The sequence below is a fragment of the Neobacillus niacini genome (genome assembly GCF_031456445.1).
Lineage (GTDB): Bacteria > Bacillota > Bacilli > Bacillales > Cytobacillaceae > Neobacillus > Neobacillus niacini_I.
Genome location: NZ_JAVDUQ010000012.1, coordinates 57,672 through 115,342 on the forward strand (window position 1 = coordinate 57,672; position 57,671 = coordinate 115,342).

Below are 57,671 nucleotides of genomic sequence, written 5' to 3' on the forward strand. Positions count from 1 at the left end.
ATGACGTGCTTTACATCTTCATAAGTTTGTGATGAAAAATAGTCCTCAAAAGGTAAGTCCTTTTCCGCACAATATTTTTTGTAATAGCTCATTGTTCTATCCTCCTTGAAATATAAAAAAGCTTACCCAAAAAAAATAGGTAAGCTGCACTAGAGTGTTTAGCTTCCCTACGTTGGTACTAATCCAAATCAGGTTCAAAGGGTTGGATTGCTCCTCTCAGCCCAATAAGGGCACCCCTAGCTTTCTATCAAATGTTATTTGTTTTTATATATCAAGTTTATCAGAAGAATCTCATAATAAATATGATATTCATCACACAGGACATATATTGAACCTATGCTCAAGATAACTTTGTGTTTAGATGAGATTCGCTGAACCGTACCATAAATAAATGAGGTTTTTTTATTCTTTTGCGTTTCTATCAAAATTCTGGCATTTCTATGATAAATTATTTTTCTGAAAATGCTGAGGGTATTGACAATTCGAAAATTGATTGATAAGTTTATAAAAAAATATTTCTTATCCAGAGAGGTAGAGGGACTGGCCCTATGAAACCTCAGCAACAGGTCTGCTTAAGATACTGTGCTAATTCCAGCGGGTGATAACCCTGATAGATAAGTTCGGTCCGTTTTTATTTGTCAGTAGAGCACTCATTTTTTGAGTGCTTTTTTGTTTTTTCTGGATAGCAGCAAAGGAGAGTAAAAATGGAGAACAAAAATGGGCAAGAATTTCAAAGGAAAATGCAAACGCGTCATATTGTCATGTTATCGCTTGGCGGTGTGATTGGAACTGGATTATTTTTAAGTTCGGGCTATACGATTCAACAGGCGGGTCCGTTTGGTACGATTCTGTCCTATCTGATTGGTGCATTAGTGGTTTATCTAGTTATGCTATGTTTGGGTGAGCTTTCTGTATATATGCCTGAAACCGGTGCATTTCATAGCTTTGCAGCTAAATACATCGGACCAGGAACAGGATATACTGTTGCCTGGTTGTATTGGTTAACGTGGACTGTTGCCTTAGGTTCTGAATTTACTGCTGCGGGAATGCTTATGCAAAGATGGTTTCCCTCAATCAATGTTTGGATCTGGAGTGCTTTTTTTGCTATTTTAATTTTTATATTTAATATATTAACTGTTAAGTTTTTTGCTGAAACTGAATTCTGGTTCTCATCTATAAAGGTAATTGCAATTGTGATCTTTATTATTTTAGGTGTAGCGGCAATGGTAGGCTTTCTTCCAATGTCACATTCAAACTCAGCGCCTTTCTTTTCTAATTTTGTAAAAGCAGGACTGTTTCCTAATGGTGCCTTCGCCATTATCATGACAATGCTTGCGGTTAATTTTGCTTTTTCGGGAACGGAATTAATTGGTATTGCAGCTGGAGAAACGGCGAATCCGCAAAAAACAATCCCGAAGGCAATTAGCACCACTTTATGGAGATTGATTATCTTTTTTGTAGGAACAATCGTAGTGTTAACTGCGATATTGCCAATGAACGATGCAGGAGTATTAGAGAGCCCGTTTGTTGCAGTTCTTGAACGTATTGGGGTGCCTTACTCTGCAGATATAATGAATTTTGTTATCCTAACAGCCATTTTATCTGCTGCAAATTCAGGACTTTATGCTTCCTCGAGAATGCTTTGGTCACTTGCAAATAAGAAAACCATCTCACCCATGTTTGCAAAAATGACAAAACAGGGTGTTCCAATCAATGGAGTTATTTTTAGTATGTTAGGTGGTGCTTTAGCTTTGTTCTCAAGCATTGTTGCACCAGATACTGTGTACATTGTGCTTGTATCCATTTCCGGTCTGGCTGTGGTTGTCGTTTGGATGAGTATTAGTGCCTCACAGTTCCTATTTCGTAGACAATTTTTGAAAGAAGGAAATTCAATAGAGAACTTGGTCTATCGTACGCCACTCTATCCGTTGGTTCCAATTGTATCATTTGTCTTATGTCTTGCATCATGTATTGGAATTGCATTTGATCCTACTCAACGAATAGCCTTATATTGTGGCATTCCATTTATAGTGCTCTGCTACGGCAGCTACTATCTTACACAAAATCTAAAGAAAAGAGGCGCAAATAATGTCCAACAAAATCAACCCAATTGATACTATTTTATCCCAACATTCCATTATGCTTCTTGATGGAGCTTTAGCTACAGAACTGGAGTCACATGGATGTAATTTGGATGATCCTCTATGGTCCGCACGTGTTTTACTTGAAAATCCGGAATTGATTTATCAGGTTCATTTTGATTATTTTCGTGCTGGAGCGGACTGTGCCATCACGGCAAGCTATCAGGCAACAATTGATGGTTTTTCCGCGCGAGGAATAGAAAAGATGAAAGCTTTAGAATTAATTAAGCAAACGGTGTTGCTGGCAAGAAGGGCGAGAGATGATTTTTGGAAGGGAAATACGCAACCTAATCGTCCTAGGCCATTGGTGGCTGCATCTGTTGGACCATATGGAGCTTACCTGGCTGATGGTTCAGAGTATGTAGGAAATTACGGTGTGACAGATGAAAGATTAGTAGAATTCCACCGTTCCAGAATAGCAGCATTGATTGAAGCGGGTGTAGATTTATTAGCATTTGAAACGATACCTTCTTTACAAGAAGCGAAAGTTTTATCTTCCTTATTGCGAGAATTTCCGGAGGCATATGCTTGGCTATCTTTTTCTTTGAAAAATGAAAAAGAAATTAGTGATGGTACAAAACTTGCGGAGTGTGCACAGTTTTTTGAAGGAGATAAACAAATTATTGCAATTGGTTTAAATTGTGTACCAGTAACATATGTTACTAATGCCATCCGGGAGTTGCGTAAGAACACGAAAAAGGCTATTCTTGTATATCCGAATTCCGGGGAAACCTATAATCCAGAAACAAAAACATGGCATGGTCAAGAATTATGTAACAGGTTTGAACTGCAATTTGAAGAATGGTACCAAGCAGGAGCAAGGTTGATTGGAGGATGCTGCAGAACAACACCACATCACATTGAAGAACTTTCTAAAAGGTGGCGGTAGTAAAAGTACCATTAATATTCTCTTTATGATCATTATGGTACTCCATGTTTCCTGCCTTTTAGAGATGAATTTAGAGAAAACCTCATTTAGATGCGTTACGGTGAACCTTACCATAAGTAAATGAGGTTTTGAATTGTTATTTTACCCAAATAATAGGTAAAGAACTAAGCCACGTTGGTGGCGTTATCGATTTTAAATTTTGGATCAGTCCTCCACTGACTAACGCAGCGGAGGACTGATTCTTTTTTCTCCAATGAAAAATGCCTTAAAAAATAACGAAAATAGGAAGAAAAGCGAGAGCCCAATTAACGTAATTCCCAAGTTGACTTGTTGTCCCTTTAGATAATTGTTACAGAGACGAATGGGAGCATTGGCGTAAAGCCAGCCCATGACAAAAAGCATGGAAATTACATTTGCCCAGATAAATCCCTTGACTATAGGAGTAAGCCGCCCCCAGCTAAAAGCCAGGGGGAGACCAATCAATAAAGGTGCAGTCAAATACTTTGCCAATTCAAATGTAGTATTGTTAAGCGCTGCATCAAGGGATCGCGGCAGGAGCCAAAAGATGCTAGTAAATATAGCAATGAGCAGAACAGGAATTCCATTTTGGTTGTATTGAACTCCTTCCGGCTTCCATACATGTTTCCTGATCCCAGTTCCAAATAAATATCCAGTAAAAGCTAATAAAGGAATTTGAATAACCATTTGGCCAACCATAGTACTTTCAAGACCCGTTCTTACTTGTGGGATACTAAGGGCGGCAATAAGTATAAAGCAAATGAATACAATAGGTTTCATTCATTTCACCCTTACATTTAATTCCTCGACTACTTTGTCGGGAGAGCTATAATCATATATCTGGATTAAACTGCCTTTAGGGTCAATTAAATAAAATGCTGCATTATGTTCAAATCCATTTTCAAGCGGGATGACAATGACCCCTGCCTTTTTTAATAATAACTTCAGTTCCTTTTGGTCTGGAACCGTGGCTATTCTCCATTTAACTCCGTCTGCTTCATACAATTCGCGATGGTGTTCAAGCATTTCAGGTGTATCCCGCTTAGGATCAAAGCTAATGCTTAAAAAATCTAATTTGTCACGCAGGGTCCCTTTTGGAAGGCTTGAATAAATTTTATTAAAATTCATCTCCACTATGGGGCAAACATCTCCGCAGGTAGCATAAAAGAACGTAGCTAAAACGTATTTCCCTTGATATTCAGAAAGGGTAAAGGATTCTCCCTTACTGTCTTCAAAAGTTACATTAGGAACGATGGGACTTTCTTGCAACACATCGATTTTTCTTGCCTGTTCAGCTGTAAAGGCTCGAAAATGATCGGTATAGAAAAACAAAATTGCTGTGCCTAAGATTGTGAGCCCCATTGTCATGAAAATATATTTTTTATCCATGTGTCGAAGTCCCAATATCCTCAGTATTAGAAATATTTTTCCCAATCCTGCTGGAGTAGTTAATAAAACGGAAGAAAAATAATAAGAAAATGAAAGTTATGGCAAATCCGAAGAAAGCAGCAACAATATCTACAGGAGCCCATTCAGGAAGATGCTCAGCCCAACGTCTTGGGACACTTGTCTTTCCTGAATATAAGAATGAATAGGTTAGTCCAAGGAACGCCAAGAAATACATCCATAAGATGAAACGGTCAAACTTGCTATCTTCCCGACCGCCTTCCATCCTTGTCAGGTAGTACATGAATCCTAGAATCATTGCACAAACTCCCATCCCCATATACATATGGAAATGACCAGGTACCCATTTGGTGTTGTGCATCACTTGATTGATCACGATGGTGGCATCAACAATGGCCGGAATCACCCCAATCACCCAGCCAAACATTGAAAGGTAGAGGAAGGTTGAAGCCACGTCCCACTTAATTCCAGAACGATAGATAATCAACAATGCCCCAAATGCAGTAACAACCAGCACAGGGATTCCATTGATATAGGAAAGAACCTGCCCCAAAATCAGGACCCACTTTGGCATAGCAAAGTCCATCAAAAGGTGATGAGGATAGGCAGAAAGAGTTAAAATTGTTGAAAGGTTCCACGCAATTAAAAAGATTTTATTGGATTTCCAAGGCCTGCCCGTATACCGGGGGAGTAGCTCATAGACGGCAATAACCCCTATATAAATGGTAGAATTTGCAAGAACATGGCCAAAGGCAAAGGTTAAGTTTTTTGCAAGAAGGGGATCAATCGTAAAACTTGGTGCATAAAGGTTAATGAGGCTCATTAAAAGGATGGAAGCACCTGCAATCAGTGCCGTGATGTCAACTATACATACCATTGTAGCGGCAACAACCGTTGGAGGAGGACCAAAACCTTCTTTTTTCCCAAGAAGTTGCGGCCAGCCCAGCGTTGTGGAGAAGCTTCCATATTCCTTGATGATGGCACGTGCGGTTTCTAATAGAAAAATCAAAAACGAAGTTCCAATTACTAACATCCCGCTTAAATAAAGGGTAGCACCTGTTTTCCCCCACATTCCACCTGAAATGGCAGGCAAGGGATAAAGAAAGGTCCAGCCACCTGCAAAATCAAAGCCAAAGATTCCGACTAAAACCATGAAAACACCGATAAGGAAAAGGAAGATATATACATGAAACACAGATCTTTTTAATGGAACGTATTGGCTTAAGAAATACCACATGATGGAAGAGACAGCGAGTAGGGCAGCACCAATCATACCGGTTCCATGCAATGTCAAGACTTTATAGAATAGGATGGTGTCCAGCCTGATAAGCTCTCCTTGGGATAGGAGCATTAGAACACCAGCAATCATCATTAACAGTAAAACCGCACCACTAACGATAAGTGGAAACACAACACTTTTCTTTGTTTTTGGGTCGATTGCTATCCGTAACGTGTTTTTCATTTACTAACTCCCCCCATTATTCATTAACGATAATCTCTCGTTTCATAATGTGGTGGGCTGCACCACAATACTCCAAGCACAAAATTGAATAGGTTCCAGGTTTCGTAAATTGATAATACACAGTGTTTGTATATTGAGGCATGGCTTGAGTTTGAGCAACAATATTCATAGTATCATCGTATAAACCAAAGCCATGATTGACATCCTTGCTAGTGACATGAAAGGCAATGTAATCCCCAACTTTAAAAGAGTCCTTAGATATTTCGAACCCAAATTGCATTGCGGTAACATCCACGTCAATAGGAGTGCTTTTCGCCGCCGCCCGATGATAAGGCAGTTGTTTTAAGGTAAAATAGCTTGTAGTCAGCAACAAAAAACATACCAATATAAACCAAATATTGCGAATCAAGTATCCCTTTTTTTGAATCCCGGCATAATCGCTCTTTTTAGCAGACCGTGCGAAGACAAACAGGAAGACAAAAATAATAAAAAGGCTAAGAAGTAAGGTAATAACCCAGGCTGCTTGTTGATACATACTAATCCCCCTTTTTTGAAATCAATTCTTTTCTTCAAGGATGACTAAGCTTGTGTGCAGCAAAAAATTCTAGCCTAAAAGAATCATACAAAATAACCTTAGGAATTACTGTTAGAAAAATCACAATTATCTGAAAAATAAGGAGACGAATTTCCCTGTTAGTTAGTAGATGAAGGGGTGGATTGTTCCAGTGATTCTCTATAAGTTCTTTTCCTGTTTTGGTGCTGGAGAGTTAACCATGACGTGTGCAGAAGTTGTTTCTTTCTTGTTTACCAAATGAAGAGCTAAACCTGTAAAAACGAATCCACCAATAAAGTTTCCAATGGTTACAGGTATTTGATTCCATATCCACCAATCTCCTAGGGAGATATTGGCACCCATAAAAATGGCTGTTGGAATCACAAACATATTTACCACTGCGTGCTCAAAACCATGGGCAAAAAACAAAAAAATAGGAAGCCACATTGCTGCAATTTTTCCAATTGTAGAACTAGAGGTGAATGCCATAAATGCACCCAATGTTACCATCCAATTACATAAAATTGCTTTTGTTATAGAAATGATGATTCCTTCCACGCCAAGGCTTTTATACGCGAGGGTTTTTCCTTCCGCCACAGAAATGATCTTTTCAATCATTGGTCCTTCGGTAATATGTCCCAGTTTTGTTGCAGAGATATAAAATAATCCCCCATACAACAGGCTGCCTAAAAGATTTCCAACAAAAGCCCAAAAGAAGTTAACATAAACGCTTTTACCGGATGTAAACCCTCTCATTTTAGCAAGTGGTAGCATGGCAAAATTGCCGGTTACCAGTTCTAATCCTAATAACAAAATAAGGACAAATCCAACAGGAAAGATAAATGCACCAACAATCCCCAACTTGGTTTCGATTGAAGCGGTATAAGCGAGTGTCGTGGAGAAGCCCAAAAAGGCACCTGACAGGATCCCCTTGATTAAAATGTCTTTCACAGCCAAATTGGATTTATAGGCCCCTGTAGTTGCAACATCCTCCACCAACTGAACAGGTTTAATATAATCCAATCTCCATCCCTCCTTTTTCGTTTGATTTTTATTGTAAAGAGAGTAGTTTACCAAATCAATATTATTTTACAAAAAATTACAATTTACTCATTAACACAGTAATTATCGTAGAAATTCAGAAGATCTATTGCAAAATAAAATACTGCCAATCTACTTGAAATTAATCGCAGAATGCATGGTTTAAATGCTATATATCTTGATGATTTAAATAAATGGTTTTTATAATTTCGATAAGATTCTAGAAACTTAGGTTAGTGACAGTGGAATCGAACACGAAAAAGAAGACAACTCGCCCAAAGGGGGGAGTTGCCTTCTGTTGTTATATGTTCCTATTTTAAGTTACCTGGAACAGATTTCATAATTTTTCCAGTATTATTGTTGTTAACCGGAGATGTAGCTGGACGTAATATACGCATGTAACTCACCCCCTTTCACTATGGTTAAGTAGGTGTAAAATCCATTAGCAATATATGTTTTCTCTATCACAAACTATTTTTCCATATTAAGTTTAATGCTTTTTTAATGTTTCGTTTTTCATAAGGGCAAGGCCTCTCTCCAGTACGGATCCGATATAATGGACAATGATTGCCTTGGCATGCAGGACGGTAGAAGCAGGATTGGCAAACTGCATCTGTTTCCTCTCCTGAAGTTACCCAACTGGCAATTTTATCATAATCAAGTTCTAGACTACCATCTTCATGTATTTTTCCGACTTTATTAAATTCTTCATCAAGAGAGAGGGTACACTTGTACAATTGTCCATCAGAGCCGACTACTAATGAGTGTGGTTTTGCTGCATAGCAGACCGATGCAGATGGCATTAATGACTCTATTACCATGGGGCTCATACTTAATCCTTGTGTAATAGCTTCATCAGTTAGCTCCCAAATCTTTTTGTTAGACATGGTGCGGCTACATACAGGGAGGTCATCATCGTTTTTTCCACCCCATCTTCCAACAGGTCGATACATAATTCCAAAACGCCTATCATCTGCAAAATGTTCTTTTAAGAACCCAGTTAACTTGGATGCTTCCTGTAAATTACTTTCATCGAAATTTGTTCGAATGGTGATATCAAATGAATCTGGGACATCTTTAATTGCTATTAAATTATCGATAATTTTACCAAATGATTTACCACCACCTAATAAAGGTCTTCGATTATCGTGCACTTCCCCAATTCCATCAATCGTTATCATAAATTGATTAATATTCCAAGATAGCAATCTTTGAAAAACATCTTTTGTTAATAAATAACCATTTGTAACAAGGTCACAAGAGTATTGTATATTGTTTTCCTTTGCAATCGATAAAAAGTAATTGGAAAGTTCCTCAATGACATCTATTGCAACTAATGGTTCACCACCAAACCAACTAATATGTAGCCTCGATAAATTTCCTTTCTTTTCTTGTACGAATGCTTTAAGACCATTTATAATTTTGCGATTCATTTTTCCACGTTCAAACGTTTCATAACAATATGTACAACGGAAATTGCAGGCTTCAGTTGGTAAAAGTACAAGGTGCATTATATCTGTTCGGTGTAATGACTGATGAAGAAATTGTGCCCTTCTCTTTTCATCAACATCGCTAGAAACTAAAAAACCATTATTATATAAATCTTTTTGTATTTCGTTTTCTAAAATATCTATACCAGCTCTTTTTAAAGAATATAAGACAGCTTCTTTTTCTTCATCTGAAAAATAAGTAATGGCACCAGTATAACTATTAAAAATCACAACTCCATTGTCATCAGTATGTGATATAGCATTAAATCTAGATGGAACATATCTATTTTTGTCTTTCATACTTCCACAAACTTTCTTTGAATATAGTTTGATAGCCAAAAACTATTATAAGAATGTAAATAAAAATATTAAATGAGATAAATCACACACTCATAAGATAGACCTCCTTGTTCACAGCAGCGGATTTCCAACGATAAGGAGCGTTGTTTCAATAGGTATTTAACCCTTTCAGAAAATAAGGTATGATAGGAAATATTGTATAGAGGAAACCCATGCAAAATGAACTTGTGGAGGAAATGAATAGATGAGTAACTTACCTAGCTGTCCAAAGTGTCAATCGGAATATACTTATGAGGATGGAGCCCTTTTGATTTGCCCAATGTGTGGCAACGAATGGACTTTAGAATCAGAAGCAGAAAATAATGAGGATATAAAGATCATCAAAGATGCAAATGGAAATGTCTTGAATGATGGGGATACAGTAACCGTCATTAAAGATCTTAAAGTGAAAGGGAGTTCATCAGTCCTAAAACAAGGCACTAGGGTCAAAAGTATCCGGTTGGTAACTGGAGATCATGACATTGACTGTAAAATTGATGGTTTTGGAGCAATGAAATTAAAATCCGAATTTGTGAAAAAAGTATAAATACATTTATTGGTACTGTTTATTTCAAAGGAATTAAAGGTTGTTCCGTCTACGAAATAATAATGTATGGAAAAAAGAGGATCATCGGAATATCATTGATTGATATTCCATTTTTTTTTGGATTAATATTATTATTTTTAGCCTTTTTCTATAAATAGTAACGAAAGGTTCACAAAATACAGTATAAATTAAGATAAACTCATAGTAATATGTGAATAACTTCACATACTATAGCTTTTAATAGGAGTAGATGATGATGTCATATAGCAAACCGGAAAAAGCGATGGAGATCACCATAGCAAACGGAACGAAGAAGGTAAAATATTCATTCATGCAAACAATGATTTTAGGTTTTGAAGCAGGTGCTTTTATCGCACTTGGATATTTGCTTTTTATCCGTGTTACAGCAACACTTCCGACCAACTTGGAGGGACTCAGCAGCTTGATTGGGGCATCGGTATTCCCGATAGGCTTAATCCTAACATTACTTGCAGGCGGAGAATTATTAACAGGGAACATGATGGCCGTGCCGTTAGCGAGGATGGCAAACAAGATCCAAACAAAGCAGATTTTTTATAACTGGATTCTTGTTACAATTAGTAATTTTATCGGAGCCATTTTCGTAGCGTACTTTTTTGGACATCTTGTTGGGTTAACGGAAACTGCACCTTTTTTGGCAAAGACAGTGAGTATTGCGCAGCATAAACTGGACGCAACCTTCCTTCAAGCTTTTTTCTCCGGGATTGGCTGTAACTGGCTGGTTGCTTCAGCTGTGTGGCTTTCGTATGGGGCAGAAGATATGATGGGGAAAATTGCCGGTATTTGGTTCCCAACCATGGCGTTTGTAGCAATCGGATTTCAGCACGTTGTTGCCAACATGTTTGTCATCCCGGCCTGCATATTTGCAGGATACTTCACATGGATAGAATACCTTCATAATTTTATCCCTGTATTTTTAGGAAATGCGGTGGGTGGATCGGTTTTCATTGCCATGGCATACTGGCATGCATATAAGTGTACCATTTCGAAGGTTGAGAAGAAGAGTAAAGCCACAGCATAGCAATGGCGGAGCATTGAATTCTCCGTCCATTTTATTTCATGCCCGGTTTTTGCCAAGTTTTTATTAAAACGGGACATCCTCAAAATTATTTCGATTTGATAAATCGATTTCTAAGAGGAAATAATTAATTTATATTGAATTTAATAAAATGAATAGTAAAGCCTGAAGAGATGTAAAACGATTTTAATTCTAAAAAAGTATCATTCCTAAAACGAAAGGCTGATTGTAATGAATAAGGAAGAAAACCTCTCAATGAAAGACAAAGCAGTATCCTTCCTGCGATTCGTAGCATCAGGGAAAGTAGACGAAGCATACCGAAAATACATAGGCCCAAGCTTCTGCCACCACAATCCCTATTTCCGCGGCGATGTAGATTCTCTAAAGCTCGCAATGGAAGAGAATGCCGCTCAGAGCCCTAACAAAATCCTTGAGGTAAAGCATGCAATTGAAGAAGGAGAAATTGTTGCGGTTCATTCCCATATTAGACAAAAACCTGAGGACCTTGGAGCAGCGGTTATCCATATTTTTCGCTTCCATGATGGGCTAATTGTTGAATTATGGGATGTAGGTCAACCTATACCTGAGACTTCCCCCAACGAGTATGGCATGTTTTAGTGCTGCAAAAAGGGAATTTTGGAAAAATAATACTAAAGCCAAGTTGAGGAGGTCTTTATGCAAAAAATAGTTCCGCATTTATGGTATGACAAAGAAGCGAAAGAAGCTGCATTGTTTTATCTTAGTTTATTTGAAAAATCGAAACTATTAAATGTTAATGTTATTGAAAACACTCCCTCCGGTGATTCAGAGTTGGTAAGTTTTGAATTGGCCGGCCAAGAATTCAAAGCTATAAGCGCCGGTCCTTACTTCAAATTTAATCCATCCATTTCTTTAATGGTGGCCTGTGAGTCTGTAGAAGAAGTGAATGTCAAATGGAAAGCTTTATCAGAAGGCGGAAGCGAATTAATGCCGTTAGGTGAATATCCCTTCAGCAAATGGTATGGCTGGGTCCAGGACCGATATGGTTTGTCTTGGCAGTTGATGCTTATAGATAACGGTCAAGCTGTTCAGAAAATCACACCGAACTTACTTTTCTCCAGTGATTCATGTGGGAAGGCGGAAGAAGCAGTAGATTTCTATACGCAACTATTTAAGGATTCAGAAACAGGGATCATTAGTAAATATGGACCAGGAGAAGCAGCGTCATCAAAGGCAAGGGTGAACTATGCTAGTTTCAAACTCTGCGGGATGAGCTTTTCAGCAATGGACAATGGATTTGACGTTGATTACCATTTTAATGAAGCATTTTCGTTCATGATAAATTGTAAAGACCAGAAGGAGATTGACTATTATTGGGACAGGCTTTCTGCCGTACCTGAGGCAGAACAATGCGGATGGATAAAGGATAAATTCGGACTTTCATGGCAGATTGTCCCGGATAATATGGATGAAGTTCTCTATAAAGGTTCAAGGGATGAAAACCAAAGAATTACTCAAGCACTTTTTAAGATGAAAAAAATTGATATAGAAGCATTGGAAAATGCCCGTCTTGAAAAATGATAAAGGCGGTTTTAAAAGAAGGTATCTAAATAATTTTAAAAGGTTATTCTTATTTGTAAAATTCTTCAATAAGAATAACTCTTTACTTTTTTAAAAAAAGTACAAAGTTGATTTTATCAATATAAATATTTAACGGGGATACTTATATGTTTTTAATTTGAAATACAATAAAGTTGGTTAAAAGTATTTTGGTTTTGTAAGAGATACACAATAAATCTCAATTTAATCAAAATATTTTATAAGTAATGTTCAAAAGAACCTCATTTAGATACATCACGGAGAATCGTATCATAAGTAATTGAGGTTTTCTATGTAATGATAAATTTTATGTTGAAAGTGAGTTAATTAGCTATAAAGTGAAAGCCTAACTTCGTTTAGTTAGTCTTTTTTCATTGTATAATTGAATTAATTAACAGTTTATCAAAGGGGGATTTTATTGGAATAATTATTGTCATTACTAAACAAAAGCAATTTCTTTATACCATATAAATCATGGTTCATAGTTCTTAAATATTTCAACTTTCCCCCGATGTGCCCCGTAGTAATCGAATACCTAATATGACAAATATAAGACTGAAAAGTGCATTTTTAACAAAATTTACTTCAACGAAAATGTCATAGTATTGCTGGATATAGTCAGCTGCGTATTGAAATATCGTTAAACACCCTATTCCAATTAATACCCACCCAATCATGCCCTTATTAACAAGGGTTTAAAGTAAAAGTTTAATTTTGAATAAAGTATTATTAGATACAGGATCAGCTGGAACAATTTTAAATGCTGATGTGGTGGACGAAATTTGTGTGATCCCAGAAGAAAATGATACGGTCGATATCATTAGAGGAGTAGGCGGTGTAGAATGCGTATATGTAGAAAATTTTGAAAAATCTAAATTCAGAAATATAGAGAAGGATGACCAAAAGGTAATAAAATTGACGTTTGGTCATCCTTTTATTATTCAATCTTTCTTTATCCAAATAATAAGGCTGAATTGGTATAAACCTTGGTTAAAAGCCTTAGAGACAGAATGGTTCCGTTGCAGAAAAATACCACAGTGTCTCATCGCTGTGGTAGACCCTAATTTTATCATTCCTTATCTTTTGAAGAAATGGCTGTTTACAAGGCTACATAAAACTCTAGAGTGGCCGTGCATTCTGCCATGTTGAACCATCCCACAAATATATCTCGCCAAATCGATTTTTCGACTCCCCTACTTTCCAATTCTTGCCCATATCCCCCTTTAATAGTTCGATCGGGTAATACTTATCTTTCGTTTTACGCCACTTGCCCTTGATCAATTTGCCTGGGGTATTCCACACGTAAGTGCCATTACTTTGAACCATAAGTCCACCAGCCAAAGCGCCAATGCTTGATGTTGTAACATAATAATCCCCTATATCCTGAGTGTAGGTCGACCCTTGTATATACACTTGATAAGTATTGAACAGGTGAGAAACATCATCCGGATTAATGGTGAACTTGACCTTGCCCTTCCGCTTTTCTCCAGGTAGGGTCCATGTACCGCTCAAGTGATTCGCATCCGTCATTCTTACAGTAGTTTTATTGGAAGGGAGGTTCGTTATTCTGCCCCACTTATCAGTACTCTTCACTTGTCGGAATACAAGCGCATTACCCTTCAATTGACCTTTAATGGTATCAACAACACCTTCTATAGGCCACGTGTCCCATGTGATTCTTCCTTCGAATGTACCAGCTTTCTCATTATATTTATTAAAAGTAATAAAAAAGGTATAGCCAAGCGCTTTCCCGTCGTCAATACTTATTCCCATATTCTTTTTGCCTGATTTCAAGGCGGTCTTAATAGTATATTTGACGAGCGCTCCTTTCAAAAATTTCCCCGTCACCTTCTTTCCATTCGAATAATACAATTTACCGTTGCCATTGAATTTTCCATTCTTGAAATATCCGATATATTTTTTATACCCAGACCCCTTTGGAAAGGTTAGTGTTCCTTTTCCATTCGGAATTCCCTTCACAAGCTGACCAACATACACGGCTCCACTCTTGTATTTCACAGTACCTATATTGGTTGCTGCATCTGCTTTCGTGGAATTAGCGTTCCAGTACACTGGCGTTGAAAGCAACAATCCCAAAATAAGCAAAGTGTTAACAATGCGTTTCATTCCTATCACCCTCTCAGATTAATTAACGGACAGACCATAGGTTGCATTCCTATTAAACTATGGCCAGCAGGAGCAGCAAAAAGTTACCCTTTGAATTACTTTTTCCATGGGTATTTAGTCCGATTTTATGAATAAATCATCCCCTTTTTAGTAATATATTCCCAAAGATAACTATATACCTTATTATCTGAAGATTCAATTAAATTAAAAGGCGTTTTTGTGAATAATACAGTTTAAATAAGCTTCTATTGATACTTTTTCTAAAAATAGTAACGAAAGGTTCACAAAATACAATTAGGTTTTGAAGTTCAACGCTCCGGTCAAGGTGTAGATATAATTTTTAAGGATATGCTTTCTTTAGGGAAATCAGCTCCCGAATATAATTTATATTCCGAGGCAGTAAGTTTGACATTAAGAAGCAGTTTGGTAGATATAGAATTTTTAAAGTTCATTACTAAAGAAGGAAATAGCGGTGAGTTTTCAGTTTCAGAAATCTGTATTTTAAAATTCATTAAATCTAATAAAACTATCACCTTAAGTAAGGCTGCAGAGGTAGCACAAATTACAACCCAATCGGCAGTTAGAAGGTCAAAATAAATCCAGTAAATATAAATTAAAAAAATGAGCCGCAAATGAGCCAAACAAATAGGGGAGACTCATTTAGATTGGTCACGGTGAACCGTACCATAAGTAAAGGAGGTTTCCTTTTATAAATTTTTCTATTCATGAGGAAAAAATCAGTTTGGAAAATGGATTGTCGTGCTTTATAAAGCGCGACTACTTTCATTTTCGAGGAAGTTTTTTCCTCGATTTATTCCAATGAACATAGGCACGTTAAGTTCACGTTTCGGACACTTTTGTTGCTAGAGCAGGGGGATGAGAGGAGATTGTTTATCGCCCCGAAATCAGTCGTTCAATTACTTCCTTCTCTTCAACTGACAGTATGTTCTCTGCCAACGGAAACAGCATTTTTTCTTCCTTAGCGAAGTGTTGTGTTAAGGTTGCAAGTGCTTGGACGGCGTATACGGTAATCGATTGTGCATCGTTTTCATCAATGGCAGCTCCCGCCCGGTCAGCTTCAGTTAGAAAATCCTGTAGATGCTGCTCCGCCTTCGCATGTTCATATTCCATCACTTCGATTGTTCTGTCATTCTCTCCGAGACGGCGGGCCATCATAGGGAACAACCCTTCTTCCTCCCGTTTGGAATGTGCCTTCAGCTTATTATTGAAAGCCGAAATCTGCTCGTACAATTTCGAAAACAGTTGAACCACAACAAGGCCCGAGTCGTATTCTATCTCTTCCGTAATCTCATAGATTCGATCCATATCTGCCCGGAGCGAGATATGCTCGTCCTTTAATTGTTGCAGTGGAGCACTTAATATAACTTTCGAGGCATCCATCGTCAAATCACTCCCATCCTTCCTCACCATTCATCCGTGATTCTTATCGTCCCATGATAGCTTCGGTCAAATCTTATTACTCTTCTTAAAGAATACGCCAAAAGTGTCGGAAATTTTGTGATAACAATCACACAAAAATCAATGGGTAAAATTTAGAGGAATACTTTAGATATATTTAAAATCAATTTAAAGGGAAAATCCATTCATTTTAGCGAATATTATGGTTATAATTTCCGTTTATTTTTAAAAAAGAAAGGGTTTACAGCATGATCATAAATGGAGTAAAATGAAACTGCTTGTTGGATGTCTGACATCTAACCTTCAAAGGAAATCTTCAACATCTGCTTATTATCAATCAGCAAAAGGATGGCCTGCCGGTCAGCCTGACTGCTTTACAGTTTAATAATTAGTCAGGAAGGAAGAATAAAGATATGGATATCCAAACATTAATTGACCAAGCAATAGAAGCCCGGAAAAAGGCTTATACCCCCTATTCAAATTTTCAGGTGGGTGCGGCCATATTAACAAAAAACAACCAAGTTTTTCTTGGATGCAATATTGAAAACGCCTCCTATGGATTAACCAATTGTGCAGAAAGGACCGCCATTTTTAAAGCGGTTTCCGAAGGAGAGAAAGAAATTGAGGCAATCGTAGTTATTGGGGATACTGATGGCCCTATTTCACCGTGTGGTGCCTGCCGCCAAGTTATGGCTGAGTTTTGTGATGAAAACACCAAAATTATCTTAACCAATTTAAAAGGAGAAATTGAAGAGATAACAATAAATGAATTACTTCCTGGATTTTTTTCTTCAAAGGATTTAGCAAATTAAATTTCTTTATTCTGAAAGCGAATACAGCAACTTAGAAAGTTTATACCAACTGGAGGACTAACGATGAAATATATCATTGCAATCATCGGACTGCTTGTTGTTTTTGGACTTGCTTACCTGGCAAGCAACAATCGGAAAGAGATTAAAATAAAACCAATTATTCTTATGATTATTATTCAAATCATATTAGCAGCATTATTATTGAATACCACATTAGGCCTGGATTTAGTCAAAGGATTTGCTGGCGTCTTCAATAAATTATTGGAATATGCTGGTGCCGGGGTATCCTTTGTGTTTGGAGGAATCGCCAATAAGGGAGAATCATCTTTCTTCCTGAACGTCTTACTGCCAATTGTGTTTATTTCCGTGTTAATTGGAATCTTTCAGTACCTTAAAATCCTACCATTCATTATGAAAGCCATTGGGTTATTGCTTAGCAAAGTGAACGGTATGGGGAAATTGGAATCCTATAACGCAGTTGCTTCGGCCATGATTGGTCAATCCGAAGTATTTATTACGGTGAAAAAGCAACTTGGCCTGCTGCCTGCACATCGTTTATATACTCTTTGTGCATCGGCCATGTCAACCGTATCCATGTCGATTGTAGGTGCATATATGACCATGATTCAACCCGAATATGTGGTCACGGCACTTGTCCTTAATTTATTTGGCGGATTTATCATCTCCTCCATCGTTAACCCATATAGGGTGGAGCCAAATGAGGATATTCTTGATATCCAAGATGTAGAAAAGCAGAGCTTTTTTGAAATGTTAGGTGAATACATTCTTGATGGTTTTAAAGTAGCTGTGATTGTCGGTGCCATGTTAATTGGATTTGTTGCCTTAATGGCTGCCATTAATAATATTTTTGATTTAATTTTCCACATTACATTCCAGCAGATTTTAGGGTATATCTTTTCGCCTATTGCGTTTATCATGGGAATTCCTTTTTCAGAAGCTGTACAAGCAGGCGGTATTATGGCCGAAAAGCTTGTAACGAATGAATTTGTGGCCATGTTAGACTTATCAAAGGTTTCTAAATCGTTCAGCCCACGTACATTAGGAATTATTTCCGTTTTCCTTGTTTCATTTGCCAACTTCTCCTCTATCGGGATTATTGCGGGAGCAGTTAAAAGTCTTAATGAAAAAAAAGGAAACGTTGTTGCCAAATTTGGTTTAAAACTTTTATATGGAGCCACTTTAGTAAGTGTATTATCAGCTGTGATTGTAAGTATTGTTTTATAATTTGTTGAAAAGGCAATTTTTCATCTATTAAGGATGGGGAACTGCTTTTTCTTCTTTTGAAGGGGGGAAAGGTTGTGAAAAAATCTTTTCACAACAAAGGATATGAGTTTCGTTGGTTTATTTCTTTCAGGTGCTGTTTTATTTCTTAATAGTTTGATGTTAATAGGAAAAGCTGAAGCAAAAAGTGTCGGGATATTTAATCTTTTTGTAGGAATCCTTCAGCTGATTATTCCGTTTTATCTAATAATCGTATCAGATCAACATCATTGGGAACTATATAATGATGCGTCTATCTTTTTATTTGGTTTAACTTATTTATATGTTGGGGTCACCGCATTAATGGGGCTTGATAGCAGAGGTCTTGGCTGGTTTTGTTTATGGGTAGCTATAATCGCTGTCGTCTATACGTTTACATCCATCATACACTTCCATGATACGGTCAATGCCCTAACATGGGGTATGTGGGCTTTTCTATGGTTTTTATTCTTTTTATCCAATTCACTCCACAAGAATATTGACTATTATCTTGGGGCAGTTGCTTTTATTCAATCATGGGTAACCTTAACGATCCCGTCTTTATTGTATTTTTTAGGTGTCTGGAATACTCCTGTTGTCAAGCAAATATGGAGTTGTGTTTTAATCGCTTCTCTTGTTTATTTTGGTATAAGTTTGTTTAAATTAAGGCTTTTTATGCCCCAATCTAGAAAAACAATAAAATATCAGAGTACCCGAGGCTGAATTCAGAGGAATTTTTCTTAGAAAAGGCTCTCAATATGATGGTGAAGGTGTAACAGATGTGGTTTTTAACTATCTGATACAAAAATATTTTTAAAGACCAAATCGCAAATGATTTGGTCTTTAAATGCTATTTACAAAGTTAATTTATTTTTACTTTTTCATGATTTCTCGTAACCGTAAATATTCCTCTTCGCTGATTTCACCGCGAGCAAGCCTCTGCATCAGAATGGTTTCCGCATCGTACTTGCCTTGAAAATGCCCCGGTCCTAAGCACCATGAGCCGTAACGCCTAAACAGAATAAGGCGAATAACCAAGAATACAAATAAGGGAATCAAAAAAAACAGTCCAAATGGAAAAAATCCATGATGTCCCCACCACATATTTTAAACCTCCTTTAGTAAATGAATTATTTAGTAACTGAAACCGTCTGTTCATCAGTACAGGATAAGAATAACCAGAAAATGTCTCAAACCAGATTGATAATTGTCTCAAAATCATCAACAACCGATTACAACTCAGGAACAATATCTTTTCTTCATTCCCTTGAGTGGTAAACTAAATTTAAACATAGATGATTGTCATGATGCGATGCGAATGCAGATGAATAGGAGGTTATTTGTGTTGAAGCTGGCACAAACCGTTTTGGTAGTAGACGATGATAAAAGTATTGTTGATTTGCTGTATGACTTTTTAGACAATGATGGGTTTCATGTGGAAACGGCGTATGATGCCGTTCAGGCATTGTCCGTATTACAAACTAAATCAGTTGATTGCATCGTTCTCGATATTATGATGCCGGGGCAAACTGGATTTGATTTGTGCCGCAGGATCAGAACCACGAGTGATGTACCTATTCTTTTTCTAAGTGCCCGGGATGATGATGTGAACAAGATTCGAGGTCTTGGATTGGGGGCCGATGATTATATAGTAAAGACCGCTTCTCCAGCCGAATTAGTGGCAAGAGTCAAAGCTGTGTTACGCAGGTACGGTGCTCAGCAAAGTACTCGTAAAACGGTCTTGAATTATGGAAGATTAGAGCTGGATTTGTCAGCAAGAGAAGTAAGGATTGACGGACAGGAAATATCGGTTACACCAAGAGAATATGATTTGCTGCTTTTGTTTGCTGAACATCCTCGTCAAGTCTTTACTTATGACCATTTACTTGAAACCTTTTGGGGCGGTGTGGGCGACAAACATACGGTCAGAGTTCATATTTCCCGCATAAGAGAGAAAATGGAAGCCGATCCCAATACTCCTCAATATATCGTAAATGTATGGGGAGTAGGGTACCGCTTTGAAGGGGTACCGAAATGAGAACCCTTAGAATTCGCAAGTTCATGGTCATTGGAATGGTTTCCGTTGTTATTTTTCCATGGATCATTTATTTTTTTGCTCACTTTTATAATGGAACACCGTTTCAAAATGGGTCTCAACCAGTTCAGGAAAAGTTAAATGAAACCCTAGATATGATTATCATCCATTCAAGCAAGTGGGAAAGTCCTCAATGGCAAAAAAAATTACAGAGTCAGCTATTAAAGGAAAATATTCACGCTGAAATCCTTTCGCCATCCAATCGTCCCATTTTCAAGTCTAGAATTTGGCGCAGTAATCCATGGATTTCAAATCAACAATTTACTGTCATTGAGAACGGAAAAGTCGTGGGAACGGTTAGGCTATATTCTCAAACGAAAAGTGACATTTTTGCACGTATTTTAGCCGTAACAACCATGATTCTTGCCATTTTCTTTGTCGGCTATAAAATGCAAAGGTATATTGTAAAGCCGCTCGAGGCCATGAGTGGAACAGCACGGCAGATTGCAGAAGGGGATCTTGATTTAAATTTGCCCGTTTCCCGTGTTACTGAAATAGCTCAAGTACGGAGTGGGTTTGAAGTGATGGTAGCAGGTCTCCGGGAAGCCTTTGAAAAACAGGCCAAGCTGGAGGAAGAACGGCGGTTTTTCATTGGAGCAATTGCCCATGACCTGCGGACACCATTGTTTGCCCTAAGAGGGTATCTGGATGGCTTGGAGCAAGGAATTGCAGCTTCACCGGAAAAAATTGCGAAATATGTGTCGGTATGTAAAGATAAATCCAATCAACTTGAACGACTCGTAGCCGATCTTTTTGCCTTTACCAAACTTGAATATATGGAGCAGACTCTGCATCGGGAAAAGATCGACATTGAACCTATTTTGAAAAGTTCAATTGAAAGTTTGAAGCCTCTGGCTGATGATAAAGGTGTTTCCGTTGAAACGGAGTTTCCTGCTAATGATTGTGAAATGACAGGGGATTCGCATTTATTGGAACGTGCTATCAACAATTTGTTAGATAATGCACTAAGACACACGCCCAATAGCAGCAAGATTTTTGTAAATTGGTATAAAGAGCCAGGGAAGGTAACTATTACGGTCAGAGATTTGGGTCCAGGATTTTCGCAGGATGACCTTAAACATGTGTTCGAACCATTGTACAGAGGCGAAGTATCTAGAAATCGCGCAACCGGTGGAGCAGGACTTGGACTAACCATTGCCAGACGCATTTTCAAAGCCCACGGTGGAGAACTTTCTGCCGCGAATCATCCCGATGGTGGCGCCGTCCTTACCGGCTGGATACTCAAGTGAAATAAAGGGAACGAAACTAAAAGAGAGGTAAGTGAATTCCGTGGAGGGAAGTTAAACCAGTAATAATTGGATTAAAATAATTTTCTTGGTACTATCCCAACTGTTTTTCATTTGTATAATTATTCAAATTATGGCTGGGGATAATTCGTTTAAGAATTATCCTTTTTTTTCGCCTAAAGGCCCGTTTACATGGAAGGTATGTTGTATTGAATTTTTATTTTATCAAGTTTATCATTGATTCGTAGGAACTACACGGTTATTTACTATATTCAAGCATTAAGAGATTTGAAGTGGAAAGGAAGTAAACGTAAAAGTTGAAGGCTTATAATAAAGTAATTGTCCCCCTATTGGTGTTACTTGTTTTCGGATTGGCTGGTTGTAGTGGTGATAAAAAAGCAACAAATGTAGGTAAGTTACACTTTGATCATCCATTAAAAATCCCACAACTTCTTAAACCTACCATTAGTTCGGATGGCACAAAACATTTTCAATTAACGATGCAATCAGGAACGACAGAATTTTTACCAGGGAAAAAGACAAAAACATGGGGGCTCAATGGTTCCTATCTTGGCCCAACAATCAGGGTTTCACGCGGTGACAAAGTAGCCTTTGATGTTGCCAATCATTTGGACGTGCCCTCGACTTTGCACTGGCATGGGATGAAATTACCGGCAATGATGGATGGCGGCCCCCATCAGATGATTGAAGCAGGAGAAACGTGGTCTCCCCATTGGACCATTGATCAACCATCCGCAACTGCCTGGTACCATCCGCATGTGCATGGTGAAACCGCAAATCATGTGTATCGCGGACTTGCCGGCATGTTCATGATCGATGATAAGGATTCAAAAAAATTGCCTTCTGATTATGGTGTCGATGATATTCCGCTCATTGTTCAAGATAAGGTGTTTACGAAGAGTGGACAGTTATCGGAGAAAGATAATACCACCTATGGAACACTTGGAGATAAAATACTTATAAATGGAACGTATGACCCCTACCTTAAAGTAACAGCTAATCAAGTCCGTTTTCGATTGCTTAATGCTTCCAATGCAAGAGCCTATAATTTTGGCTTTACCGACGGTCGGTCTTTTAAACTTGTAGCCAATGATGCCGGTCTTTTGCAGAAGCCGGTCACATTGAAACGTTTCATGTTAAGTCCGGGAGAACGGGCAGAGATTGTGGTTGAATTTAAACCGGGAGAGAAAACCATTCTTCGCAGTTACAGCAGTGGCGGAGAAGTGGGAAATGGTGAATTTGATTTGTTGAAAATGGTTGCCGCTGATCAATTAACAGAGTCTGCTCCAATACCCGATCAGCTTTCTAGCATACCGCCAATCGAGGTTCCAAAGAATGCGAAGGTGCGCCAATTTAAAATGACAATGGAGTTCAAATTAAATGACAAGAAGATGGCCATGGACCGAATTGATGAGGTTGTGCCGGCGGGAGCCAAAGAAATATGGGAAATTGACAATTTTGGCTCTGCTCATAATTTCCATATTCATGATGCAGCATTCCGAGTATTGGACATAAACGGTGAGAAGCCTCCCATATACGAAAGAGGCAGGAAAGATACCGTATTTATTCCGAATGGAGCAACCGTTCGGCTGGCTGTGGAATTTGCGAACTATGCCGATCCTAATCATCCGCTTATGTATCATTGCCACTTTTTAAAACATGAAGATGCCGGGATGATGGGACAATTTTTACTTGTAAAACCAGGTACAGAATCACAAGTATCCAAAAAACTGCCTAAAAACGATATGGACAATCAACATAATGGTCACATGGATAAATAAATAGATTTCGAAGACTCTTACAAGCGCGTAAGAGTCTTTTTTTTCATAAGAGGAGAAATTTAGCCTTCGCGTTTACCTCCAAAATAAATAAACGGATGATTTTGTTAAATTTATTATATAAATTTCACGATAAAATAACAGAAATTAATATTTTGATAATTTATAATTTTATTTGAGGGAAAATTTCTAAGATACGGAATTATGTTGACAATTGTCTTGTTAGTTGTTAGATTTATACAAAAATATTCTTATCCAGAGAGGTGGAGGGACTGGCCCTGTGAAGCTGAGAGGAAGGTATGTATGTTTAAGATAAAAAACGATAGGACTACGATTTTGTACTTGATTCCAAAGATTCTTCAACTATTTTTGAACATGTCCCTCGTCTTACTAGGAATTATTTTGTCTATTTTACTAGTTAAGGAGTTAGTTATTTTTATTCAGATTTTAGTTGAGGGAGGCAACAATGACTATAAACTTTTCCTTGCCAATATCCTCATTTTCTTTTTGTATTTTGAGTTTATTTCGATGATTGTAAAATACTTTAAAGAAGAATACCATTTCCCGATTCGATACTTCATCTATATTGGCATAACGGCAATGGTTCGAATTATTATTGTCGATCATGATCATCCAGTCAATTCCTTATTATATGCGTTAATCATTTTAATTCTAATCATTGGGTATTTCATCATTAATTTTACTCCTCGCGAAAGGCCAGATAGCACCATGAATGATAAAAATTAGTAATCATGTGAAGAGGTTCATAGAGTCAATTTTAGGACATGGAGTGTGTATCCCATGTCCTGATTTTTGAAATAGCTGGCTCCTAGGAGGTTCCCATCACTTTCTGACCCTTTGGTTGTGTGTTATGCGGATTCGGTTCCAACGTAATGCCAATATCATCAAACAGATAATTTTTGGGAAGGCGGTAGGAAATCAGGCCATTTCCGTTTTGATCAGGCTTTAAAGTACCAGCATTTTGACGAGTACCATTCTTTAACAGCCAAACCTGATACACTTCCTCATTTTTCGCCATGGGCATATTGCTAAACTCAATTATGATGCTTGTATCACGGCCTTCCTGAAGGAGATAGGCGGTCCCATTTGCAGAAGAAGCCAAATCCTGCCCTTTTAAATGATAGGTCCGAACAATTTGTGAAGGAGAAATCGCTTCGTTTTCTAATGCAGTAACCGTGTTCCTCAAATGGAAATTACTCCACAAAACACCGATTAAACCCATGACCAAAATGGCGGTGATACCAAAGGATAATGGTGAAAATTGCTTTGCTAAGAGGTTAAGGAAGGGTTGTTTTTTATCTTTATGATCTTGCGATTGTGGTTCATTTTCCTGAAAAATAAAGTCCACGACTTCTGATTTTAGTGATTTTGGAACATCCACTTCTTCGAAATCGTACGAAAGCATCTGCCACGTGTTTTGCAGGGAGTCTACTTCATTCTGACAGTGGAGACATGTTTTCAGATGACGTTCAAATTGATGCTTTTCATGTTCAGACAGCTCATCAATGATATAGAAAGACAGGTTGTCGCATTTATTTTCCATGACGGACCCCTCCTGTTTCTTCTTCAAATACATTCCGCAGTTTTTTTAAGGTTTGATGAAGACGGCTTTTGATGGTGCCGAGGGGTTTTTTCTCCAGTTTGGCAATTTCACTTAAGGAGTACCCTTCCCAATATAATAAGTTAATCAGACGTTTCTGTGGTTCAGATAGCTGCCGTTTTGCTTCTTGAATTTCTTGCTTCAAGAGATTTTTTGAGACCTGCTGAGGTACGTCCTCTGCTTGCTGGTCCTGCATTTGCATCCATTCATGAGGCTCTAGTCGAACCATTCCTGCCTGTTTTTGTTTTTTTCGAATGAGGTCAATTGCGATATTTCGGGTAATCGTGAGAAGCCAATTCGCAAATTTCCCATGTTTCGAGTTGTATGTACTTTTTGTCGTCCATAGCCGAAGAAAGACTTGCTGGACAATTTCTTTTGTTTCCTCCACATCCCCTTTTGTCATTTTTAAAGAAAAACTATAAACAAGCTTTATATAACGGTCGTACAATTCTTCTAGTGCAGGTCGATGATTCTGGATAATTAATTCAATTAGTTCTTCATCTGTTTTCGATTTCAATTCCAAACGCTCCCCCTTTTTTTAAAAAATTCTATCTATTTAGTATAAAGTAAGAATAAGTAAAGTTGAGCGAAAAAAAGAACTGCCGCAAAAGAACAGTTCTTTCGTAATAGAATTAGGGCGCAAATGTAGTAGTACGATTGACAAGGAACCAAACCCCTTTAACCCCTTGCCCGTTAACATCACCAGAAGCTTTGTCTTTTACAAAGTAGTAAAGCGGGTAGCCTTTATAGGTTACTTGGTCTTTACCTGTGTCATCGCGATGAATCGTGCCAAAATCTCCTTTATTAAACCCTTTAGGAACCTCGAAGTGATCGGAATAAAAGGCAGGCCAGTTTTGAAGACATTCCCCTTTACAGTTTGTTGTATTGGGCTTATCCTTGGCAAAGTAGTAAAGTGCCATGCCTTTAGAATCTGCAAGATATTTACCCGCCTCGTTATTCTCCATTACCTTCAAATTGATGGAGGGTTGACTTGAGGCCTCCTTTACCTTGCTACTCGCCTCTTTGTCATTTTTTTCGGTGCTGCATCCAACTAATAGGACCCCTGCTAATAGAAATGAGAATAACCAACTCCACTTTTTCATGCTTCATTCTTCCTCCTCAAAATGATTCTTTATATTAAAGGAAACGAAGGAATGGCAAGAGCGGTTCGATTCAAAATAAATATTTTTTAATTTAATTGGCTAATTTAAAAATAGCTTGCCAGTCTCAATGTGTCTGTATGTTTCAACCCCATTTTGGAAAAATAAATTAAATATATTATAGGGGTGAGGCAGTGTTTTATTTTTTAAAACAAAAAGCAGTAAATCTTTTTCCGGGATACTTTGCACTCGTTATGGCTACAGGTGCATTATCGATCGGAACATTCCTGCTTAAAATGGATCTCATCGCTAAACTATTGTTGTTTGTTAATATCATTGCCTATCTTACTTTATGGTTATTTACGCTAATTCGTCTCATTTGTTATTTTCCAAGAGTTTTATCAGATTTAACGAGTCATACAATGGGGCCTGGATTTTTTACGTTAGTTGCGGGAACCGCTGTATTTGGCAGCCAACTTATCATTGTGGCTAACCAATACTCAATAGCAATATATTTATGGGCACTTGCTATTTTTTTATGGCTAGTCATTATGTATACCTTTTTTTCAGCTGTTACAGTTAGGAAGAATAAGCCTTCGATTGCTGAAGGGATTAATGGCGCTTGGTTAATTGCAGCCGTTGCAACGCAATCCATTTCTATTCTAGGAACCCTTCTATCTTCCTATATAAAAGGCGGGCAGGAAATCCTGTTGTTTTTTACTTTATGTATGTACTTTCTAGGATGTATGCTCTATCTCAACATTATTACGCTCATTTTTTATCGATTTACTTTTGTAAAACTTAAATTTTCCGCTCTTACACCGCCTTATTGGATTAATATGGGGGCAGTTGCGATTACGACCTTAGCGGGTTCTACGCTAATCCTACACTCAAAATTTCTTTCTTTACTTGGTGAAATTACCCCTTTTTTAAAAGGGTTTACCTTATTTTTCTGGATTACCGGCACATGGTGGATTCCATTGTTATTTATTCTTATGATATGGCGTCATTTTTACCATCGCTATCCGTTTTCATATGATCCTCAGTTTTGGGGGATGTCCTTCCCGCTTGCAATGTATACAACGAGTACATTCCAGTTGTCAAAGGCATTAGGGGTACCGTTTCTAACGACGATCCCCCGTTTTTTAGTGTATATAGCGATTGCGGCATGGTTATTGGTATTCCTTGGCCTTATCCATCACCTATATCTTAATTTTATTTATTATTCCAAATCACCTTCTAAAGGGAATCATTAATTTCTCCTTAAAAAAAGGGTCTGGCCCCCACTGCGTTAATAGTGTGAAGCAGTGGGGGTCAGACCCCATTTTATATTCTAACTGGGAAAAGGAACTATAAATGGTAAAATCAAAATTTTAAAAATAAAATAATTTTTTTGTTGATGGTTTTAGGAGAACTTGATAAAATGGAGGTAATAAAAAGGCTATGTGTAACTGGCGAAGCGCGGAGAACCGTGAGGGAGCACATAGTATCGACAGCCGTTCGCCTGGGCAGAGGTAAGGGAAATATACCCTTGCCTCTTTCTGTTTATTAGGAGGAGATAAAAAAGGAAATAAATGTTGACTAGCGTGAATATTTTTGATTATTTATAATAGTCTATAAGATTTGAAATCTAATAAAACAAAAGAGGCGAATCTGAATGAGCACAGTAACTGTTGAAAAAATAAAAACTATTAAAACCTTAAATGCCATTGCCGAAAGCGGGCTAAAAGTATTCAATAAAGATTCTTTTACAATTGACAATGAAAGTGAAAATCCGGATGCCGTTGTGGTTCGCAGCTTCAATATGCATGCATTGGAATTCGGCGATCAATTAAAGGCGATCGCTCGTGCCGGCGCGGGTGTCAATAATATTCCGGTTGACAAATGTACAGAGCAAGGAATCGTTGTTTTTAATACTCCTGGTGCCAATGCAAACGCAGTAAAAGAAATGGTCCTAACCTCTTTAATTGCTTCATCCCGTAATCTTTTTGCTGGTATTGCTTGGACAAAGGGATTAGAAGTTGAAGGTGACCAAATTCCGAAGCTAGTGGAAGCAGGAAAGAAGCAATTTGTTGGAAAAGAAATTAAAGGGAAAACTTTAGGTATCATTGGCTTAGGTGCAATCGGTGCGCTTGTAGCAAATGATGCACTTGATTTAGATATGGATGTCATCGGCTTTGATCCGTTCATTTCTGTAGATACGGCTTGGAACCTATCCCGCAATGTACAGCGTGCTATGACAATTGAACAGTTGTTCGCGGAATCTGATTATATTACAGTACATGTGCCATTTACTCCTGATACAAAAGGAATGTTTAACAAAGAAACCTTTAGCATCATGAAGCCGGGCGTTCATATTTTGAATTTCTCCCGTGGCGAGCTGGTAAATGAAGTGGATATGGCGGTTGCACTTGAAGATGGAGTAGTGGGCGAGTATATCACAGACTTCCCGAATGAAAATGTATTGCAAATGAAAAATACGATTGCCATCCCGCATCTTGGTGCATCAACACAAGAATCTGAAGAAAACTGTGCAATTATGGCGTCACGTCAAGTAAAAGAATTTTTAGAGACTGGTAATGTCAAAAACTCAGTGAACTTTCCAAATGCTTCCCTTCCATATACGGGTAAGACACGTGTAGCAGCTTTCCATCGAAACGTTCCGAATATGGTCGGTCAGATTACTTCTGCGATCTCAAGTTATCAATTGAACATTGCTGACATGGTGAACAGAAGCCGCGGCGACTATGCGTATACGATGATTGACATTGATAACGAAGTGAACGGAGATATCCTCCCGGGAATAGAGGAAAAAATTAACCAAATCGAAGGAATCGTAACAGCTCGTATCATATAATAATTAAAGCCTTAGCTCCTAAATAGGAGCTAAGGCTTTTTTCCTTTTTTAATACCAAATAGTGGTCTTTAATGGTTTCTTAACCTATCCTATGGTAGCAGGTGCTCCTTCCCTAGCCGGATCTAGCGAAAATTACCCAGTTGCGGTGTCACATCCAACTTATGCATTAAGTTTTAAATAGAAAAATCGAGTGGTGCCTGTGGAAGGGCACCACCCAATTTTTATTTATAGGTCCTATCTACTACAATTGGTAAAATTCCCTAAGTACACTAATTACTACTATAATATGATATAATTCGACTAGATTTGTATTTTATGGTTAATCAGGAGTGGGAGTTATGATTACAAGTTTGAAGCAGCTTTTTAATGAAAGTGCGGCCGACTTACGAAAGTTAAATAAGCTTGTGAATCAAGTTAATTTATTAGAAAAAAAGTATGAGAGTTTTAGTGATGAAGAATTGAAGAATATGACTCTTGTTTTTAAAGACAAGCTGCAAAATGGTATGAAACTGGACGATTTGAAAATAGATGCATTTGCTGTGGTTCGTGAGGCCTCAAAACGAGTATTAGGACTTAGGCATTATGATGTGCAATTAATTGGCGGGTTGGTTCTTGCTGAAGGCTCCATTGCGCAAATGAACACAGGGGAAGGAAAAACATTAGTTGCCACCCTCTCCAGTTATCTTTACGCCTTGGAGGAAAAAGGAGTACATATCGTGACAGCCAATGAATACCTGGCGCGAAGAGATAAGGAATTAATGGGACAAGTCCATGAATTTCTTGGTTTAAAGGTTGGCCTGAATATTTCCCAAATGGAACCGCAGGAAAAAAAGCTTGCCTATCAAGCGGATATTTCCTATGGAACCGGTACGGAGTTCGGCTTTGATTATTTACGCGACAATATGGTTCATGAAAAGGAAGAAAAGGTACAAAGAAGCTTGCATTATGCCATTGTCGATGAAATTGACAGTATCTTAATTGATGAAGCCAGAACCCCGTTAATTATTGCCAATAAATCAGACGATGGTGCTGAACTTTATAAGATTATTGCCAGCATTATGGCAGAATTTAAAGATGACAGCGAGTATAAAATTCATTTAGAAACAAAAGAAGTGTATTTAACCGATTTGGGAGCAGACAAGATAGAGGATGCATTTGGGATTGATAACCTATACGATGTCGAACATCAAGAATTACTCCATGCAGTAACCCAAGCACTTAAGGCACATGCGGTGATGAAGCTCGATGATGATTATATTATCAAAGACTGTAAGATTATCCTGGTTGATAAATTTACGGGTCGGATTATGGATGGAAGATCCTTTAGTGACGGGCTGCACCAGGCAATCGAAGCGAAGGAAGGAGTAGAAATAACCGACGAGAATAAAACCTTTGCAACGATTACCGTTCAAAATTACTTTGTCATGTACAAGAAATTATCTGGAATGACAGGCAGCGCCATGCCGTCAAGGCAGGAATTCTTTGATACTTATAATTTAAAAGTGGTGGAAATTCCTACGAATAAACCAGTACAAAGAGAGGATTTCCCTGACCTCGTTTATGTGAATAATGACTCGAAAATCAAAAAGATTATCGCTGAAGTTAAAAAGATTCACCAACTGGGACGTCCGATTCTGATTGGGACAGCGTCGATTGAAAAATCAGAGGAACTTTCCGGATATTTAAAGAAGGAAAAGATTAAACACCAAATTTTAAATGCAAAAACAGAAGAAGATGAAGCAAAATTGATCTCCCAAGCAGGACAAAAAGGGCATATTATGATTGCGACCAATATGGCGGGACGCGGGACGGATATCATGCTTAGTGAAGAGGTCAAGGAATTGGGCGGCCTACATATTATTGGAACGGAAAGGCATGACAGTAACCGAATTGACATGCAGTTAAGAGGAAGGGCCGGCAGACAAGGCGACCCAGGTTCCTCTCAATTCATTATTTCATTAGAAGATGATTTATTCGCTCACTACGATGAAGAAGAAATGAAACGCTATTTAAAAAAGGTGAAAACCGATGAAACCGGTCTCGTCCTCTTCCCTGATCCGAAGAGCTTTACGAAGAAAGTACAGGAAACGGTAGAGAACATGCATCATTCCAGCAGAAGCCATTTATTGAAAATAGAAAGCGTAATGGATCGTCAAAGTAAAATCATTTATTCGATGAGAGATCGGATGATGGATATGAATACGGATGAAATCATCGAAGAGGCCCTAACCAATGTTCACAACTATCTTCAACAAGTTCAGGAAAATTACTTTTCGAATAATGGAAATTTAAAGGCGTTCCTGGAAGATCTGTCTCTTGTCTTCCCTAATCTGGATTGGGATTTGAATGAGCTCGAGGAGCTCGATCAAGAGGATATTGAAAAAAGGGTCCTGCTTGAGTATGGTCAATTCGTTTCGACAACATCCCCATTAAAGGAAGATGAGTGGAAAGGGCAGCAATTAAAAGACCTCATGCTCCATCAAATGGATACAAACTGGGTGAAATATTTAGATTATATGGCGCAAGTCAAAGATGGTATTGGGTTAAGAGGCTACGGCCAGGAAGATCCTTACCGTTATTTTGAAATAGAAGGCTATGAGGAGTTTAAGTACTTATTATTTATGATTCAGAAGGAAATCAGCTCGCAGTTTACGGATATAGTTAGAGAAACAACAGATGAATTCGTTGACGAGTTAAATCCGGATTTGGACGAAGACCTCGTTGAAATGGAGGTGGAGTAAATGGCGCTTTTCGGTAAAAAGAAAATGGATGACAGTTTTCCCCCTGCTCCTGTTCAGCAAGAGGAAATGGTCCAAACAGATGATACGGTGAGAACGAAGCTGCATTTTTCGGAAGAATGGGATCTGACAACGAAAGAAAAATATGTCTATCAATTCTATCACAGAAGGCTTCCGCAATTAAAAGAAGGACAGCTTTCCATTACGGGGATTAAGTTCCTTGAAGAAAATGGAGAATTGATTGTGGAGGCTTTTATCCGTAATACCGTTCCACAGGCATTGAACCTTCATGAGGTAGACCTGATTGTTTTTGATGAAAACAATCAGCCAACAGCAAAGAATAGATTTTCCTTAGATTTGCTTGGAGAGATTCCGCCTTTTTCCTGTACCCCGTGGAGATTTGTCTTTTTAGCTGAAGATCGTCTATCAGATGCAGCGGTTTCAGAAAAGTGGAAAATCCTTTTTGAATTAAAAAATAGGCCAGAGGAAAATTTAGATCTTGACCCTGCCTGGGAAGATCGGTTAACTGAAGATAAGAAGACGCAATTAGAAGGTATGTTAGAAAGACTTCCTAAAGTAGGCCCGAAGGAAGTAAATATTGTTGGTGTCGAGCTGAAATTTCTCGATAATCAATCACTTGAAGCGGTTGTGCTTATCCGCAATGGTACTTCCCAAGAGGTTCAAATCGGGCAATTGCCTTTAACCGTAGAGGATGCTGCAGGAGATATCGTCTGTCAGGGGCAATTTAACCTGCCACCTTTAAAGGTAAAGCCAAATAGTGCTAAGCCATGGGCATTTGTCTATCCAGCAGAACTCATTTTGAAAAACGATGCCGATTTTAGCAGCTGGAGAATCTTTGTTAAGGAAAATAAGTAAGAGGAAAATAAAAAGGCCGTTGATCTCAGATCAGCGGCCTTTTTACATTACGCGAAACATGGGCAGTATTAGGGAAGAACATATATTTCTATAGGAAAGTTGTATTAATTGTATGTAATTCTGACTTCCTAGGAAAATTCTGGCCAATTCTGTTGATAGACATCTCCCTCGATTTTCTCCAACGTATGGTATCGAAATGGAGTGAGTTCATTTTCCTCTTTTTTAATAAATCCCCTAGCTATTTCAAACGGAATTAAATGATAGGTTTCTTGGTCTTCAGCAATCAAATAGGCACCGATTACTTTACCGCCGTTTTCCATGTCAAGAGTCAAGAAAGCGGGATAATAGGTTTGATCCGCAGCTAGCAAGATGGCCTTTGCAGTAATCGTACCGTCCTCTTCCACTTCGATGGACTCATTGCTAATTTTCTCTAATGTCTTAACTGCCCAACCTGGTTTCTTATAGCCTCCGATGATTTTAGGCGGGTGGGCATCTAGTTGGTTGAGGATATCATTATTGCTGTTAGAGTTATTCATTCATCAATGTACCTCCAAGAAAAATACGCTGGAAAATTGGAACATTTTCTCTTTTATTCTCCACAGAATAAGACTATCATATTCATTTTCACTGTACAAATAATTTTAGTTTTTGAAAAAAGTCATTAAAAATCCAAAAAATCCACAATCAATACTTTCGTAATATGAATTTCTTCCTATTATATATAAGTCAATAGGCCAGATATATGTTTTTTTATCCATTGGATAAGGGAATATCTCCTAGAACATTTCATATATTAGTAAAATTTTTAGAAGAGGTTGGACATATTGGTAAAATTATATATATAATGGTTAGTATTACCACGAGAATCATAAGGTGATGTGTGTAAAAAGAACTGGATTTTACTAGTGTTTTGTATTATTATAGTTTCAGAGGTTAGTATTGGAAATTTATCCATCCTAATGTCCCTATGGTGGATGTTACCATAGTATGATAAGTGCAAACTTATTAGTTAATTAGGCATTGGTAGTATAATTTTATACGCTAATGTACTAATTTTTTATAATCAGAAGGGAGAATACTAAAGAAATGAATAAAAAGAAAGCTATTAAAATTGCAACTGCTTCCGTTATGGCAGCATCTTCATTCGCGGCTATAGCACCATTTACTACAGAGGCAGCAGTAAATGTTTCTGCATCTGTAACCAAAGCTACAACTCAAATGAAAAAGGCACAAGATACTTACACTTCTGCTGCTGCGAAGGGTCAAGTTGCTTCTGCTGCAACTGTACAAAAGCAAGTTGATCTTGCTAAAAAATACTATGATGATGCAAAGAAAGTTATTGCTAAATCAGGCGGCAAAAACAAAGCTGCTTATACTAAAAAATTAACTGCTGCACTTCCATACTACAATAACGCAAAGAATTACATAGCTGGCGTTAATTATGCATCTGCTCTTAAAGATCAAGGTGCTAAATTTGAAGCTGCTGCGCAAGCTGGAAAAGTTGACGCAAAAGCATTCGCTACATTCTCTGCAGAATTAGCTAAAGCAGACAAAAAAGTTAAGGATGCAGTTTATGGTGGTACTTCTGAAAGAGCAGTAATCGCTAAATATGTTGCTCCTGCTAAAAAATCTGCAGCAGCAGTAAGTGCTTCAGTTAAAGCTGTAAGTGCAATTAAAGATATTCAAGCTGTTCAAGGAGATGCATCAGTAGTTCTTCCAAAAACTGTTGAAGTAACTCTTGTAAACGGCAAAAAAGCTCAAAAAGAAGTTAAATGGAACCAAACTGGTTTAGACCTTAACAAAGTTGGCGAATACACAGTTACTGGTGTAGTAGCTGGTACTAAACTTCCTGCTACTGTGAAAGTGGTTGTAGCTGCTCCTGCGGTTACTAGTGTAACTGCGATTACTAAAACAAATGTTACATTTACTATCCCAGCTTTAACTGCTGATACAACAGGTTATACTGTTGAAGTATTAGATAACAATGGAAACAAAGTTGAAGTTAACCCAGTAAACCTTGAAAAAGGCGAAACTGATGTTACTTTAACTTTCAAAACTCCTTTCGGTGTAGACCCAACTGGTGTTTGGACTGTAGGCGGCTTGAAATATGACCTTGATGTTATTGCAAACTACAATGCAATTGTAACTGCTGCATCTACTAATAACGAAGTAACAACTCTTGCTGCTCTTAAAAAAGCAGGATTAACTAACGTTAAGGACGAGAACATTACTGCTTACGTTACAGCTATCAATGCTTCAACTACTAAAGAAAAATTAGCTGACATTCAAAAAATTGTTGATACTACAAACTCAACAAATGTAACAGCTAGTGAAGCTGCTGCTGCTGTAAAAGCTGTTAATGATGCAACTAACCAAGTTGGATTATTAGCTGCATTACAAAATAAAGCATTCGCTCGTGTTAATGCTGAATGGGTTGTAGATTACAATACTGCAATTACAACAGCTAAAGCTACTCCTACAAACACTGATACAGTTGTTGAAATCCAAGCTCTAGTAGACGGAGTAAACGCTACTAAGATTGGTGCTGCTAATACAGCTGCTGACACTGTTGCTAAACAAAATGTAGTTACTGATTTAATCAGCAAATACACTATTGATGATGTGGCTCCTGCAACAACAAAAGCAGATGCTATCAAAGCTTCAAATGTTAAATCTGCAGTATTTGGAGTAAAAGAAGCTACAACAGCTGCAACTGTTTATAATGCTTTAGTGAAATTATCTACTTTAGATAGTGCAAACCTACCTGCATCAGCTTTAAATGTAAATCTTAAATCTTTATATCTAGCTGAAAATGTAGCTACTGGTGGAAATGCACCTGATTTCACTTCTACTGCAACTGTAAGATTATCTATCGTTAACGATGCTGATGCAGCTGCTTTAAGTAATGCAGCTGATGGAATTGTTGCATTAACTACAACAAGTACTACTAGCGAAGTTAAATCTGCTCTTCAAAAATTAGCTGATGTAACTAGCCATACTTCTGATAAGTTTGATATGACAAAAGTTAAAGATGCTTCTTTAGCTGATTATCTAACTGTGTTAGAACCTAAGATTAAAACTGCTGTTGATACTGCAAGCGAAGTTACTGCATTAATCGCTGGAGTAAATGGCACTGCTAATGCAAATGCTAATATTGCAACACTTAAGAGTGCATCTTCAACAGTTGCACAAGTACGTGATGCTCTTACAGAATTAGCAGCTGGTGCAACACTTCCAAATGCAACTGCAACAGCTTATCTAAATGCATCTTCACAAGTTAAATTAGAAGTTGCTCAATTTGTAATTGATAATCGTGCAGATTTAGCTACTAGCTTAACATCTGTAATCGTTGTTGATACTGCTGGTACTACTTATGCAGATGCACCATTAAAAACTGCTTTAGCAGACCATGCTGCACAAGTTACTAAGTTTAATGCTATTGATGATCTAGCTGCAGCTACAATTTCTACAACTAAAACAGCTCTTGACACGTATGCATATGCTCCATATGAAGCATTAACTACTTCTCAAAAGCTAGCTGTTGCAGAAGAAATCAATAAATTAACTAAACCAGTTACATCTGGTGGAGTAACAACAAATACTGCTCTTGACTTTGGTGGAGTAGATGCAGTTGTAACATTAGCCCAAGCTAATGCTTATATCGATGCTGCTATCAAAACTGTTTTAGGTAAATAATTTTTAAATTAAAGTAAAAATAGAGACGCTGCTGTTTATAACAGTGCGTCTCTATATTTTTAAAATATTTATTTCTAAGCAAAGGATGGAATCAAAATGTTTTCAGTAGCAACTAAGATAAAGGCAAATGATACAGATTTATTTATTGCAAATATTGAGCTTAATCAAATAACGTTTAGTCCAAGTTTTGACAATGCTTATTTACAAAAAGAAATAGTGTCATTATTAAATAGACTGGAAACATTAACCCAATTACATGATGAAGATATCAAAGAGGTTTCTACCCTTGTCGAATTATATCTTGGAGATAACAAAGATGAATTTCAATTTAGAAAAGAAAGTCTAACTAAATTAATTAAAACCTCCAAAGAAATAATAAAATTAAAACAAAATGTTGAACTTTTAAATAATGATATCTTAAATCAATTGTTTGCTACATTATCTACTTGTGGTCACGGTCCATTCCGCACTTTGCTTGAAGATAAATTGAATAAACTAAAACAGGAAAAAAACCTCCAAGAACCTATTAAGAAGGATAGTTTGTCCATCTTTAAAAATACACAATCATTTGAAGAAATAGATGAAGTATTATGTGAATTATTTATTGAAGAATACATTAATCTAGGTAGAGAGAAAAGACTGATAGTAAGTAAGGAACTCTTAACTTTAAAATTAAATTTTGAGAAGCTTGACGAATATGTTGAAAGTGTAAAACAACTTATTCAAAGTATTAATTTTCCATATCAAAATAAAGAATTAGATTCCAAGTATAAAGCAACAATTAATAGTGACGAGTTGTAAATTAACAATATTGGAATTAGTTTTAACTCAAACCATTAAGGCATGATAGTGCTTGATAGTGAAAAGCTCTGTGGAAAGTAATTTCTGCAGGGCTTTTCTTTTTCTTTCTTTTCTTGAATAATATAAAAGAAGAGGTGAGCAAAGACATGAAGAATTTGGATCGAGAGACACTCAGAGAAATAATAAAAAAGACTGGGGAAGTAGCAAGAGAAGAAGCAAAGCGGCATGGCACTTATATAGTTTATACTGACAAGAGTGGAAAAACGGTTAGAGAATATGCGGATGGGAGAATAGAAGTTCAAGAAGAGTGACGAGGAAAATGGAAAGTAGAAGCTTGCATTTAATTTTAATGGTTTATATAAAGTATTGGAAAATGAATTATATACGATAAATTACCTAAATTGTTTTTTATCCCGCAAAATTCATTATGATATAAGCCTACCATCTTCTCCTAACTTTTAAGCTTATTTAATATGTATAGTTATTTTTTATTTAAACAATTCTTTAACATCAATTTCTCTGGTTATTTCAAAAACACATGCTTCATCAATTTCTTTTTGAGATATACAAAAATCCTCTATTTTTTGTTTTGCCTGTTCTAAAGTTTCTACATATTATACTTCTTCTGAATTAAAAACAGGAAATACTAAAATGTATGACATAATTTTTAAGCCCCCTCCTAACTAAAGTATTCATTTATTTTAAAGGTTTTCCCCGTTAAATTAATTGAACAAGACTTGGGGAAGAACAACCGCTACTTTATGACAATTAATCTTCCTCCTTGTTAGGTGATACTAGTATCTGTAGCCCTCTATTTTCGCCATAATCCCACATTTTGACGGTTGGGTATGTTCCGGCGGGTAGAATAAAGATTCGCTCTTCCAAAGGACTTATAGGAGTATTTTCAGCTTGGCAGCCATGTAAAAAGCTAGCCGGATGGATACTTACAATTCGCCCCGTGTCATTCAAAAATTTAAATTTCATTAAGAGTGCCTCCTATTGGCTTTAAATATCTTAAATGGACCATAAATATGTAATTTTTAGATGCCAAGTCCTCTTAGAAGGTTTGCTCTTTTCAGTCAATATTATTAAATTCCTTTTTCAAACTCTTTCTTTAATTCGTCTGGGATCAACTCTCTCATTAACTCCAAAGCTTTTTTCCCATTTGGTAATTCATGAATGAAGACTTGCTCTTCATCATCAAAATTGGCATCTTTAAAATATGGCTCATATTTTTTCCAAAGCTCAGGATTGTTTTCTTTCAACATCTTTAGATTAAAACTTAATCCATATTTCCATTTCATACTTCTTCACTCCTTATTATCCGTTTGAGCTGCTAATTAATCTTCATTTTCAAAGATATCTTTATATTCAGCTTTACGCTTATACACCACCATGCCAGATTGCTCTTTTCCTTTTATCATGGCAACAGCTTTCATACCAACTACAGGTTTCCCTAGTTTATATGAATCCTTATTAGATAAGATTCTTTTAAGTTGTAAATTAATTATTCTGGCCATTTAAGACACACCTTCATGGGATTTAATGCATTATTGCGGTAAATCATAGGGATAATTGATATTTTATATTTTTGGGTATGAACCATTGTAATTCTATAGTTTCCGTATTCAACCATGTTTAGACGTTAGTTAAAAGGCAATACTGCAACTTCACTTCTTTACTATATAACGATATAAAGCTGTTGCCCCAATTCCCATTTCTTCCTTTAGATTATCACAAAACTATATTCGATCATTTTTTTCCATTTTCCTTCAAGAAAAATGAGAAAAGCACCCTCGAATGATCTTTTTATTAAAAAATGGTCTCACCCGATGATGCAAAGATTTATAGAAAACTATTATAAGGATAGTCAGTATCTGATATATGTATGATATTTAAACCAACTAGAAAGCATAGAGAACTATTGTCAGTAAATACAGAGCTTTTATTAAAAAAATGTTTAGGCAAAGGTAAATGGAACTGGATAGGAACTACGAAAAAGGAGTCCTTTTTTGTATGTTCATTTTTTAGTAATCAATTAAAATAATGTTTCAAGAGCTACGGGGTGTTTATTTGCCAAAAGGTACCTAATTATGGTTATTTTGATGATCAAAGCAATAAATTTTACCCTTGAATTTTTTATTATTTAAGCAATATGTTTTAACCTTTTCTGATACAGGTTTATTACAGGCTTCACAAGTAGCTTGTTCGGTATTTTTACTTTTTAATATTTTATTATGTTGTTCCCTGATTTTTGGTTCGGTAATGTTTGCTTTTGCAAAGTAATTATAAAGTATTAAAATGTCGTGTTCATTTAGTAATGGTTCTTTATATTGTGTCCTCATGGCAGAAATTTTTCTATGAATAAACTCGGAAAGCTCAATGTCATATACGATAAGTTCATCAGAAGAAATTTTTCGATAATCTAAATCCACCTTAAATGTACAACGCTTTGTAAAAGATACAATTGAAATAAATAAGCCATGGTATTTTTTATCTATAAGAGATTTTAAGGCTTGAATGTGTCCGTAATTTTGGACAAAAGGATTCCCCATTTTAAATTTCCCATTAATTAGCCAATTTTTTTGATTTTTCGCTCCATATATAGTGCCTTGATAGTTTTTTGTTTCAATAACCATTATTCCATAGGGGGTGATTACCAAATGGTCGATTTGAGAATATCCTGATTTCGCTTTTGGATTCTCTACGAATAAATCACTTAAATAGCAATAGTCTTTTGGTAACTGGTCTAGTTGAATATTTATTTTATATTCTCCTAGTTCTCCTTTTCTTGTTGCAATTTGCTCTTTTGTTCTCCTTGAAGTCGTTGAGGTGTCTTTATCTTTAAGTTGTTTGGTATTTTCCTTTTTCTTAAACAAAAAATTTAATAATAAAAACATGTTGGTCTCCTTTAAATATCTATATGATTATTTTACCTTTTGGGGGATAAATTTACTATAAATAGGTAGTTTTTCCTAGTTTTATAAATTGTAAAAGGTGTTTCAATGGGTTATACGCTTTTTGAACCTTCTTCCTCTGTCGGTTGTCTTTAATCAATGAAATGCGAGAAACTCGCTTCAAAGAAGGATTTGAATGCCCTCATTGTGCATCTGAACACATTAATAGGTTTGGAAAAAACAATGAACGACAATATCCAGTGTGTTATTAAAGAAGACAATGGTGATGGTTCAACAGCTTTCCCCTCCTTTTTTTCAGTTTTTAATAATTCAATAGAAAAAAGTCTTTATAGTACAATTTTATCACTTTAAAAAGTAATTTTAGTAATAAGTATCTATAAAATGACTCATTCAAATAGTAAGAACTTACTAAATGCTCTATAATAGATATAAAAAATGTCGTATTTTGACGAGTGTCAGGTTTCTGGCTGCCGGAGGTTGAAAAATGATTATAACAAAGACTACATATCAAAGATTGGTAGAAGAAAAAGAAGAGCTAAAGAATAGACTTGATCTCATTCTTGAAAATACACGAAAAAAGGAGGAATCATCCAAGGAATTCCTTGAATCTTTTAATTTGGAATTATCAAAGACAATTGAACAACACGAATTAGTCAATAGCCAACACCTTTTAATGGGAGATTTAGTTGCAAAAATAAAGGAAGGCTTTGATAAGGTAAATAGTCATAGTGAGCATTCTTATGAGAATTCAGTGATCCTTGCCCAAAAAGGAGAATCATTGCTTGAATCAGCAAAGTCTATGGTGACAAAGACAGAAGAAGGCAGACAATCCGTTGAAATGGTCGAGCAATTAATACTGCAGTTAGGAAAACAGGTAGAGGAAACGTTTAACAAAATGAATCAGCTGAATGAGAGATCCAAAGAAATTGAACTTATTGTTGAAGTGATTAAGGAAATTGCGGACCAAACCAACTTGTTAGCTTTAAACGCATCTATTGAAGCAGCTAGGGCTGGAGAACAAGGCAGAGGCTTTGCTGTGGTTGCTGAGGAAGTCCGGAAATTAGCGGAAAGTACTGCTAAAAGTACGAACAGCATAAGCGAATTAACGAAAAACATACAATTAGGCATTCAGGAAACTTTAAAATCCACATCCACTAGTACAGAACTTGTTCAAAATAGCATCCGTTTAAGCACTGATACATCACAGAAAATAGACTATATCTCCGGTGTCATTAATAGTGTTGAAACGGAAGTGGGAAGTGTGAATCGAAACATTGAAGAACAAAAGGAATACTCCCAAAATGTGATAGGCGAAATTGCCGATACCAAAAGACTTTTTGATCAAGCGAATAAAATGATCTTAAAGCATATTGAGGATGCCGGTGTGGTTGATGATAAATTAGAAGGTGCAATGAAACAAGTAAACCAATTGGAGCAGAGAAAATTAGAAATATCGGAGGTATAACTAATGGTGGAAACAGGTATTCTTCTTGAAAGCGGGACAAATGAACTTGAAGTTGTTGAATTTACTGTCGCAAATTCTAAATTTGGTATCAATGTGATTAAGGTTAGAGAAATCATTAATCCTGTTCCAGTTATAGAAGTCCCCCATTCACACGAAAGTATTGAAGGGATTATGGAAGTCAGGGGGGAAGTTCTACCGGTTATTAATATGGCCAAAGTATTAGGGTATCCCGAATCTGAGTACCCAACCCGCGATAAATATATAATTACTGAATTTAATCAGCAAAAGCAAATTTTTCATGTGCATAAAGTGGATAAAATCCACCGAATTTCATGGAGTGATATTGATAAGCCAACAAACTTATATCAAAGTTCAGATAATCTAATCACTGGAATTGTCCGCAAAGAAAATGAATTGGTTTTACTTTTAGATTTTGAAAAAATTGTGATTGATATTAATCCGTTTACAGGAATAAACATTGAAAAAATTAAAAAGGTAAAGGAACGAAACCGCTCAAATTATAAAATTGTGGTAGCAGAAGACTCCACTTTACTGAGAAATTTAATCTCAACTACATTAGCAGAAGCTGGTCTTCAAAAAATGGACTTCTTTGAAAATGGAAAGGATGCTTTAAACTATTTAGAAACAAGTATTACAAATAAAACAGACATAGATCAACTGGTTGATTTAATTATTACGGATATTGAAATGCCTGTTATGGATGGTCTATTCTTTACAAAACAAGTCAAGGAAAACCCGTTATTAGCACATATTCCGGTTGTTCTCTTCTCTTCCCTTATTACGGATGATTTACGTCATAAAGGAGAAAATGTTGGAGCTGACGCACAAGTTAGTAAGCCTGAAATCGGGGAACTAATCAATGTTATTGACCAGTTGATTGAGGGATAAATTTCTTTCAAAAAAGGACAGATTGAGCATAGCAACCGGTTCATTCCGCCCTTTTCTTATCTAATAAGTGTGTATTCCTCGTAAAAAGGTTTCTGCAAAGGCATGTTTCAGGGAAATGGTGGGGATTTCTAGGTTGGGCTAGTAAATCGATAATTAGAAAAGGAAAAGAGGGGAATTTACCCTTTCCTTCCTTTATATGTATTTAAAGGGAAATTTTCCAATAAAATCAATAAAAAGGAGGGGGGATTCATATATGGAACGAGATAATTATGAGTTCAACCGCGAATCCATTATTCAAAACGTAAAAGATGAAGTGCTAAGAGAATTCATCTTTAGGATATTAAAAAATTCAAATTGGTCTGTTGAAGAAATAGCTAATGTTTTGGAAGTCGATGTAAATATGGTTATAGATGTTCAGAAAATGAACAAAAACTAAAGCAATCTGGGAATGTAATCTATTAAGAGGTTAAAAAGAAGCAAGAAGTAAGATAGAATAATAATGTATAGGATATTTTTTATTTATTTTACCCATTATTACGAATTAAATAGAAGACCTTTTGGGTCAAAGAAATCAGTTAAAAATCATCGGTAAGGGTGTATGACGAAAACAATCGTTGGCATCTTTGCCGATGTTTTTTTATATAAAAAATAAATATGGAGGGAAACAAATGAATCAAATGTAACCATATTATGTAGTACGTAGAACTAAGGAGAAGGATGAGGAATTTGCGGTGATTGACGCTTTATCATTAGATGAAGCTGATGCCATTTTTAAAGTACGCTATTAGGGATACGAGGAAAGAATGAAAGCGGGAGAGGCCTATTATATTTTTCAAGCAAACGGGCCGCTAATGTTTGATGAAAACCATCAAAACGTTTTTCCAAGCGGGAGTTTGACGATACCATGTTTTATATTGCATACGTAGAAAGAACAAAATGGAAAAATTAATTTTATTTCCTTTACTCTTATATAATCTATAAGGAATTTAGATAAAAAATTTTGACAATTTGAAAGGAGCAATTCCTTTAAAAATAGAATTAATGGTATAATAGTCCCGTTGTATATATTTGGTAACCTCTTGAGAGGGAGGGATGGAAAGCCACGGAGCCTAAAGTCGGAGTACAATGAAAAACAGGTTGCCTTATATTCTAAAAAGATCTTACCCATCTTAAATTCTCCGTATATAGATTTATGAAATAAGTAATAGAAAAAGGGAGAGTTTCTTAATCTATTTATTTTTATGTAATTAAAATGACTTAACAAAACAGAATCTTAAAATATCTTGGGGGTTACATAATAGTGGAAAGAATCAATATCTTTAATTTTAATAAATACATAATTCTAGCCTTTATTCTTATTGTTAGCTTTATTGGATTTAATTCAAAGGCTTTTGCAGATGAAACAGATTTACCTTTTGATCAAACAGTAAGTGGAGAATTGACTGATGATGTGACAAGCAATGATTATACGATAAATGTAACCGAATCGGGTCGGATAACCTTTGATTTAAATTCATATGTAGATAGTAGTACATCTATTAAGCTTGTTGATGAAAACGATAATGAGGTTTTTAGTGATTCCGTGGATGGAAGCCCAAAAAACCCTGCGCAATTTAATAATTGGGTAGATTTAGATTCTGGAATTTACCATTTAAGTATTTATAATGGGGATGATTATTCTACTGGAGAATATACAATAAAAACTAGCTTTATTCCAGCCAAAAATAATGAAATTGAACCTAATAACGGTACTGTGGAAGCTCAATCATTAGATTTTGGTCAAACTGTGACAGGCTTTTTATCATGGGGTGACACGAATGATGTCTACAAATTAACTGTTCCAAAAGCAGGTAGAGTATCAGTGGACCTTTCATCCTATGTCGATTCAACAACATGCATTTCACTCATAGATGAAGCTACCGATGAAAAAATTTGGGATGGTGAACCTATAGATAGCAGCTCAAAGAATCCCGCAAAATACGACAATTGGGTAGATTTGGAGCCAGGAACCTACTATTTACAGGTATATAATTATGATGAAAGTAATAGCAATACAGGTAAATATTTTTTAAAAACATCCATTGTGACTGTAAATAATAATGACCTAGAACCAAATAATGGCATTGTTGAGGCTCAACCTCTTTCATTTTACAATAAACTAACTGGATTTTTATCATGGAATGATTCAGTGGATATCTATAAGATTAATGTTCCTAAAAATGGTGAAGTAGATTTCGGATTGACATCCTATGTGGATTCGATAACATTTATTACCCTACTAAACAAAAATAATGATGAAATTTTTAGCGATATTGTAGATGGAAGTTCAAAAAATCCTGCGAAATTTCTTCAAAAACAAAATTTAAGCAGTGGGACTTATTATTTAAAAGTATATTATGACCATGAGGTTACTCTTAATACTGGAAAGTATGTTATAAATGTGTCTGCGCCATATTTGCTTCCATCAATTAAGTTGGACCAAATACATGATAAAACACAAACAGTTACTGGAACAACCGGTGCCAATCAGCAAGTAACAGTATACTTAGCAGGTGAAGTATACACTGGGAAAGCCGATGGCAGTGGTCATTTCTACATTAATATTCCAATGCAAAAAGCAGGAACAAAAGTGGATGTCTCAGTTGAAAATTCTTATGGAACGAAAAAGACAACCGTTACAGTTTTGGATAGAACAGCTCCAGCAGCACCAACAGTTGGAAAAGTGACCACAAAATCGAAATATGTTACTGGAAAAGCCGAAAGTGGAGCAACCATTTACATATATAAAGGAAGCAAAAAAATTAGAAGTGCAAAAGTAACATCGAAAGGCACCTATCAAGCTCAAATTTCAACACAAAAGAAAGGCTCAATTTTGAAAGTATATGTGCAGGACAGTGCTGGAAACAAGAGCAAAACCATTCAGGTGAAAGTCCAATAGGTAACAACTTCAATGTTTGTTAAAGGAGCTCTTGGAGAATTAACTATAACCCGAAAAATGGACACTATTAATAAATATCCATTATGAAGTAAAGCTCTGTAAAGAGAAATCTCTAAAGAGCTACTTTTTTGAAAATATTATAGCAACAACCTCTAAATTTTTGATGGATTTGTCTATTTTGATTGTAATTAATTATGGAGTGTAGAAAATGGGAAACTTTTGAGATACCTCCCATTTTTTACACCCCTAGTTGAAAGGTAAAGCATTGCTACCTTCGTGCATGCACTGAGGTATAGAAAAGAAAGCTCTGCGGAAAGGAATTTCTGCAGAGCTTTCTTTTTACTAGAAACCGAATCAAATAGACCGACAAATATATATTATTCTTAAAATGAAAAGATCTTTAACTCTAATTCGTTCGGGATATAGGACTATTTCTATTTTAGGAGGAATCAGCTGCGTTCAATTCCTCCTTGGTGTAGTCCGATGACGTTCACTTTCAATTACTTCTTTATCTTTAATATGTACTGCAAGTAAAAACAATTTTTAGTTTTCATCTTTAGGCCACAAATCACCGTTAAATCGTTCCTTACTATAACCTGCTAACGTCCAAATTAGTAATGCGTCCTTTCTTTTGCCACCTGTCTGTTTAATAATCTGAACTAAATTTTCAATCCGAACTACTTGTATCGGAGTGGAAAAATTATGGTTAATAAAGGCTTGTTGATCTGATTCATCTGAGAGAAAGTATGGAATTTTAGCCGTTTGTGCAAAAGCGATAGATACAATTTCTCCCCAGTGACTGCCATTTTCTCTAGTGTTTTTTTCTTTTCTTAATTTTTCAATGGTATCTTCATACAAGATTAATGAAAGGGGTCCTAATTTAGAAATTGTATCTCCATTTACAATTTCAGCATGACCACTTTCAATTAACTTGTCTATTTGTTCTTTAGCATTTCTAGGTGTCAGGATTTCATTGTAATAAACATATTCATGGATCAGTAATTTTTCTATATAAACAGGTAATAATTTTTCAATTACTTTGTATTTCTCTATTCTCCCTAGTTTAATTGCAAAATCAGCATCTAAAATTGCTTTTGGCCAAATATGTGATGACATTTTATTCGTTATCCTCTTCATCCAAAAGACTGTCTATTTCTTGTTCAGATGGAAGTTCATTTGGTAGATTTATACCAAATTCTTTAGGTTCTTTATGAATAAGAGCGAGTAGATTTTGTAACTTTTTAGGAGAAATATGCTTGTCTTGATAAAGGTCCAATGCCTTTTCCACTAATCCTTCGTAATGTATAATGGGATTGACTGGATTTTGTGGTTCCAATTGTAGCTTTTTTCGAATAAGTGGAACATTCTTTTCAAGCCAAAGCTTGTTCATTAAAGGTTTTTCGATAAAATCAATTTCATAAAGCCTTCGAACCATTGTTTTATAAGGGACTTGAAATGTATCGGCTAGTTCGACAGCTTGCATTGAGGAAACATTATTTTTGGAAATACCCAAAAAGAGCAATTCTTGTTCTAATACATTTTTAGGTACTAATAGCATAGCAGCAAATAAATTAGCACGTAATTCCCTTGTATCAGCAGTTTCATCGTCAAGTATATCGCTTTTTAACATTTCAGGATTGTGTAGATATTCTTGATCGAACCAAATATGATAAAGTTCGTGTGCCGCAGCAAAATGTTGCTTCTCTTCTGGTATTTGACTATTAATGTAGACAAATAAATGATCCTTTTTTTTGCAAACAAATGCACAAAAATCTTCATCTGGAAACGGCGATTGTATAAGGGTAGCCTCTCTTTTTATAATATTTAGGACGTGTTTCCCTAGAATATGTGAATGCTTATGGAGTTCAGCCAACTTTCCATTTGCCTTGGATTCAATCTCTATGACTTCTGAACGAGGCAAAAACTGAATTTCCCTCACTAATTTTCACCCCTAGTAGCCTTAGAAAGCTCTTCTAGCTCAATCATTTCGTCCATTACAAAGTCCAAGTATTGTAGATGTTGTCTTATCTTTGTATTGTTTGTTTTTTCCATCATGAAAAGAATAGGTTCCTCGATAACATTTGTACGGGATTTACGTTTTATTAGTTCATCTACTGTTGTATTCATAACATCAGCAATTTTCTGTAACTCTTCAATATTAGTAGCTTTTTGGCCATTAGTAATTTTGCTCATGACCTGTTTAGATACATTTATTCGATTGGCAAAATCCTGTTGACTCATATTATTCTTCTCAATAAAATCACTAATTTTTTCGCCGATTTCTTCAAAAATCGTCTTCATAGCAATCCCTCCTATTTTTATTGTATTTCAGCCAATATAATTCGTCAATGATCTGTTGACTTAATTACAACTTTTGTTTCCATTATGTGAACTAATCGTGTAAATCATACATGATATGAAGAATTAATTTACTTTCTTATTTTTCTTAAAAGAACCTGTATATGTTTTTCTTAATACACAAGGCTCAACAGTTGCTACTAGCACTGTTAAAATTACTTGACATTGGGATCAGACCCCATCGCCATCAAGCTAAGCTCATACAACGTCAATTATAGTAGAGGCTGTTTCTTTTTTCTAAAGGATACGTGTAGGGAATTTAAAGATTTGCATACGAAATAAACCCTAACGGGTTTCATTTTTTTGAATTAAGCCGCTTGATCATCAGACAGGGTACAATTGTAAACGACACCTAATATATCAAAGACTGTTTTCTTCTCATACCGATGAGATTTCCGCCCGTTTTGCTGTAGGAGTTTGAACAGGCGAATGAGGATCTTTGATAGTTCTTGGGTGTCTTTCTGTATGGCTTGATAAATAAGAAGAAAATAATCTTTAATCATATATATGGCCTTATATTCACTCAGTTCTCGTTTCTTTTTCATAAGAAGTAATTGACGCATTTGAAACATAGTAGAAGAACAGAGTAGAATGGCGATTAGTTGTCCATACAAATGGCATTCCAATCTTTCTTGTTTTATCTTTTTACAATGATGAATATGAAAGAATGATTTCCATGTTTTAAATAAAATCTCGATTTGCCAACGTAAAGAGTACCAATCATGTACTTGTCCCATTGGGACAATATCTGTAGGGATGTTTGTCATATATACATTGATACCACTGAGACGTTTACTACGAGGGGAATACTTCATTCCTTTCTTTTTTTCTCTTACAGCTTGATTTTGCAATCATTTTTTTTGTTGTTCTTTTGTTAGCCGATGAACAATCACACGGGTTGGTAATTTATCAATCATTCCTACATAAGCGTCGGATATTTCATATGTTTGTCCTGGTTGAAGAGAGTTCATTAATACCTCCATATCTATCTGTATATACTCTGTACCCTTCTTTATTCTTCCATCCTGAAAATAATCAGGTGTGGGATTTTTTTGATAAATACGTGTATTGGATTTAATACGAGAGATATAATAAGCCTTTTTATCTTGTATATGTTGAAGATCTTTTAAGTGAAAATATCCTAAATCACGGATACATAAATCATTCGGTGTCACAGTTGGGACACACAGAGAACCATAGGTTCGATCATGTTGCTTACCTGGACCTGTATGGATATGTAGGAATTGTCCGCTTAACAGGTCATATTCAAGTTGAATTTTCATCCCAGCAGTATGGCTACATCCTCCCGCCCCAGGATAAATGGGTGAAAATATATCTGGAAGCTGAAATGCAGTTGAATCTAAAATACGAATACGTTTGAAAACAGAGGTGTATGGAGAAGAAATTCGCATAGATGAAGTTAATTTTTTATTTAGAAGGTTAGTCAATATATGTTGTAAAAACTGAACGGCTGATTTATTAAACCGTTGGTTCAGTCCTTCTGGACTGATGAGTACTTCTGTGGATGCTTCTAAACAGCTAGATAATTGAGCTAAAGAGGTTGTAGCGATATTTTGACTCATCCATATACATAAAGCAACTAAATCTTTTGCTTGGTATTTACTGGTTCGTTGTACAAAACCAACATCTCTAGCAAGGTCTCGTAAAACATCTGGAGATAAAAAGCTTTGAATCTCTTGAGCAAATAGCTGTAATTCATCAGATACAGAAATAGACATACAAAAACGCCATCCTTTCCTATGATTCTACAGAAAGAATAGCGTATTTGTTATGTTATAATAAAGTTGTTTAATTCTTATTGGACTAACGCGCAGTTTAGTGCAATTATCAAAGATAAGGGAGGATTTCCACCTTTACCTTATTTTAACTTTAGCTCTAGTATAGGGTATGGACGTCCAGAAGAATCTGTTTCCGTTTCATTTACTATAAAAAAGCCATTATTAATATAGAATTTAGTTGCACTCTTATTGTCTTTATTTACATCAACTGTTGTAATATCAAAGTCTTTAATTAAAGAATTAATAATAGCTTTACCGTATCCTTTACCTATTTTATTAGGTTTTAAAAATAACATTTCTAGGTGTTGTTTATTTATAGCAGAAAAGCCAATTAAATCCTCTTTCTCATACCATAACTGGACATTAAGATGTGGGAAATATGAGGGTATTTCTTTTTTAAACTCTTCTCTATCGGTAGCTCTTAAAAAGTGATGAGTAGCTAAAACCGACTCTTCCCATATATTCAAAATTGTATTATAATCTTTCTGATTTGCTTTTCTATATATCATGAATATCTCTCCTTTAGTTTTAAATTATCAACTCCTTCCCAATAAGTATTTTATGATTTTCATGTTATATAGCCACGAACTTAAAATGTTCATTAATAAAACCTCCAAATAAACATTTATTCAAATGAATTACAATATTAAATATTTATTATTTAGTCAATAACTTTATTATTGATTTTTGAGTACAAATACCTTTAAACGGATAGAAATTAAACAACTTTAAGGAGCTTTATTACGATACAATGTAGCAAAGTTCTTGTATTTTTTATATCTAATTTCAATAACTTTATTATCACTTTACAGTATTTTTTCATTTTAGGGGGTATTTTGTTTTGTTAGCTTGATAGCGATGGGGTCAGACCCCTACTCCTTTAAAGTACGAAAGTGCTCTTCTTGAAGAGTTCCAAATGAATTCTTGAGGAGACCGGTGGTGATAGAATAAGCATGATTGTTAACCGAGATTATTTATAGAAAATGGGAACGCAGTGTTTGCGTTCCCATTTTTCATATATTATGCGCTTAGAGTTGTACACTCAATTTTCACTGATGATTGGTTTAAGGAGCAACAGATAATTGAACAGAATCTGCGGCATCAGTACTTTGATCTGCTTCACCAGCATCCGAAGTTTGTGTGGTATCGTTAGAGTCTGCTGTAGTCATGTTATCTCCTGGCTCTACTGTAATAGATGTATCTCCCGAATCTGCAGGTGAAGTGGTATCGCTAGATGTACCATTTTCAGGTGTTGTTGTTGACTCTTCCTCTTTTGGAGCAGCAGCTTGAGCTGCCAGGGTTTTTACACGTTGGATTTCTGCTGCAGCCAATTGTTGAAGTTCTTTAGATTTGGTAGCCAGTGCATCAAATTCTCCCGCTGCAGCTTTCTGTTTTTTCTTATAAACAGCTAGAAGCTTGTCAATGGCTTTAAGTTTATTAATCTCTGCATTTAATTTCCCTTTATAACTTTTATATTTCGAAGAAGCAATCTTTTTAGATAGGTCTTTATCGGCTGTTCCATCTTCGTTTACTTGAAAGTAAGAGTTAATGGATTTAGTAATGTTATTAATAGTAGATTCCGAAGAATTAATCCGCTTTTCAACTGATTTTCCGTTCTTTGATTTTATAGCAACCTCTTTTTTCTTTGAATCCTTTTTTTGGTTTACTTTTTTATCAGTAGACTTATTCTTTTGGCTATTTTCTTTTTGATCATCTGATTGCTTTTTTTTATTTTCTGTGTTGCTACTTACTTTTTGGTCTTGTGAATCACTTTCAGTTTGCTTTTTGTCAGGGTTCTCATTAGGAACGTTTGGCGATGGCTTGTCTTCCGAATCATGTTGTTTTTGTGGCTCTTCGTGCCTTCCTTTGTCCATGTTTTTCGCACTGGCAAAAGTTGTTGGACCCAGGATGAGTGTGAATGCAAATAAACCTGATAAAACCTTAACTCCCATTTTCTTTTTCATTACCTTTCTCCTCCTCTTGGTAATGGCAGCTGGCTGGCATAGAATTGCTTCCTTAGCCCCGATAGCTTTGTGACACTAGGTTTCCCTAGTTGTACCCATGAGTCCATTTTACCTAAAAAACAGTTTTCTGAAAAGAGGAAAAATGACTGTGGTGCTAGAAAAATGTAGAGTTTTGTAAAAAAACAGGTAAATATTTTTGGGTTCTGTAGTCCTATATTGCTTATTGTGGTTTATGATGTTACGAAAAAGATTAATAGATTCAGAGTTTAAGGTACTTATAGTATGATTCTCCTATTTATTTTATAATGAAAATAGATTAGTTGGGGGAGGCGATCATTTTGAAAATAGTAATCTCGTTGTTCCTGATTTGCAGTTTATGGTTTGCGAATACACAAATATCGTATGCTGCCACCACCAATAAAACCTCTCAAATGATATATTCAAAAATATTGAATGCGGTTAAACATCAGGAAACGAAAGTAGATTTGTCCAGTTATTTACGGAATGGCAAGGCGTTTTCGTGGCAATACCTTTATGATATTGAAAATAAGGAGCCGGCGATTTTTTACCTTGATTTTCATAAAATAAAGTTCTGGAGCAATGGAGTTTTAGAGCTTGGCTACAAATACCCGAAATCTACTATTCTTGCCATGCAGAAGAAAATGAATAATAATGCAAAATCTGTTATTCAAAAGGTGATTAAAAAAGGTATGACAGATTACCAAAAAGTAATGGTCCTGCATGATTATATGGCGGATTATATTACATATGATAAAGAAAATTATCAGCGGAATACGATCCCAGAGTACTCCTTCACGGCCTATGGGGCGCTTGTGAAAAAGATAGCGGTTTGTGATGGTTACGCTCAAGCCATGAATTATCTGCTGAAAATGGCAGGTATCGAGTCCCATAGAGTGGTAGGTAGAGGCTACCAAGATGGAAGTTCTGAGGCACATGCTTGGAATTTAGTAAAAGTAAGCGGGACTTACTATTATATGGATCTGACTTGGGATGACCATGACATCAGTGGCAGGGCGGATACCAGCTATAAATATTTCCTTGTTACCCAACAAGAACTCAGCTTGGATCATGGCTGGGATATTACAGGATTGCCGAAAGCTGTAAGCACCAAATACAAAAATCTGCATGCTATAGACCATGATGTTTTTAAAACAAAAGAAGGTCTTTATTTCTCCAATGATCAAGATAACAACCGGCTTTATTTTGTGAAATTAGATGGAACAGGAAAAAAGCGGCTGACTAACGATCGTGCGATAAGTCCCGTCGTATCTGGCAGATGGATCTATTTTAGCAACTACAGCATGGGTGGCTATCTTTATAAGGTCAAAACCAATGGAAGCCAGCTGACAAAGTTGAATGAAAAGCACACAATCCCACTTGCCATGAAGGATGGAAGGCTAATCGTAAAAGACGGAAATACAAATAAGCAATATGCAGTTTCATTTAGCAGGTAGCCATCGAGATTTTGTGAATAATAAATTTGGGACAGGGGATAGGATCTGCATCACAACAAAAGAAAAGCACAATGGGGATTTCCCCTTTGTACATAGATAACTAGTTTGATATAGGAGATAAATTCAAAAGTAGGAAGTGCTAAAAGTGAAGAAAAAAGTAACCGCTCTGATTACTACCGCTACATTATTATTAACCTCATCTTATCTGCCAGCGGTCATTGCAGAAGCAGCAACAGATCTAGGAACAGCTGATTCCGGAACTACAACACCAGAGAATCTATCCCAAGTCATAAATATACCGGATACACATTTACGAGAGGCAATTAACATATCTTTAAATAAATTGCCCTATTCAGATGTTTATCTTTCTGAGTTACAAGGCTTACAGTCTCTTAGCTTAGATGGGAAAAATATAAAAAACCTCGAGGGACTACAGTATGCTGTTAATTTACAAAGTATTTCCTTAACCAATAATGCAATAACAGATATTAGCCCCTTAGGAAATTTAAGCAACTTAACGAAATTATATCTTGCGGGAAATCAAATCCAGGACATTAAACCACTTTCGAACTTACAGAACTTAACCGATTTACAATTGGTGGGAAATCCAATTTTGGATTTAGCTTCATTATCATCCTTAACCAATCTACAAATATTAAATTTGGCTGCAATGAAAATAACGAATATTAATAGTCTTTCGTCCTTAACGAATCTAAAGCAGCTGGATATTTCCCAGAATTCTATAGCTGATGTAAGTCCGCTGAATTCTTTAATTAATCTAAATGATCTTAATCTGTCTTATAACCCGCTAAAGGATGTAAATAGTATTTCGAATTTAACGAATTTGGAACGTTTGGTCTTAATTAACTGTGGGATCACGGATCTAAGTCCAATCGCTTCTTTAACAAAATTAAGAGATCTTAGTATCGATTCCAATAAAATAACAGATATAAGCCCATTGGGGAATCTAACAAATTTAGTCTGGCTTTATCTAGATAATAACCAAATCATCGATATAAGCCCATTAGAAAGATTAAATAACCTAATCGATTTAGGTTTAGATCAAAATCAGATATCCGATATTAGCGTTCTTGCAGATAAAACGATCATTTTCCGGTTATCACTGTCGGGAAATAAGATAGAGGATATTCAGTCATTACAAAATTTGACTAATCTTGAGTTTTTGCAATTGAATTGGAATCATATTAAGGACATCCAACCATTATCAAACCTAACGAAGTTAACCAGACTGGAACTTTATGCGAATCAGATTTCAGACATTCGTCCATTAGCAAAGCTTATGAATCTTTCTTCCTTATATTTAAGTGGTAATAGGATCGCTGATATCAGTCCTTTAGCTAATCTCTCAATGTTGGAAACATTAGACATAGCAGGAAACCAAATTATCGATACCAGTTCATTAAACTATTTAAAAAAATTAAGAACGCTCTATTTATTTCGAAATTTTATACCAGGGAAATCCTATCAATATTCTTTTACAGTCCCGGAAGCATCTCGAGAAATTTCTATTGTAGGAAATCATGTATTAAAGGTTCCTGTAGGGTGGTTATTAGATGGCCGGCAAATCAAACTCCCTGATAATGACTTTAATAATCTGCTGTCATCCATCACATTAAAATCGAAAAATAGTCATGTTACAGCAAGTTTTGATGAGACTGGAGCTATTTTGATAAAGGGAATAGAAAATGGCGATGATGAAGTTACGGTGGAATTTTCCAATCCGGAGCTAGACCAAACCATAAAAATAAAGCAAGTTGATGTTGATCCTCCAGCAATGCCCACAGTAAATCCAGTAGGAGACAACTCAATAAGCGTGACAGGAAGTGCAGATGCAGGAACAGAAGTGAATGTGAAGTTAGGAATGAACAGGTGGAAATCTGTTGCAGATGAAAAAGGGAACTTTGCTGTGACAATTCCAAAGCAAAAGGCTGGAACAGTATTGGAAGTAATCGCTAAAGATACTGCAGAAAATGAAAGTGATGCAACAAATGTAACGGTTTTGGACCAAACAGCTCCCAATGAGCCAAGTATCAGCAATACAGTTTCAGATCAAACGACTGCCATAAGCGGAAAAACAGAACCATTTGCAACAGTGAAGCTGTATATATCCGGAAAATACCAAGGAGATGATACCGCTGACAAGAACGGAATATATAGGTTCAAGTTTAACAAGCAAAAAGCGGGCGTGGAAATCAAGGTTACTTCTACAGATCTTGCAAGAAATGAAAGCATTGCACGTATTATTAGGGTAATCGATAAAACCCCGCCGGTCGTGCCTTCGGTCAATACAATATCTGATAAATCCATATCTATCTATGGGAAAACAGAAGCAACTGCAAATGTTAAGTTATATATTGCAGGAAAATATCAAAAAAGTGTTGCCGCTGATAAATACGGTCACTATAAATTCACGATCAGCAAACAAAGAGCTGGAACAGAAATTAAGATTTCCGCTACTGACCATTATAGGAATACGAGTATCCGTATCTTGAAGGTGTTGGATAAAACGGCCCCATCCACACCTACTGTCAATAAAATAACCTATAAATCGATTTACATTACGGGTAAAACGGAAAAAAGTGCAACAGTCTATATTTATAAAGGAAAAACCTATCTTGGAAATGCAAAAGCTACTACAAAAGGGAGTTTCAAAGTTAAAATAAAAGCACAAAAGAAAGGGACTTTCTTAAAAATCTTCGCAAAAGATATGGCCGGCAATAAAAGTAATGATCGGACTGTAAAGGTGTATTAGGGACTGAAGGTTTAACAGATTTTACAAAAAATATTAAGTTTGCGAACTTCCGAGATTCCATATTTCGATTCATAATCACATTAAAGTGATGAATACCGTTTGTGAATCTTTAGGATTTTAGCAATAGCCGGCATCGGAAATCTATTGGCCTCTTCAACCTGTAAAAGAGTCATCTCTAGTTTGAGAAAGTAGTTCAGCTTCGGAGTACAAACATTAAAAAAAAACTTAAAAAGGCATACAAAATCGTAAATGATTTCGTATGCTTTTTTTGTTGTTATAATAATATTTTCGCTTATTTTTACTGATAATTCACATAGCAAAATCGTATACCGATTCGTAAGACTGAAATTTCCATTGTGGTCTAACGATTTTTAGTGCTAAAACAGGTACGACTAACGGAAGTTTGTTGATATGTAATTCGATATTGGGAGCAAAAGGTATGCTTTTACAATAAAATTACTTTAAGAGAGTGTAACAAACTTCTTTCACCCAATAATGTTGGTGTTCCCAGCATCCCCATACATCCAACATCCAGTTTCTAATACCATTATCTATTCTTGTCTACTTTCGTCTACATATTTGGAAACTGCTGAAAACCCCTCAATAGTTCACATATCGTTCAAAAAGATTTGAACATTTATTGACATTTGTTCTTAAATTGGTCTTATCGTCTTGACGAATCTAAATAATTTAGAATATACTAATTTTGCGTTTGGCTGATAATGATTTTCAATTTCGATTATATAGAATTATAATGATAAAAAAGTAGATTGCAAACACAACAGCAATTTATTTTTACTGATTTAAATTGAGAATGATTCTCGATAAAATTAAAAAATTTGGGAGGATACATACCATGAATAGAACAGTAGGAAAACTTTTGGCATTAGCAATAATAGGCACCGTTGCTTTAACTGGTTGTAGTGCGGTCAATTCCTCTACGAAGCCTTCAGCTAAAGCTGAGACGAATGTAAAAAAGGATACAGCCTTAACCGATATCAAGAGTGGAATCACAAAATTATTGTCCGTAGCTGATCAATTAAAGAAGGATATTGCTTCTGGGGATGATGCAAAAATCAAAGGAGCAGGAACTAAATTGGAGGATACTTGGAGTTCGATAGAGGACAGTGTGAAAGCCAAGCATCCGGATTTATATGATAATATTGAAACGTATTTGAATCCGACAGTAGCAGGTTCAAAAGCTGCTAGCCTTGATAAGAAAGCACTTGCAAAATTGGATGATCAGTTGATTCAAGTATTAAACGATTTCTTACAGAATGCAGGTGCCAACGGAAAAAAGGATAAAATGACGGAAAAAGATGCAATGAATGAATTCAATGCTGAAGAGTCAAAAGTAAAAGATGTGTTCAACGGTGTGGGACTTACACCGAAAATGGCTAAAGACGGCACTAAAGAGTTCACGCTTGTGGCAGAGCCTCATATATGGAGCCCTGTGAAGGGAGTGGTCGCAGATGCCTGGACCTTTAATGGTCAGGTAGCGGGTCCCACCATCCGTGTGACCGAAGGGGATCACGTTAAGATTAATTTGGTCAATAAGCTTTCTGAACCGACAACGATTCACTGGCATGGGTTGCACCTGCCAAATGATATGGACGGTGTACCGGATGTTACCCAATCCGCGGTACAACCTGGACAATCGTTTACCTATGAGTTTACAGCGAGCCACCCCGGAACTTTTATGTACCATTCCCACTATGATGATATGAAACAGGTCGGAAGTGGGTTATATGGAGCATTCATCATTGATCCTAAGAATCCTGGTTCTGAACCGAAATATAATCATGACTACACAATGATTTTGAGCGGTTTTCATGTGAACAGTACGATGGAAGATGAGGAAGATTACTTTACCATTGATGGGCGAAGCTATCCTGACACACCACCAATGGTCGTGAAAAAAGGGGAAACTGTACGGATTCGGCTAATCAATATCGACCCGACAGAATACCATACAATGCATTTGCACGGGATGGATTTCCAGGTAATTGCTAAAGATGGTCATCCTTCAAACAATCCGCAAGAAATGAACACACTGTCGATTGGACCTGGCGAAACGTATGATATTGCATTTAAAGCAGATG

General features: G+C 36.3%; 51 protein-coding genes, 2 pseudogenes and 4 riboswitches (2 of these 57 cut by a window edge). Of the genes and pseudogenes, 29 read left to right on the forward strand and 24 right to left on the reverse strand.

Going from position 1 to position 57,671, the window contains the following annotated elements:
* Positions 1–92: the start of a 2-iminoacetate synthase ThiH gene (thiH, locus tag J2Y67_RS12210; RefSeq protein ID WP_310174338.1), read on the reverse strand. Its footprint begins 991 nt before the window's first position; only the first 92 of its 1,083 coding nucleotides appear in the window; it begins with the start codon at positions 90–92; the stop codon falls past the left edge of the window.
* Positions 93–147: 55 nt separating this feature from the next.
* Positions 148–248: riboswitch (TPP riboswitch) on the reverse strand.
* Positions 249–516: 268 nt separating this feature from the next.
* Positions 517–621: riboswitch (SAM riboswitch) on the forward strand.
* 83 nt (positions 622–704) lie between these two features.
* On the opposite strand from thiH, the gene mmuP reads away from it, so the two are divergent.
* Both mmuP and mmuM read left to right on the forward strand, forming a co-directional pair.
* Positions 705–2,114 carry an S-methylmethionine permease gene (mmuP, locus tag J2Y67_RS12215; protein WP_310174341.1) on the forward strand — a complete coding sequence of 470 codons (1,410 nt, stop codon included), beginning with the start codon at positions 705–707 and terminating at the stop codon, positions 2,112–2,114.
* Positions 2,089–3,030, forward strand: a complete 942-nt coding sequence (gene mmuM / locus J2Y67_RS12220; protein ID WP_310174343.1) for a homocysteine S-methyltransferase — start codon at positions 2,089–2,091, stop codon at positions 3,028–3,030. The genes mmuP and mmuM overlap by 26 nt, the downstream gene beginning before the upstream one ends.
* A 219-nt stretch (positions 3,031–3,249) precedes the next feature.
* Here the strand turns inward: mmuM and J2Y67_RS12225 are convergent, their stop codons facing one another.
* The 6 genes from J2Y67_RS12225 to J2Y67_RS12250 all read right to left on the reverse strand — a co-directional run bounded on the left by J2Y67_RS12225 (position 3,250) and on the right by J2Y67_RS12250 (position 9,301).
* Complete coding sequence (locus J2Y67_RS12225; RefSeq protein ID WP_310174345.1) at positions 3,250–3,828, reverse strand: hypothetical protein; 579 nt, start codon at positions 3,826–3,828, stop codon at positions 3,250–3,252.
* Positions 3,829–4,437, reverse strand: a complete 609-nt coding sequence (locus J2Y67_RS12230) for an SCO family protein (RefSeq protein ID WP_310174346.1) — start codon at positions 4,435–4,437, stop codon at positions 3,829–3,831.
* Complete coding sequence (locus J2Y67_RS12235) at positions 4,430–5,917, reverse strand: cbb3-type cytochrome c oxidase subunit I (RefSeq protein WP_310174348.1); 1,488 nt, start codon at positions 5,915–5,917, stop codon at positions 4,430–4,432. Before J2Y67_RS12235 ends, J2Y67_RS12230 begins: the two co-directional genes overlap by 8 nt.
* 16 nt (positions 5,918–5,933) lie before the next feature.
* Positions 5,934–6,452: a cupredoxin domain-containing protein gene (locus J2Y67_RS12240; RefSeq protein ID WP_310174350.1), complete on the reverse strand. Its 519-nt coding sequence runs from the start codon at positions 6,450–6,452 to the stop codon at positions 5,934–5,936.
* A 198-nt stretch (positions 6,453–6,650) separates the two neighbouring features.
* Positions 6,651–7,493: a formate/nitrite transporter family protein gene (locus J2Y67_RS12245; RefSeq protein WP_310174352.1), complete on the reverse strand. Its 843-nt coding sequence runs from the start codon at positions 7,491–7,493 to the stop codon at positions 6,651–6,653.
* A gap of 482 nt (positions 7,494–7,975) precedes the next feature.
* Positions 7,976–9,301, reverse strand: coding sequence for a radical SAM/SPASM domain-containing protein (locus J2Y67_RS12250; RefSeq protein ID WP_310174451.1), 1,326 nt, complete (start codon positions 9,299–9,301; stop codon positions 7,976–7,978).
* A gap of 244 nt (positions 9,302–9,545) precedes the next feature.
* On the opposite strand from J2Y67_RS12250, the gene J2Y67_RS12255 reads away from it, so the two are divergent.
* The 5 genes from J2Y67_RS12255 (at position 9,546) to J2Y67_RS12275 (ending at position 13,671) form a co-directional block, all read left to right on the forward strand.
* Positions 9,546–9,887: a zinc ribbon domain-containing protein YjdM gene (locus J2Y67_RS12255; protein ID WP_310174354.1), complete on the forward strand. Its 342-nt coding sequence runs from the start codon at positions 9,546–9,548 to the stop codon at positions 9,885–9,887.
* 256 nt (positions 9,888–10,143) lie between these two features.
* Positions 10,144–10,947 carry a formate/nitrite transporter family protein gene (locus J2Y67_RS12260; RefSeq protein WP_310174356.1) on the forward strand — a complete coding sequence of 268 codons (804 nt, stop codon included), beginning with the start codon at positions 10,144–10,146 and terminating at the stop codon, positions 10,945–10,947.
* Between the two features lie 252 nt (positions 10,948–11,199).
* Complete coding sequence (locus tag J2Y67_RS12265; protein ID WP_396954073.1) at positions 11,200–11,562, forward strand: nuclear transport factor 2 family protein; 363 nt, start codon at positions 11,200–11,202, stop codon at positions 11,560–11,562.
* Between the two features lie 57 nt (positions 11,563–11,619).
* A complete protein-coding gene (locus J2Y67_RS12270; protein ID WP_310174360.1) occupies positions 11,620–12,504 on the forward strand; it encodes a VOC family protein in 885 nt (294 codons plus the stop codon).
* Between the two features lie 732 nt (positions 12,505–13,236).
* Positions 13,237–13,671 carry a hypothetical protein gene (locus tag J2Y67_RS12275; protein WP_310174362.1) on the forward strand — a complete coding sequence of 145 codons (435 nt, stop codon included), beginning with the start codon at positions 13,237–13,239 and terminating at the stop codon, positions 13,669–13,671.
* Here the strand turns inward: J2Y67_RS12275 and J2Y67_RS12280 are convergent.
* Positions 13,642–14,649 (reverse strand): MORN repeat-containing protein, encoded by a 1,008-nt coding sequence (locus J2Y67_RS12280; RefSeq protein ID WP_310174364.1) that lies wholly within the window; start codon positions 14,647–14,649, stop codon positions 13,642–13,644. The genes J2Y67_RS12275 and J2Y67_RS12280 overlap by 30 nt on opposite strands.
* Before the next feature lie 891 nt (positions 14,650–15,540).
* The gene (locus J2Y67_RS12285; RefSeq protein WP_310174366.1) at positions 15,541–16,050 is read right to left on the reverse strand and encodes a hemerythrin domain-containing protein; all 510 of its coding nucleotides are present in this window, start codon (positions 16,048–16,050) and stop codon (positions 15,541–15,543) included.
* Positions 16,051–16,481: 431 nt separating this feature from the next.
* Here J2Y67_RS12285 and J2Y67_RS12290 point away from each other — a divergent pair, with 431 nt between their 5' ends.
* The 3 genes from J2Y67_RS12290 (at position 16,482) to J2Y67_RS12300 (ending at position 18,863) form a co-directional block, all read left to right on the forward strand.
* Positions 16,482–16,880: a cytidine deaminase gene (locus J2Y67_RS12290; protein ID WP_310174367.1), complete on the forward strand. Its 399-nt coding sequence runs from the start codon at positions 16,482–16,484 to the stop codon at positions 16,878–16,880.
* Between the two features lie 63 nt (positions 16,881–16,943).
* Positions 16,944–18,125 carry a NupC/NupG family nucleoside CNT transporter gene (locus J2Y67_RS12295; RefSeq protein WP_310174369.1) on the forward strand — a complete coding sequence of 394 codons (1,182 nt, stop codon included), beginning with the start codon at positions 16,944–16,946 and terminating at the stop codon, positions 18,123–18,125.
* Positions 18,126–18,227: 102 nt separating this feature from the next.
* On the forward strand, positions 18,228–18,863 hold the full coding sequence (locus J2Y67_RS12300; RefSeq protein WP_310174371.1) for an AmiS/UreI family transporter: 636 nt from the start codon (positions 18,228–18,230) through the stop codon (positions 18,861–18,863).
* A gap of 150 nt (positions 18,864–19,013) precedes the next feature.
* Here J2Y67_RS12300 and J2Y67_RS12305 read toward each other — a convergent pair whose 3' ends face one another.
* Positions 19,014–19,244, reverse strand: a complete 231-nt coding sequence (locus tag J2Y67_RS12305) for an SHOCT domain-containing protein (RefSeq protein WP_310174373.1) — start codon at positions 19,242–19,244, stop codon at positions 19,014–19,016.
* A 241-nt stretch (positions 19,245–19,485) separates the two neighbouring features.
* Here J2Y67_RS12305 and J2Y67_RS12310 point away from each other — a divergent pair, with 241 nt between their 5' ends.
* The 4 genes from J2Y67_RS12310 to psiE all read left to right on the forward strand — a co-directional run bounded on the left by J2Y67_RS12310 (position 19,486) and on the right by psiE (position 24,028).
* Entirely contained in the window at positions 19,486–20,178 is a 693-nt protein-coding gene (locus J2Y67_RS12310; RefSeq protein WP_310174453.1) for a response regulator transcription factor, read from the forward strand.
* Complete coding sequence (locus J2Y67_RS12315) at positions 20,175–21,485, forward strand: sensor histidine kinase (RefSeq protein ID WP_310174374.1); 1,311 nt, start codon at positions 20,175–20,177, stop codon at positions 21,483–21,485. The genes J2Y67_RS12310 and J2Y67_RS12315 overlap by 4 nt, the downstream gene beginning before the upstream one ends.
* A 314-nt stretch (positions 21,486–21,799) precedes the next feature.
* Positions 21,800–23,284: a multicopper oxidase family protein gene (locus tag J2Y67_RS12320; RefSeq protein WP_310174376.1), complete on the forward strand. Its 1,485-nt coding sequence runs from the start codon at positions 21,800–21,802 to the stop codon at positions 23,282–23,284.
* A gap of 300 nt (positions 23,285–23,584) precedes the next feature.
* Positions 23,585–24,028, forward strand: coding sequence for a phosphate-starvation-inducible protein PsiE (gene psiE, locus J2Y67_RS12325; RefSeq protein WP_310174378.1), 444 nt, complete (start codon positions 23,585–23,587; stop codon positions 24,026–24,028).
* A gap of 82 nt (positions 24,029–24,110) precedes the next feature.
* On the opposite strand, the gene J2Y67_RS12330 is transcribed toward psiE, so the two are convergent.
* From J2Y67_RS12330 to J2Y67_RS12340, 3 genes are all read right to left on the reverse strand, one after another.
* Positions 24,111–24,845, reverse strand: a complete 735-nt coding sequence (locus J2Y67_RS12330) for an anti-sigma factor (RefSeq protein WP_310174380.1) — start codon at positions 24,843–24,845, stop codon at positions 24,111–24,113.
* The gene (locus J2Y67_RS12335) at positions 24,835–25,419 is read right to left on the reverse strand and encodes a sigma-70 family RNA polymerase sigma factor (RefSeq protein ID WP_310174383.1); all 585 of its coding nucleotides are present in this window, start codon (positions 25,417–25,419) and stop codon (positions 24,835–24,837) included. Before J2Y67_RS12335 ends, J2Y67_RS12330 begins: the two co-directional genes overlap by 11 nt.
* A gap of 115 nt (positions 25,420–25,534) precedes the next feature.
* Entirely contained in the window at positions 25,535–26,005 is a 471-nt protein-coding gene (locus tag J2Y67_RS12340; protein WP_310174385.1) for a COG4315 family predicted lipoprotein, read from the reverse strand.
* Positions 26,006–26,196: 191 nt separating this feature from the next.
* On the opposite strand from J2Y67_RS12340, the gene J2Y67_RS12345 reads away from it, so the two are divergent.
* The 4 genes from J2Y67_RS12345 (at position 26,197) to J2Y67_RS12360 (ending at position 32,473) form a co-directional block, all read left to right on the forward strand.
* Complete coding sequence (locus J2Y67_RS12345; protein WP_310174387.1) at positions 26,197–27,258, forward strand: tellurite resistance/C4-dicarboxylate transporter family protein; 1,062 nt, start codon at positions 26,197–26,199, stop codon at positions 27,256–27,258.
* Between the two features lie 181 nt (positions 27,259–27,439).
* Positions 27,440–27,519, forward strand: a riboswitch (ZMP/ZTP riboswitch).
* 140 nt (positions 27,520–27,659) lie between these two features.
* On the forward strand, positions 27,660–28,859 hold the full coding sequence (locus tag J2Y67_RS12350) for a phosphoglycerate dehydrogenase (RefSeq protein ID WP_310174389.1): 1,200 nt from the start codon (positions 27,660–27,662) through the stop codon (positions 28,857–28,859).
* A gap of 338 nt (positions 28,860–29,197) precedes the next feature.
* Positions 29,198–31,600: an accessory Sec system translocase SecA2 gene (secA2, locus tag J2Y67_RS12355; protein WP_310174391.1), complete on the forward strand. Its 2,403-nt coding sequence runs from the start codon at positions 29,198–29,200 to the stop codon at positions 31,598–31,600.
* Positions 31,601–32,473: an accessory Sec system S-layer assembly protein gene (locus J2Y67_RS12360; RefSeq protein WP_310174393.1), complete on the forward strand. Its 873-nt coding sequence runs from the start codon at positions 31,601–31,603 to the stop codon at positions 32,471–32,473.
* Positions 32,474–32,601: 128 nt separating this feature from the next.
* Here the strand turns inward: J2Y67_RS12360 and J2Y67_RS12365 are convergent, their stop codons facing one another.
* Positions 32,602–33,009, reverse strand: a complete 408-nt coding sequence (locus J2Y67_RS12365) for a hypothetical protein (RefSeq protein WP_310174395.1) — start codon at positions 33,007–33,009, stop codon at positions 32,602–32,604.
* A gap of 550 nt (positions 33,010–33,559) precedes the next feature.
* On the opposite strand from J2Y67_RS12365, the gene J2Y67_RS12370 reads away from it, so the two are divergent.
* The 3 genes from J2Y67_RS12370 (at position 33,560) to J2Y67_RS12380 (ending at position 37,281) form a co-directional block, all read left to right on the forward strand.
* Entirely contained in the window at positions 33,560–36,169 is a 2,610-nt protein-coding gene (locus tag J2Y67_RS12370; protein WP_310174397.1) for an Ig-like domain-containing protein, read from the forward strand.
* Positions 36,170–36,265: 96 nt separating this feature from the next.
* Entirely contained in the window at positions 36,266–36,970 is a 705-nt protein-coding gene (locus J2Y67_RS12375; protein ID WP_310174401.1) for a hypothetical protein, read from the forward strand.
* Between the two features lie 113 nt (positions 36,971–37,083).
* A complete protein-coding gene (locus J2Y67_RS12380; RefSeq protein ID WP_310174403.1) occupies positions 37,084–37,281 on the forward strand; it encodes a hypothetical protein in 198 nt (65 codons plus the stop codon).
* Between the two features lie 457 nt (positions 37,282–37,738).
* Here the strand turns inward: J2Y67_RS12380 and J2Y67_RS12385 are convergent, their stop codons facing one another.
* The 4 genes from J2Y67_RS12385 to J2Y67_RS12400 all read right to left on the reverse strand — a co-directional run bounded on the left by J2Y67_RS12385 (position 37,739) and on the right by J2Y67_RS12400 (position 39,870).
* Positions 37,739–37,954, reverse strand: a complete 216-nt coding sequence (locus J2Y67_RS12385; protein WP_310174406.1) for a hypothetical protein — start codon at positions 37,952–37,954, stop codon at positions 37,739–37,741.
* Positions 37,955–38,058: 104 nt separating this feature from the next.
* On the reverse strand, positions 38,059–38,274 hold the full coding sequence (locus J2Y67_RS12390) for a hypothetical protein (RefSeq protein ID WP_310174408.1): 216 nt from the start codon (positions 38,272–38,274) through the stop codon (positions 38,059–38,061).
* Positions 38,275–38,310: 36 nt separating this feature from the next.
* On the reverse strand, positions 38,311–38,490 hold the full coding sequence (locus tag J2Y67_RS12395; RefSeq protein ID WP_310174410.1) for a hypothetical protein: 180 nt from the start codon (positions 38,488–38,490) through the stop codon (positions 38,311–38,313).
* Positions 38,491–39,057: 567 nt separating this feature from the next.
* Positions 39,058–39,870: a nuclease-related domain-containing protein gene (locus J2Y67_RS12400; RefSeq protein WP_310174412.1), complete on the reverse strand. Its 813-nt coding sequence runs from the start codon at positions 39,868–39,870 to the stop codon at positions 39,058–39,060.
* A 94-nt stretch (positions 39,871–39,964) separates the two neighbouring features.
* Here J2Y67_RS12400 and J2Y67_RS12405 point away from each other — a divergent pair.
* The 5 genes and pseudogenes from J2Y67_RS12405 to J2Y67_RS12425 all read left to right on the forward strand — a co-directional run.
* A pseudogene (locus J2Y67_RS12405) lies at positions 39,965–40,133 on the forward strand (IS1595 family transposase); the annotation flags it as partial.
* A 239-nt stretch (positions 40,134–40,372) separates the two neighbouring features.
* Positions 40,373–41,353 carry a methyl-accepting chemotaxis protein gene (locus tag J2Y67_RS12410; RefSeq protein ID WP_310174414.1) on the forward strand — a complete coding sequence of 327 codons (981 nt, stop codon included), beginning with the start codon at positions 40,373–40,375 and terminating at the stop codon, positions 41,351–41,353.
* A 3-nt stretch (positions 41,354–41,356) separates the two neighbouring features.
* Complete coding sequence (locus J2Y67_RS12415) at positions 41,357–42,262, forward strand: chemotaxis protein (protein ID WP_310174416.1); 906 nt, start codon at positions 41,357–41,359, stop codon at positions 42,260–42,262.
* A 253-nt stretch (positions 42,263–42,515) separates the two neighbouring features.
* On the forward strand, positions 42,516–42,698 hold the full coding sequence (locus J2Y67_RS12420; RefSeq protein WP_310174418.1) for a hypothetical protein: 183 nt from the start codon (positions 42,516–42,518) through the stop codon (positions 42,696–42,698).
* Positions 42,699–43,562: 864 nt separating this feature from the next.
* Positions 43,563–45,200 carry an Ig-like domain-containing protein gene (locus J2Y67_RS12425; protein ID WP_310174421.1) on the forward strand — a complete coding sequence of 546 codons (1,638 nt, stop codon included), beginning with the start codon at positions 43,563–43,565 and terminating at the stop codon, positions 45,198–45,200.
* Between the two features lie 543 nt (positions 45,201–45,743).
* Here J2Y67_RS12425 and J2Y67_RS12430 read toward each other — a convergent pair.
* From J2Y67_RS12430 to J2Y67_RS12455, 6 genes and pseudogenes are all read right to left on the reverse strand, one after another.
* Positions 45,744–46,316, reverse strand: coding sequence for a PIN domain-containing protein (locus tag J2Y67_RS12430; protein ID WP_310174423.1), 573 nt, complete (start codon positions 46,314–46,316; stop codon positions 45,744–45,746).
* Position 46,317: 1 nt separating this feature from the next.
* The gene (locus J2Y67_RS12435; RefSeq protein ID WP_310174425.1) at positions 46,318–47,139 is read right to left on the reverse strand and encodes an ImmA/IrrE family metallo-endopeptidase; all 822 of its coding nucleotides are present in this window, start codon (positions 47,137–47,139) and stop codon (positions 46,318–46,320) included.
* Entirely contained in the window at positions 47,139–47,501 is a 363-nt protein-coding gene (locus J2Y67_RS12440; protein WP_310174426.1) for a helix-turn-helix domain-containing protein, read from the reverse strand. The genes J2Y67_RS12435 and J2Y67_RS12440 overlap by 1 nt, the downstream gene beginning before the upstream one ends.
* 365 nt (positions 47,502–47,866) lie before the next feature.
* A pseudogene (locus tag J2Y67_RS12445) lies at positions 47,867–49,297 on the reverse strand (IS4 family transposase).
* A 140-nt stretch (positions 49,298–49,437) separates the two neighbouring features.
* Positions 49,438–49,866 (reverse strand): GNAT family N-acetyltransferase, encoded by a 429-nt coding sequence (locus J2Y67_RS12450; protein WP_310174430.1) that lies wholly within the window; start codon positions 49,864–49,866, stop codon positions 49,438–49,440.
* A gap of 555 nt (positions 49,867–50,421) precedes the next feature.
* The gene (locus J2Y67_RS12455) at positions 50,422–51,321 is read right to left on the reverse strand and encodes a hypothetical protein (RefSeq protein WP_310174432.1); all 900 of its coding nucleotides are present in this window, start codon (positions 51,319–51,321) and stop codon (positions 50,422–50,424) included.
* A 21-nt stretch (positions 51,322–51,342) separates the two neighbouring features.
* Positions 51,343–51,427: riboswitch (cyclic di-GMP riboswitch) on the reverse strand.
* Positions 51,428–51,659: 232 nt separating this feature from the next.
* Here J2Y67_RS12455 and J2Y67_RS12460 point away from each other — a divergent pair.
* From J2Y67_RS12460 to J2Y67_RS12470, 3 genes are all read left to right on the forward strand, one after another.
* Positions 51,660–52,796, forward strand: a complete 1,137-nt coding sequence (locus J2Y67_RS12460) for a DUF5050 domain-containing protein (protein ID WP_310174434.1) — start codon at positions 51,660–51,662, stop codon at positions 52,794–52,796.
* Between the two features lie 145 nt (positions 52,797–52,941).
* The gene (locus J2Y67_RS12465) at positions 52,942–55,569 is read left to right on the forward strand and encodes an Ig-like domain-containing protein (RefSeq protein WP_310174436.1); all 2,628 of its coding nucleotides are present in this window, start codon (positions 52,942–52,944) and stop codon (positions 55,567–55,569) included.
* Between the two features lie 856 nt (positions 55,570–56,425).
* A protein-coding gene (locus J2Y67_RS12470) for a multicopper oxidase family protein (RefSeq protein ID WP_310174438.1) crosses the window boundary here: on the forward strand, positions 56,426–57,671 show its 5' portion. The gene runs 107 nt beyond the window's last position; 1,246 of the gene's 1,353 nt are visible here — the first part of the coding sequence; it begins with the start codon at positions 56,426–56,428; its stop codon lies beyond the right edge, outside the window.

What these genes read in the sequence shown, in the direction of transcription:
- mmuP (WP_310174341.1), top strand. Translation starts at nt 705, where the DNA reads ATGGAGAACAAAAATGGGCAAGAATTTCAAAGGAAAATGCAAACGCGT.
- mmuM (WP_310174343.1), top strand. Translation starts at nt 2,089, where the DNA reads ATGTCCAACAAAATCAACCCAATTGATACTATTTTATCCCAACATTCC.
- J2Y67_RS12225 (WP_310174345.1), bottom strand. Translation starts at nt 3,828, where the DNA reads ATGAAACCTATTGTATTCATTTGCTTTATACTTATTGCCGCCCTTAGT.
- J2Y67_RS12230 (WP_310174346.1), bottom strand. Translation starts at nt 4,437, where the DNA reads ATGGATAAAAAATATATTTTCATGACAATGGGGCTCACAATCTTAGGC.
- J2Y67_RS12235 (WP_310174348.1), bottom strand. Translation starts at nt 5,917, where the DNA reads ATGAAAAACACGTTACGGATAGCAATCGACCCAAAAACAAAGAAAAGT.
- J2Y67_RS12240 (WP_310174350.1), bottom strand. Translation starts at nt 6,452, where the DNA reads ATGTATCAACAAGCAGCCTGGGTTATTACCTTACTTCTTAGCCTTTTT.
- J2Y67_RS12250 (WP_310174451.1), bottom strand. Translation starts at nt 9,301, where the DNA reads ATGAAAGACAAAAATAGATATGTTCCATCTAGATTTAATGCTATATCA.
- J2Y67_RS12255 (WP_310174354.1), top strand. Translation starts at nt 9,546, where the DNA reads ATGAGTAACTTACCTAGCTGTCCAAAGTGTCAATCGGAATATACTTAT.
- J2Y67_RS12260 (WP_310174356.1), top strand. Translation starts at nt 10,144, where the DNA reads ATGTCATATAGCAAACCGGAAAAAGCGATGGAGATCACCATAGCAAAC.
- J2Y67_RS12265 (WP_396954073.1), top strand. Translation starts at nt 11,200, where the DNA reads ATGAAAGACAAAGCAGTATCCTTCCTGCGATTCGTAGCATCAGGGAAA.
- J2Y67_RS12270 (WP_310174360.1), top strand. Translation starts at nt 11,620, where the DNA reads ATGCAAAAAATAGTTCCGCATTTATGGTATGACAAAGAAGCGAAAGAA.
- J2Y67_RS12280 (WP_310174364.1), bottom strand. Translation starts at nt 14,649, where the DNA reads ATGAAACGCATTGTTAACACTTTGCTTATTTTGGGATTGTTGCTTTCA.
- J2Y67_RS12285 (WP_310174366.1), bottom strand. Translation starts at nt 16,050, where the DNA reads ATGGATGCCTCGAAAGTTATATTAAGTGCTCCACTGCAACAATTAAAG.
- J2Y67_RS12290 (WP_310174367.1), top strand. Translation starts at nt 16,482, where the DNA reads ATGGATATCCAAACATTAATTGACCAAGCAATAGAAGCCCGGAAAAAG.
- J2Y67_RS12295 (WP_310174369.1), top strand. Translation starts at nt 16,944, where the DNA reads ATGAAATATATCATTGCAATCATCGGACTGCTTGTTGTTTTTGGACTT.
- J2Y67_RS12300 (WP_310174371.1), top strand. Translation starts at nt 18,228, where the DNA reads ATGAGTTTCGTTGGTTTATTTCTTTCAGGTGCTGTTTTATTTCTTAAT.
- J2Y67_RS12305 (WP_310174373.1), bottom strand. Translation starts at nt 19,244, where the DNA reads ATGTGGTGGGGACATCATGGATTTTTTCCATTTGGACTGTTTTTTTTG.
- J2Y67_RS12315 (WP_310174374.1), top strand. Translation starts at nt 20,175, where the DNA reads ATGAGAACCCTTAGAATTCGCAAGTTCATGGTCATTGGAATGGTTTCC.
- psiE (WP_310174378.1), top strand. Translation starts at nt 23,585, where the DNA reads ATGTTTAAGATAAAAAACGATAGGACTACGATTTTGTACTTGATTCCA.
- J2Y67_RS12330 (WP_310174380.1), bottom strand. Translation starts at nt 24,845, where the DNA reads ATGGAAAATAAATGCGACAACCTGTCTTTCTATATCATTGATGAGCTG.
- J2Y67_RS12340 (WP_310174385.1), bottom strand. Translation starts at nt 26,005, where the DNA reads ATGAAAAAGTGGAGTTGGTTATTCTCATTTCTATTAGCAGGGGTCCTA.
- J2Y67_RS12350 (WP_310174389.1), top strand. Translation starts at nt 27,660, where the DNA reads ATGAGCACAGTAACTGTTGAAAAAATAAAAACTATTAAAACCTTAAAT.
- secA2 (WP_310174391.1), top strand. Translation starts at nt 29,198, where the DNA reads ATGATTACAAGTTTGAAGCAGCTTTTTAATGAAAGTGCGGCCGACTTA.
- J2Y67_RS12360 (WP_310174393.1), top strand. Translation starts at nt 31,601, where the DNA reads ATGGCGCTTTTCGGTAAAAAGAAAATGGATGACAGTTTTCCCCCTGCT.
- J2Y67_RS12365 (WP_310174395.1), bottom strand. Translation starts at nt 33,009, where the DNA reads ATGAATAACTCTAACAGCAATAATGATATCCTCAACCAACTAGATGCC.
- J2Y67_RS12370 (WP_310174397.1), top strand. Translation starts at nt 33,560, where the DNA reads ATGAATAAAAAGAAAGCTATTAAAATTGCAACTGCTTCCGTTATGGCA.
- J2Y67_RS12375 (WP_310174401.1), top strand. Translation starts at nt 36,266, where the DNA reads ATGTTTTCAGTAGCAACTAAGATAAAGGCAAATGATACAGATTTATTT.
- J2Y67_RS12385 (WP_310174406.1), bottom strand. Translation starts at nt 37,954, where the DNA reads ATGAAATTTAAATTTTTGAATGACACGGGGCGAATTGTAAGTATCCAT.
- J2Y67_RS12390 (WP_310174408.1), bottom strand. Translation starts at nt 38,274, where the DNA reads ATGAAATGGAAATATGGATTAAGTTTTAATCTAAAGATGTTGAAAGAA.
- J2Y67_RS12395 (WP_310174410.1), bottom strand. Translation starts at nt 38,490, where the DNA reads ATGGCCAGAATAATTAATTTACAACTTAAAAGAATCTTATCTAATAAG.
- J2Y67_RS12400 (WP_310174412.1), bottom strand. Translation starts at nt 39,870, where the DNA reads ATGTTTTTATTATTAAATTTTTTGTTTAAGAAAAAGGAAAATACCAAA.
- J2Y67_RS12410 (WP_310174414.1), top strand. Translation starts at nt 40,373, where the DNA reads ATGATTATAACAAAGACTACATATCAAAGATTGGTAGAAGAAAAAGAA.
- J2Y67_RS12415 (WP_310174416.1), top strand. Translation starts at nt 41,357, where the DNA reads ATGGTGGAAACAGGTATTCTTCTTGAAAGCGGGACAAATGAACTTGAA.
- J2Y67_RS12420 (WP_310174418.1), top strand. Translation starts at nt 42,516, where the DNA reads ATGGAACGAGATAATTATGAGTTCAACCGCGAATCCATTATTCAAAAC.
- J2Y67_RS12430 (WP_310174423.1), bottom strand. Translation starts at nt 46,316, where the DNA reads ATGTCATCACATATTTGGCCAAAAGCAATTTTAGATGCTGATTTTGCA.
- J2Y67_RS12440 (WP_310174426.1), bottom strand. Translation starts at nt 47,501, where the DNA reads ATGAAGACGATTTTTGAAGAAATCGGCGAAAAAATTAGTGATTTTATT.
- J2Y67_RS12450 (WP_310174430.1), bottom strand. Translation starts at nt 49,866, where the DNA reads ATGATATATAGAAAAGCAAATCAGAAAGATTATAATACAATTTTGAAT.
- J2Y67_RS12455 (WP_310174432.1), bottom strand. Translation starts at nt 51,321, where the DNA reads ATGAAAAAGAAAATGGGAGTTAAGGTTTTATCAGGTTTATTTGCATTC.